Source organism: Nonomuraea sp. B12E4 (assembly GCF_039871825.1).
GTDB lineage: Bacteria > Actinomycetota > Actinomycetes > Streptosporangiales > Streptosporangiaceae > Nonomuraea.
The window spans coordinates 1-57,671 of the sequence record NZ_JBDPME010000001.1 but is presented as its reverse complement, the minus strand read 5'-3'; the positions used below and the strand labels follow the sequence as shown (position 1 = coordinate 57,671).

Below are 57,671 nucleotides of genomic sequence, written 5' to 3'. Positions count from 1 at the left end.
CCAGAACGCCATCAGCGAGGTCACCCGGTCCCTCATCTACGCCCAGCGGGCCGAGGAGATCTACGACCTGGTGGGCGAGAGCACGCTCGGCATGCTGGAGAGCCTGAACCAGCAGTTCCTGCCCGCCGTCCGGCTCACCGACGTGAACATCACCCACGCCGAGCCGTCCAGCCAGGAATACCGCATGGACCTGGCCGCCCCCGAGATGGTCCGCGTCGCCAAGGAGGCCTACACCTACGAGTACGAGCTCCAGCTCCGCAAGGAGCAGAACGAGGGCGACCTGGTCAAGGAGCTGGCCGGGCTGCAGGAGACGCTGAGCGCCATCCAGGCGGAGATCGCCGGTTACCAGGCCCGGATGGACACCGCCCTCGAGCGCGCCAGCCACCAGGCCACGGCGCAGGCCAGGCAGCGCCTGGTCGAGGCCGAGTCCACGGCCAACGCCAACGCCGCGCTGCTGGAGGCGCAGGCGCTGGACATCAGGGCGCTGTCGGCCGCCGAGGCGCCCGAGATCCTCGACTACCGCTTCCAGCAGGATCTGCTCGCCAAGCTGGAGTCGGTCGCCACCAGGTTGCCACAGGTGGTGCAGGTGGGTGAGGAGACCGACATCGACTTCCTGGCCCTGGCCCAGCAGCTCGTGGGCGGGAAGGGCGCGGCACTGTTCTCCGCCGAGGACATGTCCGCCATCCGCGCCCGGCTGGACGAGATCGGCGCGCGGGTGGAGAGCCGTGCGGACGAGATCGCCGCCCTGCTCGCGAAGGCCGCCGCCGACGTGAGCGGCCCCCAGGAGCCGCCGAAGCCCGACGCGGATCTGGAACGCACGGTCGAACGGCTGCTCCCCGGCGGCAAGCACCCCTCGAGTGAGGTCTGATGAGCCGAGAGTTCTCGAAGATCAAGGAATCCGTCGCCTCCTGGGGCGACATCCGCCAGCTCCTGCGCGGCGGCGAGCAGGGCCAGCTCGTCCCGGTCGTCATCCCCAAGGACCGGCGCGGCTTCGCCTGGATGGCGCTGGTGTTCCTGGCGCTCTACTTCGCCGGCATGGCGGTGCTGACCGACCTCACCCTCATCGGCGCGCTGGGGGCGCTCGCCTCCCTCGTGGTGGCCCTGATCACCATGTGGCGCAAGGCCATCATCGAGATCGAGGAGGGCACCACCGGCGTGCGCAGCCGCTGGGGCGCCATCACCGGCACGCTCCCGCCGGGCCGCCACTACCTGTGGCTGCCGTGGGACCGGGTGGACGCGGTCGTGGACACCTCCACCGAGATCCCGTACTCGGCCCCCATCGTGGCCTGCCCCACGGCGGAGAACGTGCCGCTGAAGTCGATCGAGTTCTTCCTGAAGTTCCGCATCGTGGACCCGGTCGCGTTCGTCCGCACGATCGGCGCGGGCAACTTCGACCTGGTGCTCTCCAGCGCGGTCCAGGACGCGATCCGGCAGCGCAGCCGCCGGGTCAACACCGAACGCGCGTACGACCTGCGCGGCTCCGACGTCGGCGACATGCAGGACGCGCTCAACCGCCAGCTCGGCAGGTACGGCGTGCGCGTCACCGGCGCCAACATCCCCGACGTCCAGCTGCCCGACCAGTATCAGCAACACCTGGCCACCCGCGAGAAGGTGGCCAAGGAGCTGTCGGCATATGAGCGCGAGTGGGAGCTGACCCGCAAGCGCCGCATCGACACCCTCCTGATGGAGATCGAGCGCTCCAAGAAGACCCGTGACGCCCGCGTCGTCGAGGTCAAGGCCGCTCACAACAAGGCGCGCAAGGACGTGGCGCGCATGCTGGAGGAGCAGGAGACCGAGGCACAGCGGGTGACGTGGGAGATCGAGGCGCGCGGCCGGGCCGAGCTGACCGCCGCCGAGAACGAGGCCAAGGCGCTGCGCCGGCTGGCCGAGTCGTACCGGGACAACCGGGCCGTGCTGCAGTACGAGCTGGCCCGCAGGCGCCTCGACGTGGGCGCCAAGCTCGCGGAGAACGCGCCCCAGCCGCTGATCGTACGCACCCAGCAGGGGCAGTCGGACTCCTCGCTCTCCACCCTCATCCTGGCCCAGTTGCTCCCCCGCATCTCGGGCGCGGGGAACGGCCCTGTCATTGGCCACACCACACCTTCCGCATAGGAGAACCCCATGGTGTTCCGCAAGTTGATGGCCGCGTTCGGCGCGGGCGTCGAGGTAGACACGGTGCTGACCAGCACGGGCGTGCGGCCCGGCGAGGTCCTGCGCGGTGTCGTGCACTTCCGCGGCGGCAACTCCGACTACAAGGTCGAGGGCATCTACATCGACCTGACCGCGGTGGTCGAAGTCGAGTCGGGCGACAACGAGTACAAGACGGCCTACAGCTTCCTGCGCCAGCAGGTCGCGGGGACGTTCCAGCTCGGCTCGGGCGCGCAGCACCAGCAACCGTTCGAGATCGGGATCCCGTGGGAGACCCCGATCAGCGCCATCGCCGGACACCCGCTGCACGGGATGAAGCTCGGCGTGCAGACGGAGCTGGCGCTGGCGGGCGCGCTCGACAAGGGCGACCTGGACCCGCTGTTCGTCAGCCCGCTCCCGGCCCAGGACCATGTCATCGGCGCGCTGGACCGGCTGGGCTTCGGTTTCAAGAAGGCCGACCTGGAACGCGGCACGCTGTACGGCTCGACGATGCCGTTCTTCCAGGAGATCGAGTACTACGCGGGCGGCGACTGGCGGCGCTACTTCAACGAGCTGGAGCTGACCTTCATCGCCGGGCCGCGGCAGATGGACGTCATCCTGGAGGCCGACAAGCGGGGCGGCTTCCTGAGCTCCAGCCACGACGCCTACAACCGCTTCACCGTGCGCTACGACGACCCGCCCAACTCGGCGGACCAGGCCCTCCAGCGCGGTCTGGAGCAGATGGCCCGCCACCGCGGTTGGTTCTGAGCCCGCGTCGGGGTGAGCCCGGTCGGCGGGCGGCGCGAGGCGCTGCCCGCCTGCTCACGCGGCTGATCCTGACAGGAGGCAATATTTGCCGTCACGTTCCGCCACGTGATCGCTCCCTGGCAGTCGTCTGGCCCGGTCGTTACCATGACCTCGGGAACTGACTGATCGTTCGACGACGGGCGGGCAATGGCACGGTTCATGGCGGCGGTGAAGCGGGTCACGCCATGGGCGGCGCAGAACGCCGACGGCGCCATCGCCCTGGGGCTCGCCATCGTGGTGGGCGTGCTCGGCATCATGCCCGACGACATCTTCGGCGCCAAGGGCGACGAGATCCAGAACCAGCTCGTCAGCGCCGCGACCCTGGTCATCCTGGCGCTGGTCGCCACCGCGCTGCTGCGCGACCGGGCCCGCCAGGCCCCCGTCGAGGAGACGATCACCTCCGGGGCCCTCGCCGAGCTGCCCGTGCGCCTGACGCGCCTGGAGGAGATCGAGACGCTGGTCACCGGCACCCGCAAGGCCCTCGACTCGCTCCAGCTCGTCCGGGTGCTCGGCAGCAAGCAGGAGATCGCCCAGTCCCACGCCGAGGCCCGCAGGGACACCACCAGGTGGAGCTTCAAGGGCGGCACCGGCACCTACCTGCGCGCGGTCACCCTGCCCGAGTGCGTGGCCGCCGCCCGCCGGGACAAACGCCACCTCACGGTCCGGATCGAGATCATCGACCCGTCCAACCTGGAGGTCTGCGAGACCTACGCCCACTACCGGCGCTCGCTGGCCGACTCCCCCGACGCCACCGGGGAGACGTGGACGACCGACCGGGTCAGGAAGGAGTCGTACGCGACGATCCTGACCGCCTTCTGGCACCGCCAGCGCTACGGCCTGCTCGACATCGGGGTGGGCCTGTCGTCGACGATGACCACGTTCCGCTGGGACCTGTCGTCCTCCCGGCTGATCATGACGGTGGAGGACCCGAACATGGCGATGACCGCCCTGGCCGACACCTTCTACTACGAAAACTGCGACACCGAGCTGCGGCTCAGCTTCGAGCAGGCGCGGGGGGTTCCGCTGGAGATGTACAAGAGGGTGCCGCTCGGCGACGAGCCCACCATCGAAGAGGTGCAGGACCTGTTCGAGCGCATCGGGGTGCCCCTGCCCAAGTCCTACAACGGCCGCGACGTCGTCGACGTCGCCCGCAAGGCGCTGCGCGCCGTCGACCCGTACGGTGAGCCGCTCCCGGCCGTGCAGCCACGAGACGGAACGTAAAGCGCGGGGCCATGAGCTACCAGGGTGTACGCGACGTCCTGCGCGGAGGCGCGGCCCGCTCGTGGGCCCGCGAGGCGCTGTCCCGAGACGGCCTGACCGCGGTGCGGCACCCGCTCGGATTCGTCTGCCTGCCGCTGGAGCGCGAGGGCGGCGACGGGGTATGCGTCCATCTGTGGTCCGACTCGCTCGCGCACGCCGAGAGCACCACCTCACAGATCCACTGCCATAGCTGGGACCTGGTGAGTCACGTGCTCTACGGCCAGATGCGCAACGTGCACGCGGTGGTCACCGACGCCGGCGCGGACGCCACGCACCGGGTGTTCGAGGTGGTCAGCGGGGCCGACGGCGACCACATCTCCCCCACCCGCCGCACCGTGCGGCACGCCACCGGGCTGGTGGAGCTGTTCGGCCCCGGTGACACCTACACGCTGGCCGCCGACCGCTTCCACAGCAGCGTCGTCCCCGAGGGCGGCGAGGCGGCCACGATCGCGCTCGGCCGCGGCCGGCGCGGCAGCCATGACCTGTCCCTCGGCCCGCTCGGCGCGGGCCCGCACCACGTGTCCAGGCAGCCGCTGGACGCCCGCGAGACCGAGCTGGCCGTCCGCATGATCGTCGCGCACCTGACCTGAGGGAGACCCGATGGACCTGGACCACGCCCGCACGGTCGCCGTCGAAGCCGCCGAGGCCGCCGGAGAGCTGCTCCTTTCGGGCACGCGGGGCGCACTGGACGTCCGGGCCAAGGGCAACGCGGGTGACGTGGTGACCGATCTCGACCTGGCCTCGGAGAAGCTGCTGCTGGAGCGCATCCTGACGGCCTACCCGTCGCATTCGGTGATCGCGGAGGAGTCGGGGCTGGTCGGGAGCGCGGGCGGCGAGTGGACGTGGCTGGTCGACCCGCTCGACGGCACCAACAACGTGGCGATCGGCCTGCCCGCCTACGTGGTGGGCGTGGCGCTGTGCCGGGACGGCCGCCCGGTGCTGGGCGTGGTGCACGACCCGGTCTCGGCCCGGACGTGGTCGGCGATCCGCGGCCGGGGCGCCCTCTCCTGCCCGGCGGGCGGCTCCTCGGGAGTGCGCCTGGCCCCCTCGTACGCGCCCAGACCGCACGGGCCGCTGCTGGCCTGGACCCAGGGCTACGCCGTGGCCAGGGACGACGCGACCGGGCGGGCGCTGAGGTCGGCGCTGGAGCTGGGTGCCCGGCGGGTGCTGCAGCTGTGGGCGCCGCTGCTGTCGTGGGCGATGCTGGCGCGCGGCGCCATCGACGGCATCGTGGGCTACCGGGCCGAGACGGTGGACCTGCCGGCGGGCGCGCTGCTCGCCCTGGAGGCCGGGATCGAGATCCGGGCGCTGGACGGGGGGCCGTTCGAGGTGGGCATCGACGGCTCGGCGGAGGACCGCAGCTTCGTCGCCGCCCACCCGCACGCCCTGCCCGGGCTGCTCACCCTGCTGCACTGAGGAAAAGCGCACAGAATTCGTGTGCCTCGACGCGGTCGCCGGCGCCTACGCGCTGGCCACCGCCGCCTGACCCTAGCCGAACGCGCCGAGCGCCCAGACCGTCGCCACCAGCCCCACGACGGCCAGGCCCGTGCCGGTGAGCAGGAAGCGGCACATCGGCACCCGTACCTCGTGGCGGCGGCACGACTCGAACCACAGCAGGGTGGCCAGCGACGCCCACGGGGTGATGACCGGGCCCACATTGGTGCCGACCAGCAGGGCCAGCAGGCGGTCCTGGTCGGCGGCCGGGATGACGGTCTCGACGGCCTCGTAGGCGGGCAGGTTGTTGATCACGTTGGACAGCCCGGCCCCGACGGCCGCCGTGCGGTAGGGGTCGCCCTCGGTGCCGATCATCCAGGTCATCAGGTCGGACAGGCCGTGCCTGCTGAGCGTGGGCACCACCAGGAACAGGCCGGTCACGAAGATCACGAGCTGCCACGGGACCAGGCTCCACGTCAGGCGCTCGCGGGCGCGCAGCAGGAAGGCGACCACGACGATGGCGGCCGCCGCCGTGGCGGCGACGGCGACGTGCGCCTCCAGCAGCAGCAGGACGATGAACAGCAGGCATCCGGCCGCGGCGGCGCCGAACAGCACCCGGTCGGCGACCGGCTCCAGCACCGGCGGTGTGTAGCGCAGGTCACGCCGCTCGCCGCGGCGCCAGAAGAACACCCACAGGAACGCCATCGTGACCGCGATGGAGGCGATCTGCGGCGCCCACATGCGGGCGGCGAACTCCTGGGCGTCAAGGTTGATCTTCTGCATGCCCAGGAGGTTGGTCAGGTTGGAGACGGGCAGCAGCAGGCTCGCCGTGTTGGCCAGCCAGATCGTGGTCATGGCCAGGGGCAGGGCGGCGATGCGGGCCCGGGGGGCCAGGGCGAGCATGACCGGGGTGAGGAGCACCGCGGTGGTGTCCAGGTTAAGAAATATCGTGACAAGTGAGGCGAAAGCCGCACAAAGGAAGAAAAGGGCGGCATAGTTGCCGCGGCCGAACACCGCCATCCGCGCCGCGATGGCGTCGAAGACCTGGGCCTCCTTGGTCAGCTCCGCCAGCACGATGATCGCGACCAGGAAGATCAGCAGCGGGCCGATGTCGTCGAGGCTCACGAGGGCGGCGTCCCAGGGCAGCGCCCCGGTCGCCACGAAGATCACCCCGAGCACCAGCAACCCGATCCTGATCAGGTCGAGCACGCCAAGACGCCGCCACACCCGACGATGATCGCACAGCATTTCCCCCGCCTCCACTCCGCACCGGCGCCTCGGCCGCTCCAAGGTCGTGTTGCTCATGGCCCCACTCCGCGAGGCGGCTCGGTCCCCCGAATGCCGCCGCCTTCCCCCGCTCTGGTCGCTCCGCTCCCGCCGCTCCTCCAGGCAGCGGCGGTCCCTCACCGTGCCAATGGCCTCACTCCGTGAGGCAGCTCGGTCCCCCGAATGCCGCCGCCTTCCCCCGCTCTGGTCGCTCCGCTCCCGCCGCTCCTCCAGGCAGCGGCGGTCCCTCGCGGGCTCCAAAAGTCCGGCCTGGCGCGGGATACTGGGCAGATGGCGCGTGACGGCAGGGCGACCCAGATCTTCGTCAGCTATTCCCCGGCCGACACGGCGTGGGCGACCTGGATCGCCTGGGAGCTTGAGGCGGCGGGCTACCGGACCATGATCCAGGCGTGGGATTTCGTGCCGGGCACCAATTTCATCGACTTCATGGACCGCGGGGTCAGCGAGGCCCAGATCGTCGTGGCGGTGCTCTCGCGCAACTACCTGACCTCGCGTTACGGGCGGATGGAGTGGCAGGCGGCGCTGCGGGCCGACCCCGGCAACCCCTCCAACAAGCTCGTCACGATCCGGCTGGAGGACGTCCAGGTCGAGGGTCTGCTGTCCATGATCACCTGGGTCGACCTGCTCGGCGTCACCGACCCGGGCCAGGCCAGGGCGCTGCTGCTGGGGCGGGTCCGGGAGGCGATGGCGGGCCGGGCCAAGCCGGAGGCGGCGCCCGCCTTCCCCGACGGGTCCCGCGAGCCGGTGGCCCCGCCGACGCTGCCGGCGCCGGCCGAGCGGACCGGCGCCCGCCGCGCGCCGGTCGCGGCGCCGAACTTCCCGCCCGCGCAGAGCCCCGACGAGGGCCGCGAGTCGATCAGCGTGCTGCACATCGGCGGCCCCCGGTTCGGCAGGGCGCTGCCCGATCCCGGCGAGCCGTTCACGCCCGAGGACATGCAGGCACGGATCTGGGCGGATCTGACCGCCATGTACGACCGCGGCATGCCCCGCCCCGACCTCATGGTCGTGACCGGTGACCTGACGGAGTCCGGCAGCCTGGGACAGTTCGGGCAGGCGACGCGGTTCCTGACCGACCTGCGGCTGCTGCTCGGGCTGGAGCCGCACCGGCTGGTGCTGCTGCCGGGGCCGCGCGACGTCACCAAGGCGGCCGCGAGCGCCTACTTCATGACCTGCGAGGCCGACGACGTGAGCCCGCAGCCCCCCTACTGGCCCAAGTGGCGGCATTTCGCCGGGCTGTTCGGGGAGTTGTTCCAGGGGCTGGACGACCGGGTGTTCGACGGCGGGCAGCCGTGGACGCTGTTCGAGGTGCCCGATCTGAAGGTGGTCGTGGCGGGGCTCAACTCGACGATGGCGATGAGCCATCTGGAGCGGGACGCGTACGCGCTACTCGGCGAGGCGCAGGCGGCCTGGTTCGCCGAGCGGCTGCGGCCCTACGAGGAGAGCGCGTGGCTGCGGCTGGGCGCGATCGGGCATCCGCCGGCCGAGCTGGGCGACGCGCCGACGTTCGAGCGCCTCCTCGGCCACCGGCTGGACCTGCTCTTCCACGGCGGGCCGGGCGCGGCGGCCGACGGGCGGATCCCCGCGCCGCGGTCCGGGCGGCATCACGTGGTCGAGATCACACCCGACTGGCTGCGCACCTGGGTGCCGGACGCCGGCGAGCCGGAGCGGGTCCCGCACCCGTGGCGGGGGCGGGCCACATTCACCGGTGAGGTCCAGAGTGCCCCGGTGACCGGCCCCAAACCGGACGAGCGCGCGCCGACCCCGGTCGAGCTGCTGCTCGACCGGATCACCGAGGTCTGCGAGGCCAGGCACGAGCGGGCCAAGATCCGCAGGTTCCCCACCCATCTCGTGGTCACCCACCCCGAGGACGGGTTCGTACGCCAGCTCATGATCGGCGCGCACGTGGGCGACGTGACCGGCGAGGCCGCCGACGCCTTCCTGCGCCAGGCGCACGCCGCCGGCCTCACCGCCGAGCTGGTCTACCAGGGGCCCTCCGCGCCCCGGGCGATCCGCGACGAGCTGATGCGCAAGGGCCTGCGGCTGCGCAGCTTCACCGAGTTCCAGGGGCTGCTCGACCTGACCGGCTACGTCACCGAGCAGACCGCCAGGCTGACCACCGACCGGCGCTACCCGCCCGGCCTGTACGTGCCACAGCGCTACCGCGAGCTCGACCGCCCCGGCAGCCAGGTCAGGCAGGGGCTGACCGACGAGCTGATGCGGCTGCTGGCCACCGACCACGGCCGGTTCCTGCTGCTGCTCGGCGACTTCGGCCACGGCAAGACGTTCGCGCTGCGCGAGCTGGCCCGGCGGGTCCCGGCCGAGCTGCCGCACCTGACGCCGATCCTGATCGAGCTGCGCGCCCTGGACAAGGCGCACTCGGTGGACGCCCTGGTCGCGGCCCACCTGGCCGGCCACGGCGAGGAGTTCATCGATCTCAAGGCGTTCCGCTACCTGCTCAGGCAGGGGCGGATCGTGCTGCTGTTCGACGGGTTCGACGAGCTGGTGACCCGGCTGACCTACGACCGGGCCGCCGACCATCTGGCCACGCTGCTGGCCGCGGCCGAGGACAAGGCCAAGATCGTGGTGGCCAGCCGCACCCAGCACTTCAAGTCGCACAGCCAGGTGCTGACCTCGCTCGGCGAGATGGTCGGGGTGCTGCCGCAGCGGCGGGTGCTCAGCGTCGAGGACTTCACGCACGACCAGATCCGCTCCTACCTGGCCAACCGGTTCGACGACGGCGACGAGGCCAGCGCGCGCATGTCGCTGCTCGGCGAGATCAAGGACCTGCTGGCGCTGGCCCAGAACCCGCGCATGCTGAGCTTCATCGCCGATCTCGACTCCGACCGCCTGCGCACGGTCGCCTCGGCCCGTCACACCATCAGCCCCGCGCTGCTCTACCAGGAGATCCTCGGCGCTTGGCTGGCCTTCGAGGAGCGGCGTGCCAGGATGCCCGGCTCGCCCGCCGCGCTGAGCACCGACGAGCTGTGGCAGGCGGTGACCGCCCTCGCGCTGCGGTTGTGGGACACCGGGGAGTCGCTGCTGGGTGTGGACGAGCTGACCGAGATCGGCGAGACCCTGACCGACCTGGCCAGCGGGCAGCTCTCGGCCGCGCACACCGCGCACGCGATGGGCTCGGGCAGCCTGCTGGTGCGCACCGAGGAGGGCATGTTCGGGTTCATCCACGCCTCGGTGATGGAGTGGCTGATCGCCCGGCACATCGCCGCGGGCAACCCCGGCTGGCTGTCCCGCCGGCCGCTGTCGGCGCTGACCGTGGAGTTCCTGTGCGACCTGGCCGACATCCGGGTGCTGCGGGCGTGGGCGGCCGATCCGCCGGCCGACGACGTGTCCAGGGCCAACGCGGTCAAGATCGCCGCCCGGCTGCGCACCCCGGCGCGGGCCGACCTGTGCGGCGCCAACCTCAAGGGCGAGGACCTGTCGGCCAGGGACCTGCGGGAGGTCGATCTGACCGACGCCGACCTGTCCGAGGCCACGCTGGCGGGCACCAACCTGTCCAGGGCGATCCTGCGCCGGGCCAAGCTCGCCGGGGCCCGGCTGGACCGGGCCGACCTGAGCGGGGCCGACCTGAGCGGCGCCGACCTGTCGGGAGCGCGGCTGGCCGAGGTGAACCTGAGTGACGTGGCCGCCGAAGGCGCCCGCTGGCACCGGGCCTCGCTGATCAACGTGACCGGCACGCTGCCGCACCCCCAGGGGGCGGCGGTGGTGCCGGGGCAGCCGGTCGAGGTCGAGTTCGCGCCGGCCGGCATCGGGGTCCCGTACGGCTACCACTTCCAGACCAGCCGCCTGCCCGAGCCGATCGCCTACAGCCCCGACGGCGCCACGATCGCCATCGGCAACGAGGACGGCGGCGTGCTGCTGTGCGTCGGCGGCGCGCCCGTGCGCACCCTCCAGGGGCACCGGGGCCGCGTCTACGCCGTCACGTTCGCGGGCGACCTGCTGGCCACGGGCGCGAGCGACGGCACCGTGCTGCTGTGGGACTCCCTCACCGGCGAGCTGCTGCGCACGCTCAAGGGCCACGCCGACGGCGTCTGGCCGGTACGCCTGAACGCCGCGGGCGACCTGATTGCGGCGGGCGGCGGCGACGGCGTCGTCCGCGTGTGGGAGACGGCCACCGGCGATCCGCTCCACGAGCTGAGCGGGCACCAGGCGCCGATCTACACGGCGTCGTTCGGCTCCGGGGTGCTGGTGACGGGCGACGCGGCGGGCGTCGTACGCGTCTGGGACCTGCGCACCGGCCAGGTGCGGGCGATCCTCGACGGCCACCGCGGCAGCGTCTACCGGGCGCTGCACAGCCCCGGCGGCCGGCTGCTGGCCACGGGCGACGAGGCGGGCACCGTCCGGTTGTGGGACACCGGCACCTGGACCCTGCTGCACACGCTCGCCGGGCACACCGGCAGCGTCTACTGCCTGACGTTCTCGCCCGACGGCTCGGTACTGGCCAGCGGCGACACGGCCGGCACCGTACGCCTGTGGGACCCCTCGGGCTCGGCCCGGGGCGTGCACACCACGCACGCGGCGGCGGTCTACCAGGTGACCTTCAGCCCCGATGGTCACCTGCTGGCCAGCGGCGACTCGGGCGGCGTGGTCAGGATCCAGCCGGCCGAGGGCGGCCCACGGGTCGAGCTGGCCGGCCACCGCAGCTCGGTGTGGCCGTTCGCGTTCCGCCCCGACGGGCAGCAGCTCGCCACCAGCAGCAACGACGGCACCGTACGGCTGTGGGACCCCGGCTCGGGGCATTGCCAGCGGGTGCTGCGCGGCCACGGGCGGCGGATCTCCTCGGTCAGGTTCAGCGCCGACGGGACGATGCTGGCCACCAGCGGCAACGACGGCGTCGTCCGCGTCTGGGAGCCCCGCACCGGGCGGCGGCTGCGCGAGTTCACCGGCACGGCCGACCGGCTGATCTCCGCCGTGTTCTCACCCACCGGTCCCGTGCTGGCCACCTCCAGCAACGACGGCGGCGTGCACTTCTGGAACGCCACCACCGGCGACTACGAGCGCGAGCTCAACGCCGAGACCGACCATGTCTGGGCCGAGGCGTTCAGCCCCGACGGCGACATGCTGGCCACGGCCAACGACGACGACAGCGTCCGGATCTGGTATCGCCCGACCGGACGGCTGGCGGGCAACCTGACCGACCACCGGGGGCGGGTGCGCTCGATCGCCTTCAGCCCCGACGGCACCTACGTGGCCACGGGCTGCGACGACCGGCTCGTACGCCTGTGGCACGTCGACTCGGGCGGCCGGGTCGCCACCCTCGAAGGGCACACCGACCGGGTCTACTCGGTGGCCTTCTCCCCCAACGGCCGATACCTGGCCAGCGCCGGAAGCGACGGCAAGGCCCTGGTGTGGGAGCTGCGCCCGGGACAACCCTGGCAGCCGCGCCTGGTGCACACGCTCGACCCGCGCGGCGGGCGGCTGTGGAGCGTGGCGTTCGACGCCTCCGGCGCCGGCCTGGCCACCGGCGGCGACGACCTGCTGGTGCGCGTGTGGGACACCATGACCGGACGGCTGCGGCACACGCTGGCCGGGCACGCCCGCCGGGTGTGGTCGGTCGCCTTCAGCCCCGCCTCCGACCTGCTGGCCAGCGCGGGCGACGACGGCGTGGTGATCCTCTGGGAGGGCGGCGAGCGGCGGGCCACACTGCTCGGGCTGGCCGAGGGCTGGGCGGCGCTGTCGCCTGACGGCCGCTACAAGGTGCAGGGGGAGGCCGGCGGCCAGTTCTGGCACGTGATCGGGATGTCGCGGTTCGAGCTGGGCGAGCTCGACCCGTACCTGCCCGGGGTGCGGCAGGTGCCGCTCGACTCGCCCTTCTGAGCCAGGCCCGTTTTCCGGGAGATTCAACAGTACGACCCTCGAAGCGCCTCTATCCCATGACAGCACCATGGAAAGGCAGAGCTTCGTTGGATGAGCGCTTCGAGGACTTCGTGGCGGAACGGGCGGACGCCCTGCTGCGCTACGGCTACCTCCTCAGCGGCAACCCGCATGACGCGGCCGACCTCACGCAGGAGGCGCTGGTCCGGCTGCACCGCGCCTGGCCACGGGTCCGCCGGAAACAGGCGCCGGAGGCGTACACCCCCCGTGTGCCCGCAGGGGCGCGCGTGACGGGTCACCCGCGGGACCGCGCGTGATGACGGCATCCGAACGGGACCCCTCCCGCCCGCCCCGGCGAGCTCCCCGATGGCCGCGGGCGGCGGGCCCGTCAGATGCGGGCCGCCCGCCGCTCCAGCTCCTCCCACACCTCGGCCACCCGGTCGTCCAGCTCCGCCAGCGAGCCCTCGTTCGGGATCACGATGTCGGCCACGGCCAGCCGGTCCTCCCGGCCGGCCTGGGCGGCGATGCGGGCCTTGGCGTCGGCCTCCGGCATCCCCCGGTGCTCGGCCAGCCTGCGGATGCGCACCTCGTCGGGCGCGTCCACGACGATGACCACGTCGTACATCGGGGCCAGCTTGTTCTCCGCCAGCAGGGGCACGTCGTAGACCACGATGGCGTCGGCGGCGGCCCGCCCCTGCAGCTCGGCCACCCGCTCCCCCACCAGCGGATGCACGATCGCGTTGAGCGCCGCGAGCCGGTCGGGGTCGGCGAACACGATGGAGCCGAGCTTCTCCCGGTTGAGGGAGCCGTCCGGGTGGAGCACCTCCTCCCCGAACACGGCCACCACCCGGGCCAGACCGGGCGTACCGGGCTCGACCACCTCACGCGCGATCTTGTCGGCGTCGATCACCACGGCGCCCCGGGCGGCCAGCCGCCTGGACGCCTCGCTCTTGCCTGATCCGATCCCGCCGGTGAGCCCAATCTTCAACACGGCAGAAGCCTACGGGGTCATCATCAATTCATGACGACCAGGATCGTACGGGCCGCGCACGAACAGGCCGCGGCGGCCGGGGACGACTGGGTGGGGCCGGCGCACATCGTGCTCGCCCTGCTCGACGGTGACTCGCTCGCCGCCCGGGTGCTGTCCGAGGCGGGGCTCGACCACGCGCACGCGCTCAAATGCCTGCCGCACCACACCAAACCAGGTCACGGGGCCGGTGGGTTCGCCACCCCGGCCTTCTACAAGCTGTACGGGATGGCCACCGCCCTGGCGCTCGCCGGCGGCCACCAGGACGCGGCACCGGAGCACTGGCTCCTCGCCCTGGCCTTCCACACCGACCTGGACCGGGGGCCGACGCCGCTGCACGCCTTCGGCCTGGACCCGGCCGAGACGGTGGCGGCGCTGCGGGCGCGGGGCGTGCCGGTGCCGCCGGTCGCTCCTCCCGAGCACGTGCCGTGGCGGGGCAACCACCAGATCGTCGTACGCGCGGCCGCCCTGCAGGCGATGCTCGACCGGCTGAACGCCGACCATCTGACGGGCTCGGAGTGGCGCTGGGGCTGGAACTGGGTCGACGACGACATGGCCCGCGCCGTGATCATCGCGGAGGAGGGGATCGATCTGGCTGCCTACGCAGGTAGATCAGCGTCAGGTGGTCGTCCATCCGCTCGCGGTGCGTCTCCCGGTAGCCCAGGCGACGATAGAGCCGCAGATTCCCCTCCGACAGGTGCCCCGTGAACAGGTCGAACGCCTCCGCCTCCGGCACCGCCTCGTGCAGGGCCCGCAGCAGGGCCGTGCCGACGCCCTGCCCCTGACGGTCGGGCGCCACGACGAGCCGGCCGACCAGGCACGTCGTGCCGGACAGCCGCCCGCGCACCGACCCGACGATCCGGCCGCCGTCGAGCGCCTTGAGCACGACGGCGGTCTCGACGGTCTTGCGGAGCTGCTCCAGTGACTCGACGAGCGGCGGGATGTAGGGGTCGCCGTAGAGTTGCGCCTCTGCCACGTAGGCCGCCCGTTGCAGGGTGAGGATCTCCCCCGCGTCCTGCGCCACCGCCCGCTCGATCGCCACGGGCAGCACCCTACATCCGCGGGTCCAGGGCCGCCGTCAGCACCCCGGGGCAGGCGGTGCCGCGCTCGGGCAGCGCGCCGTTGACGAGATAGCGGTGCACGTGGGCGCGCAGGCAGGTCGCGCGCAGCCTGCCGACGCCCTGCTGCAGGTAGGCGCCGTGCCCGTCGCCGTGCCACAGCACCGCCGCCCCCGGGATCCCCCGGGCCACGTGAGCCGCGCCGGCGGGCGGGGTCACGGTGTCCAGCCGCCCGATCCCGATCAGCACCGAACGGCGCTGCCCGGCGGCCGGGGGATGCGGACGCCAGCTCGGTGCCGGGGCCGGCAGCCCCAGGCAGCGGGCGATCTCGGCCCGGCCGCTCAGCCACCCCACCCGCGGGGCCACGGACCGCAGCCGCGACTCCAGGACCAGGAAACGCCGGTAATCGGGCACGACGGGCATGAAGTCGTGACACCCCAGGACCCGCGTCACCGTGCCTGGTGGCGCGGATGCCGCGCCTGGCAGCGCGGGCGATATGCCTGGCAGCGCGGGCGATGTGGCTGGTGAGGCGGATGCCCTGCCCGGTGGCGCAGGTGCCATGGCCGGCGGCGTGGGTGCCGTGGCCGCGGCCAGCGTGGCCAGTCCGCTCGCGTCGCCCACCCTGGCCGCCGACAGGGCCCGTGCCAGCTCCGGCCAGCGCTGTGGCACCAGCCCGGCCGTCACGGCGGCCACGAGCTGCCGGTCGTCCACCGTACGCGCCGGTCCGGCCGACAGCGGCGCGCGCTTGAGCAGGCCGTCGAGCGCCGTCACGGCGTCGTCGTCGTGGAGCGGGCACCCCATCCGGTTCCGGCACCAGTCGCGGAATCGGTGGAGCTGCCGCTCCGCCGCCCGCGCGTGGGTGATCAGCCGCCGTCCCAGGCCGGGCTCGGCGTGGTCGGGCACCCCTTCCAGGTACGTCCGCCCGGCCCGGCGGGGGAACAGCTCCAGGTACGCCTGCCCGTACACGGCTCCGTAGGAGTTGCCGAAGTAGCGCAGCCGGGGTTCGCCCAGCGCGGCGCGGAGGGCATCGAGGTCGTGTGCCACCTGCCAGGACGTGAGCCCCTCGTAGACGGGCCCGGCGGCGGTCCGGCAACTCCGGGCATAAGCCGCGTTGTCGCGGGCGTATGCGTGCCACACAGCCGGTCCCGCGGCGAACAGCCGCCGCGGGTCGGGGGCCGCCACCGCGCACCGCACCGTGACCGCGCTCCCCCGGTCGCCGATCCCGCGCGCCTCGACGAGCACCACGTCGAACCACCGCGTCAGCTCGCTCACGGTGCCGGGCCGGGCCCGCACGTCCTGCACGGTCGACTCGCCCCCGGTGTTCACCACCAGGGCTCCGAGGCTGTGCCGGGGGTCCCGGGCGGGCATCCGGGCGACATCGATCTCGGTACGCGGCCCACCCGGCCTGGCCCAGTCGACCGGCACGGACAGCCTGCCGCACTGGAGCCCGTCGCCGCAGTCCCACCAGCCGATCCCCTGCCGCTCCGGAGCCGCCGCGACCACATAGTCCCGACCCACGGAGGCAGCGCTGCCCGTAACCACCGAGGCGGCCCTGTCCGTAACCACGGAGGCGGCGTGGTCCGTTACCACGGAGGCGGCGTGGTCCGTTACCACGGAGGCGGCGTCAGGCATGCCGGCGGAGACGGTCGCCGCCGTGGCGGCCAGTGTCCAGAGCACCCGCCGAACCACGCTCATGCATCGCCCCCCGCCACTCACGCGCCAACAGCGCAGGTCAGTCTGTCAGCGACGGGTCCGGCGGGCGGTGGGATCGTAGCGGTCCCGGGTAAAATCTGCCGCCCGCTCAGCGAACAAGCTGGAAAAATGCGCGTATACCCGCCACCAGAGAGTCCGGCGCCGCCATGGCCACCATGTGGCTCGGGCTGTGCGCCTCTCCCCAGTACACGATGTCGTTGTTCCGCTCGGCGATGCGCCGCATGACGGCCGGCCCGCCGTGCGTCACCCCGGTCGGCACCACGCGCTGGTCGGCGGGCAGCCCGGCCGCCCCCTCGTAGTACGGCCACGACGACGACCCGCCGGTGCCGGTGAGCCAGTAGAGGCCGGCGTTGGCCAGCACCAGGTCCCGATCGATCGGCTCGGCCCCCGATCCCCAGCCGTCGAACTCCTTGAACCGCTCCACCAGGTAGGCGAGCTGCGCCACGGGCGAGTCCGCGAACCCGTACGCGAGCGTCTGCGGCCGGCCGGCCAGGTAGGGCCCGTAGCCACTGCCGCCCGTCATCCGGCCCGACATGTCCGCCAGCAGGGCCAGGTCCTCCTCGCTCGCCCCGTCGAGTTCGCCCGGCTTCCCGGTGGGGATGCCGAGCCCGGCCGTGATGGCCGAGCCGATCACGTGCTCGCTGTCCAGCACCGCCAGCCGCGGGGTGACCAGCGCCCCGGCGTCGTTGCCCTGGGCGCCGTACCGCTCGTAGCCGAGCCGGCGCATCAGCTCGGCCCACGTGCGTGCCACCCGTTCGATGCTCCAGGGCCGCTCGTCCGGAGGTTCGGGGAACGGCGAGAACCCGAAGCCGGGCAGGGAGGGGGCCACGACGTGGAAGGCCACGGAGGGGTCGAGCCCGTGCCCGCGCGGGTCGGCGAGCGGCCCGATGACGTGGCGGAACTCGGCGAAGGAGTTCGGCCAGCTGTGTGTCATGATCAGCGGCAGCGCGCCCGGCTCCGGCGAGCGCACGTGCAGGAAGTGGATGCGCTGCCCGTCGATGTCGGTGGTGTACTGCTCGAAGTCGTTGAGCTCGGCCTCCTGCTTGCGCCAGTCGAACCCCTCGGCCCAGTATCCGGCCAGCTCCCGCAGGTAGGCGGCCGGCACGCCGCGGTCCCACCCGCCCGGCAACTGCCGCGCCCATCGGGTCCGCCGCAGGCGCTCGCGCAGGTCGTCCAGGTCGGCCTGGGGGATCTCGATGCGAAACGGCTTGATCTCGTTCATGCCCCGAACGTAGGGGCCAATGCGGCAAGCTCCCTTCCGCATTAGCCCGCATCGGCCAGGCGAAAGGCCCGATCAGTCTCTCGGGCATGGGAAAAGCCCTATCAACCCCCCGGGCATGCGAAAGGGTCCATCCGTCCCTCAGGCATACGGAAGGCCCCGCACCACAACGGGTGCGGGGCCTTCCGTATGCTCGGCTCTGCCCCAGGGCATCAGCCTACGGTCTCAGCTCTGACCTCCGGCGAGCTTCTCGCGCAGCGCCGCGAGGGCCTCGTCAGAGGCGAGCGCACCGCTGGCGGGAGCGGACGAGGAGCCACCGGCGGCCTGCGTCTGCGTCTCGCCGCTGTAGGACGAGGGAGCGGCCTCGCCGGCCTCCGCCTCGGCCTTGCGGGCCTCTTCGATCTGCTTCCTGTGGGCCTCGAAGCGCTGCTGGGCCTCGGCGTACTGCCGCTCCCACTCCTCGCGCTGCCGGTCGAAGCCCTCGAGCCACTCCCCGGTCTCCGGGTCGAAGCCCTCGGGGTAGATGTAGTTGCCCTGGTCGTCGTAGGTGGCCGCCATGCCGTAGAGGGTCGGGTCGAACTCCACCTCGGTCCCGACACCCTCGTTGGCCTGCTTGAGCGACAGGCTGATCCGGCGCCGGTCGAGGTCGATGTCGATGATCTTCACGAAGATCTCGTCGCCGACCTGGACGACCTGCTCCGGGATCTCCACGTGGCGCTCGGCCAGCTCGGAGATGTGGACCAGACCCTCGATGCCCTCCTCGACCCGGACGAACGCACCGAACGGCACCAGCTTGGTGACCCGGCCCGGCACGACCTGGCCGATCTGGTGGGTGCGGGCGAACTGCTGCCACGGGTCTTCCTGGGTGGCCTTGAGCGACAGGGAGACGCGCTCGCGCTCCATGTCCACGTCGAGAACCTCGACCGTGACCTCCTGGCCCACCTCGACGACCTCGGACGGGTGGTCGATGTGCTTCCAGGACAGCTCGGACACGTGCACCAGACCGTCGACGCCGCCGAGGTCCACGAACGCACCGAAGTTGACGATCGAGGACACGACGCCCTTGCGGACCTGGCCCTTCTGCAGGGTGTTGAGGAACGTCTGGCGCACCTCGGACTGCGTCTGCTCAAGCCAGGCGCGGCGCGACAGAACCACGTTGTTGCGGTTCTTGTCGAGCTCAATGATCTTCGCCTCGAGCTCGCGGCCGACGTACGGCTGCAGGTCGCGGACACGGCGCATCTCGACCAGGGACGCCGGGAGGAAGCCGCGCAGGCCGATGTCGAGGATGAGACCACCCTTGACGACCTCGATGACGGTGCCGGTGACGATGCCGTCCTCGTCCTTGATCTTCTCGATCGTGCCCCAGGCGCGCTCGTACTGAGCGCGCTTCTTGGACAGGATCAGGCGGCCCTCCTTGTCCTCCTTCTGGAGAACGAGAGCCTCGACGTGTTCCCCGACCTCCACGACGTCAGCAGGGTCGACATCGTGCTTGATCGAAAGCTCACGCGAGGGGATGACACCCTCGGTCTTGTAGCCGATATCGAGAAGGACCTCGTCTCGATCGACCTTGACGACGGTGCCCTCGACGATGTCGCCGTCGTTGAAGTATTTGATGGTCTCGTCGATCGCTGCGAGGAAGGCTTCCTCGGACCCGATGTCGTTGACCGCTACCTGCGGGGTGCTCGAGGTGGCCTCAGTGCTGGACGTCATGTGTGGAATTGCTCCGAACGCGGACAGGATGTCGATGTGGCGGATGCGCGGCAGGCCCTCGTCCGCATCAAGCCGAGGAAGTACGACATCGACGTGACCGAGCGCGAGCCCGCTCCGTCTGAGGCGCGCGCGAGCCCACAGCGCAGCGATCAGCATATGAGACCTTCGCCACGGGGTCAATCCGGGGAGGAGTCAATACGCGATGACCTGGAGCCCTCGCTTGGCGACGATATTACCCCGCAGTTTCCCCGGGATGGAGATCCGGTCCGGATCCCCGTCCGAGACATACCGCTCACCAGGGTGCTTGTGCAGCCACTCCAGCCAGTGTTGCGAGCACCACTCGCGGCACTCACCCTTCTTCCCGTTGCTCTGGATCCGCTGGATCGCGCCCCGGTCGAATTTTTTCGCGTAGGGCGAAAGGGAAGGCTCGGCCCCGGCGAGGAACACGCCCGCGAAATCATAACGGGTTCCGTCCCATGATCCGACGCGGGCGTCCTTCTTGTTCCGGGGCAGGGACCCGTACGGCAGGGCCAGGGTCCTGGAGGAGGGCACGCCGAGGTGCTTGAGCAACCGTTCGAGCCGGACGATCTGCTCGCGCACCCGCTTGCGCTTGATCGCCCGCAGATCGGGGTGGCTCCAGGTGTGGTTGGCCACCTCGTAGCCGTGATCCACCAGCCAGCGCACGGCGGTCTTCTGGGACTCCGCGTCGACCAGCCCGAACGGCTCCCTGGTGATCCAGAACGTGGCGACCGGCCGGAAGTCCGGGTGCCGGGCGGCGACCTCCTGGATGACGGCCACGGCCGTGCCGGGCACGGGGTTGCCGCTCGCGTCCAGCGCGAACTGGCTCGGATGCCCGTCGTCGAACGTCAGCACCACCGGGAACCTGCCCGCCGGCACCCGGATGTCGCCGATGGCGAACTCCCTGGCCGTGATCGGCACGTAGCCCTGATCGGCCAGCGTCTCCAGCTCCCGCCGTAACTGCGCCGGGGTCCGGTCGATGGAGGCGACCGGCTTGGCCAGGATCCGGTGGTACATCAGCACCGGCACCAGCCCCGCCTCGTTGGCGTGCACCTGCCGGGCGAACTCGGGCGTGGACACCACCCCGGGCGGCAGGCCGACCGGGGTCACGGCGGGCGGCGCGGGGGTGGTCTCCACCATTGCGATGTCCTTCGCCATGGTGTGCGGCCGGTTGCCCGCCGGCATGAAGGCCAGCCCGACCACGGCGGCCATCACCACCACGACGTTCGCGACGCCCACGATCCGTGTGAGGGACGCTGGTCTCCGCACGATGCCCCCGGCCGCTCGGCAAAAGGATGCTCAGAGGGTAATACGCGACCCACCCCCGCGACCCACCCAAATCCACCAAGCACCCCAACCAATCCCGAGACGGCCGGCCCTGGATTCACCGGACTCCCGACCGGTCGGACCGAGGCGGGCCCGGCGAGCGGGACCCCGGACAAGGCCGGGGTCAGTGGCCGGCGTCCTCCCAGGTGCGGCCGACGCCCACCGAGACCTCCAGGGGCACGCGCAGGTGGTAGGCGGCGTTCATCTGGTCGCGGACGAGCTCCTTGAGCGCCTCCAGCTCGCCCGGTGCCACCTCGAACACCAGCTCGTCGTGGACCTGCAGCAGCATCCGGGAGGCCAGCCCCGCCTCGCGGATCGCCCGGAAGACGTGGAGCATGGCGACCTTGATGATGTCGGCGGCCGAGCCCTGGATCGGGGCGTTGAGCGCCATGCGCTCGGCCATCTCGCGGCGCTGCCGGTTGTCGCTGGTGAGGTCGGGCAGGTAGCGGCGGCGCCCCATGATCGTCTCGGTGTAGCCGTCGCTGCGCGCCTGCTGCACGATGGCCTGCAGGAAGTCGCGCACGCCGCCGAACTCGGTGAAGTATTCCTCCTTCAGCGCCCGCGCCTCGGCCACCGGGATGTTGAGCTGCCCCGACAGCCCGAAGTCGGACAGGCCGTAGGCCAGCCCGTAGTTCATCGCCTTGATCCGGGCCCGCAGCTCGCCGTCGATCTGCTCGGGCGGCAGGTCGAACACCCTGGCCGCGGTGGCCTGGTGGAAGTCGTGGCCGGAGGCGAAGGCGTCGATGAGCGACTCGTCGCCGGACAGGTGGGCCATGATGCGCAGCTCGATCTGGCTGTAGTCGGCCGTCAGCAGCGTCTCGTAGCCCTCGCCGACCACGAAGCCCTGCCGGATCCGGCGGCCCTCGGCGGTGCGGATCGGGATGTTCTGCAGGTTGGGCTTCTCCGAGGAGAGCCGGCCGGTGGCGGCGATGATCTGGTTGAACGTGGTGTGGATGCGCCGGTCGTCGGCGATCTCCTTGATCAGCCCCTCCACCGTGGTGCGCAGCTTCTGCTGGTCACGGTGGCGCAGCATGATCGTCGGCAGCTCGTGCTCGGTCTGGGTGGCCAGCCAGGCGAGCTGGTCTGCGTCGGTGCTGTAGCCGGTCTTGATCTTCTTCGTCTTGGGCAGGTTGAGCCGGGTGAAGAGGATCTCCTGGAGCTGCTTGGGCGAGCCGAGGTTGAACTGCTCCCCGACCGAGCGGTGCGCCTCCTCCACGGCGTGCTTGACCCCGGCGCCGAACTCGGCCTCCAGGCCCGCGAAAAATTCGCCGTCGACGGCGATGCCCGCGCGCTCCATCTCGGCCAGCACGGCCAGCAGCGGCAGCTCCACGTCGGTCAGCAACTGGGTGCCGCCGCGCCCGGCCAGGAAGGTCTCCAGGGAGTCGGCCAGCTCGCGCACCGCGTGGGCGCGCAGCGCGAGATCCTTGGCCGGCGCGTCCTCGTCGTCGCCGAACAGCGCCGCCTGCCCGTTGGACTCCTCCTCGGCCCGCAGGTCGCGGTTGAGGTAGCGCCGGGCGAGGTCCTCCAGCGCGAAGGTGCGCTGCCCCGGCATGGCCAGGTAGGCCGCCAGCGCGGTGTCACAGCTCAGGCCGTGCAGCTCCATGCCCTGCGCCCACAGGGCCAGGATGGACCCCTTGGCGTCGTGGACGGCCTTGGGCTTGGTGTCGTCGCCCAGCCAGGCCCGCAGGGCCGCCTCGTCGCTCTCGGTGAGCTTGACGGGGTCGATGTGGGCGGCCGTGCCGTCGGGGGACGCGACGGCGATGCCCTCGATGCGCCCGGTGCCGCTGCCGTAGGAGCCCTTGAAGGCGAGCCCGGCGCGGCCCTCGGGCAGCGCGGCCAGCCAGCCGCCCACCCGGTCGGGGCCGAGGATCACGGTCTCGACCTCGAAGCCCTGCTCGGGCTCCAGCTCGCCGGTGCCGAGCACCTTGAACACGCGCTCGCGCAGCTCGCCGCGGATCTGCAGGGTGTCGAAAAGCTTGTTGATCTCCTCGCGGTCCCAGGTGCCCTGCTTGAGGTCGGCCGGCTCGACCTCGACGGGGACGTCGCGGAGCAGCTCGGTCAGCCGCCGGTTCATCAGCACCTGGGCGACGTGCTCGCGCAGCTTGTCGCCGACCTTGCCCTTGACCTCGTCGACCCGGTCGACCAGCGCGGTCAGCGAGCCGAACTCGCGCACCCACTTGGCGGCCGTCTTCTCCCCCACGCTGGGGATGCTCAGCAGGTTGTCGCTGGGGTCGCCGCGCAGGGCGGCGAAGTCCGGGTATTGCGCCGGGGTCAGGCCGTATTTCTCCTCGACCACCTCGGGGGTGAACCGGGTCATGTCGCTGATGCCGCGCCGCGTCATCAGGACCGTGACGCGCTCGTTGACGAGCTGCAGCGCGTCGCGGTCGCCGGTGACGATCAGGACGTTCATCTCCTGCTCGGCGGCCCGGGTGGCGAGCGTGGCGATGAGGTCGTCGGCCTCGAAGCCGGCCTTGGACAGGCGCGGGACACGCAAGGTGTCGAGCAGCTCGAAGATGAGCTGCATCTGACCGCGGAAGTCCTCGGGCGTCTCGCTCCTGTTGGCCTTGTAGTCGGAGTAGGCCTCATGGCGGAAGGTCGGCTCCGACCTGTCGAAGGCCACCGCCACGTGGGACGGCTGCTCGTCGCGCAGGACGTTGGTCAGCATCGAGGTGAACCCGTAGACCGCCTCGGTATGCTGACCGTCGGTGGTCATCAGGTTGGCGTCCTTGAGCGCGTAGAACGCGCGATAGGCCAGGGAATGCCCGTCAAGCAGCAGCAAGCACGGGCGGCTGGGGGTCACTTCACTCTTCGGCACACACGCAGCCTAGTCTGCGTCAACGACAGAAAACCTGAGCTCGGAAGAGTGGAGACGCCCCTTTGACAGAGACCAAACCCCCGGAAAGTCCCATGGGCCGCCCGCTGGACCTGTCCGTGTACGCCGGCATGCACGAGGGCACGCTCGCCGACCGCCTGGGCATCGAGTTCGTCGAAGCGGGACCCGAGCGGGTCGTGGGCCGCATGCCGGTCGAGGGCAACACCCAGCCCTACGGCCTGCTGCACGGCGGCGCCTCGGTGGCGCTCGCCGAGACGCTGGGCTCCGTGGGGGCCGCCATCCACGCGGGCTCCGAGCGCATCGCCGTGGGCATCGAGATCAACGCCACCCATCACCGCTCGGCGACCTCCGGTCACGTGACCGGGGTGGCGACCAGGGTGCACGGGGGACGCACGCTGGCGACGTACGAAATCGAGATCACCGACGAGCAGGGGCGGCGCGTTTGCACCTCTCGCCTCACCTGCATGTTGCGCGACCGCTGAACCAAGGCTTCCACAAGGCACTTTACTCGAGCCTTTGCGCGCGCCCCCCAGAGGTCGCTACGGTGGTCTGATACAGAGCCCGCGGGGAGGCCCAGTAGAAAACGTGTACGGCCGGGGAAGCCCTACATGGCCCCAAAGGCCACCCCGCGGGCTCGCCATAACTTTTGTCAATCGTTACAGAGTCGTTTCCCCAAAACGCCAGGCGTCTCGCCCGATTTAGCCCCTGACCAGGGTCGTTGATTCCTCACATGAGTGACACGCACTTGTCACTAATTGGTGACGAACGATACTGAAACGGGCGGCTCCAGAATAAGCTCCCGCCATTGCATCCCAGTTGTGCCTGCGATGCGCGCGTGTCGAGATGGAGGGGTCACCACCCCGCCTTGACCTACTTGAGGGAGCACCATTGCGCAGAGCCGTGATCGCGTTCACGGCCTTCCTGGGTGGACTCATCTTCCTGCTCGCCGGACCCGCCCATGCGGGGCCCGCCGACTGCCAGGGCTTGAGGGGAACACTCAAACTCCAAGGCCAGCCAGTGAACGGCGCCAAGATCTCTGTGACCACCGAGAGCGGACAACCCATCAAGGAGGTCACAAGTAACGCGCAGGGCGCGTGGGACGTTCAGGTTGAAGACCCGGGCAAATACAAGGTGACCCTGGACGCCAGCACTCTCCCCCAGAACTCGGAGATCCGCGGCGGCAACAACGTCCGCACGCCCACAGTCTTCGAGGGCAACTGCTCCACGGTCCTGTTCGCGCTCCAGCCCAAGGCCGCCGCGGGCCAGCCGCCCGCGGACACCGGCCAGAGCACGTTCTGGGAGCAGGCCGCCCAGCTCACCTTCGAGGGCATCAACCTGGGCCTGATCATCGCGCTCGCCGCGCTCGGCCTCTCGCTGATCTACGGCACGACCGGGTTGACCAACTTCGCCCACGGCGAGCTGATCACGCTCGGCGCGGTCATCGCCTACGCCTTCAACGTCGGCTTCGGCATCCAGTTGATCCCCGCCGCGATCCTGGCCGTGATCGTCTCGGGCGCGCTGGGATACGGGCAGGACCGCCTGTTCTGGGGCCAGCTCCGCAAGCGCGGCACCGGCGTGATCGCCATGATGATCATCTCGATCGGCGTGGCCATCCTGCTGCGCAACCTCATCCAGTTCTTCTTCGGCGCCCAGAACGAGAACTTCACCGACTACAACACCCAGGCCGGCATCGTGGTCGGCCCGATCAGCGCCGCGCCGAAGAACTTCTGGGCCATGGGCATCGAGCTCGCGGTGCTCATCGTCGTGGGCCTGGCCCTGATGAAGACCCGCACCGGCAAGGCGGCACGCGCCGTGTCCGACAACCCGGCCCTGGCCGCCTCCTCCGGCATCAATGTCGACCGGGTCATCCGCACCATCTGGACCGTCGGCGCCGCCATCGCCGCACTGGCCGGCATCATGCTCGGGGTGTCGCAGTCGCTGAAGTTCACCATGGGCCAGGACATCCTGCTGCTCATCTTCGCGGGCGTCACGCTCGGCGGGCTCGGCACGGCGTTCGGCGCCCTGGTCGGCTCGCTCGTGGTGGGCGTGTTCATCCAGGTGTCCACCCTGTGGATACCGCCGGAGCTGAAGTCCGTCGGGGCGCTGGCCGTCCTCATCATCGTGCTTCTCTTCCGGCCGCAGGGCATCTTGGGCCGCCGCGAGCGGATCGGCTGACGGGGGGTATCACATGGACTGGCTCACGATTCTCACCACCACCGTCCACGCCGCCATCGGCTGGGAGACCGTGGTGTACGGCCTCGCCGCGATCGGCGTCAACATCCACTTCGGCTACACAGGACTGCTCAACTTCGGCCAGGCGGCGTTCATGGCCGTGGCCGGGTACGGCATGGCCGTCACGGTCGTCGTCCTGAACCTGCCGTTCTGGTTCGGCATCGTGGTGGGCCTGGCGGCCGCGGCGCTCCTGGCGCTCCTGATGGGCATCCCGACGCTGCAACTGCGCGCCGACTACCTGGCGATCGTGACGATCGCCGCGGCCGAGATCATCCGGCTCATCTTCCGCTCGGTCTACTTCAAGGACATCTTCGGCGGCTCCGACGGCCGGCGCGGCTTCAACACCGACTTCTACGCCATGAACCCCTACCCGACCGGCCGTTACGGCATCGGCCCGTTCGGCTGGGACGAGCGCACGATGTGGTTCCTGACGGTCGGCTGGATCGTCCTGCTGCTGAGCTGCCTGCTCGTCTACCTGCTCATGAAGAGCCCGTGGGGCCGCGTGCTCAAGGCGATCCGCGAGGACGAGGACGCCGTGCGCGCCCTCGGCAAGAGCGTCTTCTCCTACAAGCTGCAGTCACTGACGCTGGGCGGCATCATCGGTTGCTTCGGCGGCTTCCTCTACGGCCTCTACAACGGCGCCGTGCAGCCCGACGTGTTCGGCACCGAGATGACGTTCTTCGCCTACACCATCGTCATCCTGGGCGGCGCCGCCCGCGTCTTCGGCCCGGTCGTCGGCGCGATGATCTTCTGGGTGCTGTTCGTCTTCATCGGCAACACGCTGGCCGAGCTGGTGTCCAACGGATACATCCCCTTCATGACCACCATCCAGGTGGGCCCCATCCGTTACGCCCTGGTTGGTCTAGGCTTCATCCTGTTGCTCGTTCTCCGGCCACAGGGCATCTTCGGTGACAAGAGGGAGATCGCCATCGATGCGCGATGACACGATGACCCCCAGCCCCAAGGCCACGGCTCTGGCGGCCTTCAAGGACCTCGCCCGCGACCCCGGCGTACCCAAGCCGGACCCCATCCTGGTGGCGGACAACGTGGTGCGCCGCTTCGGCGGCCTGACCGCCGTCGACGTCAACCACGTGGAGATCCAGCGCGGCTCCATCACCGCCCTGATCGGCCCCAACGGAGCGGGCAAGACCACGTTCTTCAACCAGCTCACCGGCTTCGACACGGCCGACTCGGGCACCTGGAGGTTCAACGGGCGGTCCATGAACGGCGTGCCCGCGCACAAGGTCGCACGCTCCGGCATGGTGCGCACCTTCCAGCTCACCAAGGCGCTGTCGCGGCTCACGGTGCTGGAGAACATGCGCCTGGGCGCCCAGAAACAGCTGGGCGAGAGCTTCTGGGCAGCCCTCGTGCCCGCCTTCTGGCGCCGCCAGGAGGACGAGATCACCGAGCGGGCCGAGGAACTGCTGGTCCGGTTCAAGCTCGACGCCAAGCGCGACGACTTCGCCGGATCGCTGTCGGGCGGCCAGCGCAAGCTGCTGGAGATGGCCCGCGCGCTCATGGTGCAGCCGGAGCTGGTCATGCTCGACGAGCCGATGGCCGGCGTCAACCCGGCGCTGACGCAGTCGCTGCTCGGCCACGTCAAGGACCTGCGCGAGCAGGGCATGACGGTCCTGTTCGTGGAGCACGACATGGACATGGTCCGCGACATCAGCGACTGGGTGATCGTCATGGCGCAGGGCTCGGTCATCGCCGAGGGCCCGCCGGAGACGATCATGTCCGACGAGCGCGTGATCGACGCCTACCTGGGCGCGCATCACGACGCCCCGCTGTCGGAGGGTGAGCTGGAGGCCCAGTTGCACGACGCCGAGGCGGCGCTCGAGGCCGAGATCGAGGAGGAGACGCAGAAGTGAACGCCGTCCCCGAGTCCCAGGCGGCCATCACCGACCGCACCGCCCACCTGGCGGGCGCGGCGGACGCCGTGCTGCGCTGCGACGAGCTGATCGCCGGTTACCTGCCGGGCGTCAACATCCTCAACGGCTCCGACCTCTACGTCAAAGAGGGCGAGCTGATCGGCATCATCGGCCCCAACGGCGCCGGCAAGTCGACGCTGCTCAAGGCCATGTTCGGGCTGGTCAACATCCGCAGTGGCACGGTGCTGCTCAAGGGCGAGAACATCACCAACATGAAGGCGCACACGCTGGTGGCCCGCGGCGTCGGCTACGTGCCGCAGACCAACAACGTCTTCCCCAGCCTCACCATCGAGGAGAACCTCGAAATGGGCGCCTTCCAGGTGCCGGGGAAGTTCAAGGAGCGCTTCGAGTTCGTCGCCGAGCTGTTCCCCGCGCTCAAGGAGCGGCGTAAGCAGCGCGCCGGCTCCCTGTCCGGTGGTGAGCGGCAGATGGTGGCCATGGCCAGGGCGCTCATGACCGAACCCTCCGTGCTGCTGCTCGACGAGCCGTCGGCGGGGCTGTCGCCCAAGCTGCAGGACCTGGTGTTCATCCAGGCCCAGCAGATCAACAAGGCGGGCGTGACAGTGATCATGGTGGAGCAGAACGCGCGCCGCTGCCTGCAGATCTGCCACCGCGGCTACGTCCTGGACCAGGGCCGCAACGCCTACACCGGCACCGGGCGCCAGCTCGCCAACGACCCCAAGGTCATCGAGCTCTACCTGGGCACGCTGGCCAAGGCGTAGATCACGAGACGGAGAAGGGGCTCCCCTCGGGCCCCTTCTCCGTCCTTTAATGAGCGGTGTGAAACGTTCGACGGCAGTTGCGCTCATGTTGCCCGTCCTGCTCCTCGGCTGCCAGGAGAACGCCTCCTCGGCCGCCCGCTACAGCACAGGCGGCGACCCCACCGACAGCCCGTGCGCCCGCGTCGTCTCGGCCATCGGGTACGCCGACCTCATGCTGAAGCCGCGAGGCCAGGAGGACCAGCAGTATTTCGAGGACGCCGTGCTCGGCCGCCTGGCGGAGGCGCGCGGGATCACGCTGCAGTTCGGCGACCGGCTGCCCGCCTCGGCGAAGGGAGCGGTCGCGCAGGTCGAGACGGCCACGGCGGGGCTGGCGAAGAGCGACGTGCCGCGGGATCGGCAGGTGACGCTCCTCAAGCAGTACCGGGCGGCGGCCGACAAGATCCGCGCCGCGTGCGAATAGGAACGCCGGTGCGCAAGGGCAGGGCCCGGTCCGGGTGGACCGGGCCCTTCGGGTGACGGACTAGCCGTCGATGTTGCCGGTGCGGTACTCGAGCGCCTTGGTGGCGTACTTGTTGTCGCTGCCGTACTGGTAGATGCCGATGGTGGCGACGGCCGGGTCACCGGCCTCGTTGAACTCGACCGGGCCGCTGACGCCCTCGTAGTCGATGTCCTTGCCGGCCTTCAGCAGGTCGACGCAGGCCTTGAAGTCGTTGCACTTCTCGCCGCCCTTGCTGACCTCCATCAGCTTTCCGGCGATGTCGGTGCCCGCGTCGCTCTTGGCGGCCTCGGCGGCCAGCGCGATCAGGTTGGCCGCGTCGTACGACTCGGGGGCGTAGCTGAAGTCCTCGAGCGCGGGGTCGACGGCCAGGAGCTTCTTCTGGAACTCCTCGGGGGCGGCGGCACCCGGGATCGTGCCCTTGACGCCGTCGAGCGTGCCCTTGGTCATGTCCACGTAGTTGGTGTTGGAGGTGTTGCCGTCCACCATGTACCACTTGTGCTTGCTGGCCGGCAGGCCCTGCTTGACCAGCTCCTGCACGACCTTCGCCGTCTCCTCGAAGCCGATCAGCACGATGCCCTTGGGGTTCGCCGCCTTGATCTTGGCGATGTCGGCGGAGAAGTCGGCGGCCTTCGGGTCGTAGTCGACGCGGGCGACCACTTCGCCGCCCCCGTCCGTGACCGTCTTCGCAACCTGGTCGGCCAGGCCCGAGCCGTAGGAGTCCGACATCGCCATGATGCCGACCGTGTCGTTGCCGTCGGACACCACGAGGTCACCCAGGACGCGGCCCTGCAGCTTGTCCGGCGGGGACGTACGGAAGTAGAGACCCTTGTCCTCGATCGTGGTGAACTTGTCGGAGGTGTTGGCCGGAGAGAAGTGAATGACGCCCGCTCCCGTGATCTTGTCGATCACCGACTCCGACACCGACGAGGACGCGGCGCCGATGATGGCGTCGGCCTTCTGCGCGAGCAACTTGTCGACCGACTGCGAAGCGATGTTGGTCGTGGTGTCACCCGAGTCCGTGTCGTACTTGACCACGGGCTTGCCCAGCACGCCCCCGGCCTCGTTGATCTCCTTGAGCGCGAGGTTGACGCCCGCGAATTCGGGCGGGCCGAGGAAGGCGAGCGAACCGGTCTGGGGGAGGAGCGTGCCGAGGGTGAGGGTGCCGTCGCCCTTCGCCGCGGGTGCCGACGAGGCGGGCGCCGCGCTTGGGGAGGACTGCGTGGCGGTGTCGCCGCCACCGCCGCAGGCTGTCAGGGCCAGGCTGGTGGCAGCCACGACAGCCAGCGCCCGTCCCACGGGAGCAATGCGGATCATGAAGTGTCTCCTTCATTTCCAGGCCGGGATCCGTCAGCGCCGCCGACTGTTCCCGATCGAATGACGGAAACGTACAAAATCGCTGAGCGGTCCAACCAGGTCCGGTGTGGAACTGTCGGCACTTGGATGCGGAGTCGTAATCAGTCCTCAACTTACGGGAGCTGCGTAAGGACCTTAATCTGCGACAGGTGAAGCGTATTACCCTGCCCTTCGTGATGGCCGTCCTCATCACCGGTTGCGGGACCTCCGAAGCACCTTCACCACCGCCTGCCGTGCCGCCCGCGGGCCTATCCGTCTCACTGGCGCAATGGCGTTCCGATGAGCCCGTGCACGCGTTGCAGGTGGCGGTCCGCAATACCAGTGAGACGCCGGTGTATTTCGCCGACGTCCAGCTCGTCACGCCATCTTTCAAAACACTGCCCGCGCAAAGGGCCGACGCCCTCATCAGGAAGACCGAGCGCACGGACCTGCCCATCACGTACGGAGCCGCCGTCTGCTCCCCCAAGGGCCTGCCCGAGGTGAGCCCCGCCACGGTCGTGGCCCACGTGCGAACCGGGTCCGAGCAGCCGTACGAGGTGGTCTTCAAGGTGCCGCATCCGGACCCGCTGCTGGCCAGGCTGCTGCGTGACGAATGCTCGGAATATCTGATCAAGCAGGCGGTGAGCCTGGAGTTCGGCCCGGCGTGGACGGAGTCGGGCAAGGTCATGCGGGGCGACCTGGTGGTCACCCGGCGTGGGCGCGGCGCGGTGACGCTGACCGACATGGGCGGCACCACCCACTACATCGTCACGCCCGAACGGCGGCCCCTGGGCGTGCTGGCGGCCGACCGGCAGCGGCTGGAGGTGCCGATCGAGCTCACTCCCGGGCGTTGCGACCCGCACGCGTTCGCCGAGGCCAAGAAGGCCTTCCTGTTCCCCGTGCGGGCGAGCGTCGACGGTGGCGAGGAGCGCGTGGTCATCGTGGCGCCGCCCAAGCCGCTGCAAGATCGCCTCATCGACTACGCGCTGCGGGTGTGCGGCCTGGGCGGCTGAGGAGCCCGCCGGACACGCCGCCGCCCCGGTGCCGGGCGGGCACCGGGGCGGATGCTTGAGCGGGTCAGGCCGTCGTGGCGGGTCAGCCCGCGATGTTGCCGGTTCGGTACTCCAGCGCCTTGCCGGGGTACTGGTTGTTGTCGCCGTACTGGTAGACGCCGATGGTGGCGACGGCCGGGTCACCGGCCTCGTTGAACTCGACCGGGCCGCTGAGACCGTCGTAGTCGAAGTCCTTGCCGCCCTTCAGCAGGTCGACGCAGGTCTTGAAGTCCTTGCACTTCTCGCCGCCCTTGCTGACCTCCATCAGCTTGCCCGCCACGTCGCCGGGCGCGTCGCTCTTGGCGGCCTCGGCGGCCAGCGCGATCAGGTTGGCCGCGTCGTACGACTCGGCGGCGTAGGTGTAGTCCTCGAGCTCGGGGTTGATCTCCAGGAGCTTCTTCCTGAAGTCCTCGGGGGCCGCGGCGCCGGGGATCGTGCCCTTGACCCCCTTGAGCGTGCCCTTGGGCATGTCCTGGTAATTGGTGTTCGACATGTTGCCGTCCACCATGTACCACTGGTGCTTGTCGGCGGTCAGGCCCTGCTTGACCAGCTCCTGGATGACCTTGGAGGTCTCCTCGAAGCCGATCAGCACGATGGCCTTCGGGTTCTTCGCCTTGATCTTGGCCACGTCGGCCGAGAACTCGGCGGCCTTGGGGTCGTAGTCCACTCGCTCCACGATCGTGGCGCCGGCCGCCTCGGCCGTCGCGGAGACCTGGCTGGCCAGGCCGGAGCCGTAGGAGTCCTGCATGGCGAGGATCCCGACGGTGTCGTTGCCGTCGCCCGCGATCAGGTCGCCGAGCACGCGGCCCTGCAGCTTGTCCGGCGGCGCGGTACGGAAGTAGAGCCCGTTGTCCTTGATCGTGGTGAAGCTGTCGGAGGTGTTGGCCGGCGAGAACTGCACCACGCCCGCACCGGTGATCTTGTCGACGATCGACTCGGACACCGACGAGGAGGCGGCGCCGACGATGGCGTCGGCACCCTGCGCGAGCAGCTTGTCCACCGACTGGGAGGCGATGTTGGTGGTCGTGTCGCCGGAGTCGGTGTGGATCTTGTTGACCGGCTTGCCGAGCACGCCGCCGGCCTCGTTGATCTCCTTGATGGCCTGGTCGACACCGGCGAATTCGGGCGGGCCGAGGAAGGCCAGCGAACCGGTCTGCGGCAGCACCGTGCCGATGGTCAGGGTGCCGTCGCCCTTCGCCGCCGGCGGGGCAGCCGAGGACGGCGCCGCCGACCCGGTCTGCTGCTGCGCGGCCGTCTCGCCGCCGTCGCCGCCGCCACAAGCCGTCAGGGCCAGGCTCGCGACGGCCGCCACGGCCAGTACGCGCCCCGCTGGAGCAATGCGGATCATAAAACGAACTCCCCCAATCTCAACGAAGGGACGATCTCCTTCGCCGGGTTTTCCGAGCTCAGCATGCCTCCTTGGGGAGGAAGTGGGGAGTTCTTACGCGTCATTTATGCAGATTCGTAATGTCCCAAACACGCATAGTTATGGGTTGTTTCACGAGAGTTACGGTCTCAGCAACTAGCGGCCCTGCCCGAACCGAAATTGGTCCGATTCGGGACCGAAATCCGGGGTATGGGATAAGGGCTGGGACTTAACCGGCGATGTTGCCCTTGCGGTATTCAAGCGCCTTGGCGGCGTTGAACTTGTTGTCGGCGCCGTACTGATAGACGCCGATCGTCGCGATCGACGGATCGCCCGCGTCGTTGAACTCGACCGGGCCGCTGACGCCCTCGTAGTCGATGTCCTTGCCCGCCTTCAGCGGCGCCGCGCACTCCCGGAATGCCGTGCACTTCTCGCCGGTCTTGCTGGTCGCCACCAGCCGCGCCGCGATGCTCGTCCCCGCGTCGTCCCCGGCCGCCTCGGCGGCCAGCGCGATCAGCATGGCGGCGTCGTACGACTCGGCCGCGTACGTGTACTCCGCCAGGCAAATGCGGATCATCGAGAGCGTCTCCGTTCGAGATGAGCGGACCTTCCGTCCGCCCATCAGTTACGCGCCGGGACGCCCTCCACGAAAGCGACCGAAGCCGGTTGGATGCCCACTCGTGACCACACCACAACCCACCGGGCCGGATCACCTGATAGAGGACCTCTCAGCTCCGCTCGGCCGCGTCGTCTATAACGATCTGAGCAACCTCCCGCATGCTCAACCGGCGGTCCATGGAGGCCTTCTGGATCCACCGGAACGCCTGCGGCTCGCTCCAGCCGTGCCGCGTCATCAACTGTCCCTTGGCCCGCTCGACCAGCTTCCTGGTCTCCAGCCGCTCCGACAGGCTGGACACCTCGGCGGCCAGCGCCACCATCTCCTCGTGCCTGCTCACCGCCATCTCGATGGCCGGCACCAGGTCCGCCTTCGTGAACGGCTTGACCAGGTAGGCCATCGCCCCCGCGTCCCTGGCCCGCTCGACCAGGTCCCGCTGGGAGAAGGCGGTGAGGATGAGGCACGGGGCGATCCGCTCGGCCACGATGCGCTCGGCCGCCGAGATGCCGTCGAGCACGGGCATCTTCACGTCCAGGATGACAAGATCGGGGCGCATTTCGGCGGCCAGCCGGATCGCCTGCTCCCCGTCACCAGCTTCGCCCACGACGACGTAGCCGTCCTCCTGGAGCATCTCCTTGAGGTCGAGGCGGATCAGGGCCTCGTCTTCCGCGATCACTACTCGCCGCTGCGTACTCACGAGCAGAAGAGTACAGACGTCCGGTACATTAGAGCCACGCTGGCGCCCGGCAACTGATCAACTTCGGTGGTAGGGTGCGGCGTAGGTCCGGACAAATCCGGATATTTCGGCCGGAATGATGGAATGGCAGACATGGACGCCTCAAAAGCGTCTGCTCGAGAGGGCGTGCGGGTTCGAATCCCGCTTCCGGCACCACCCACCGCCCTGACCTTCCGCGACAGCCGCTGACGGCGGTCACCAGGGCACCGGCCCGGCGTCGTCGAAGAACCCTCCCGTGGGCCCGTCGGGGCCGAGCAGCGCCAGCTCGATGACGATGGCCGCGCCCTGCGCCGCGGTGCGCGTGATCTCGAACGGCAGGTCCTTGGTGAAGTCGGTGGCGCAGGCCCCGGGGGCGGCTGCGTTGACGAGGATGCCGTCCTTGCGCAGTTCCTTGGCGTACTGGACGGTGAGGGCGTTGAGCGCGGTCTTGGCGGGCGGATAGGCCGCCTACTTCGCCGCCGTCGCGGCGGAGCTGCACTTCGGGCGGGCGGCCGAGCGGCTCGGCATCGCGCAGCCGCCGCTGTCGAGGGCGATCCAGAAGCTGGAGCGGCGGCTCGGGGTCACGCTGTTCGACCGGTCGGGGCCGAGGATCTCGCTGACCCCCGCGGGCGAGGTGCTGGCCAGGGAGGCGGCCAAGGTGCTGGACGCCGTGGCCGTCGCGCGGATCCGCACCCAGCGGGCCGGCCGCACCGAGCCGCGCTTGGTGGTGGCGCTGAAGCCGGGCGGCGACGGGGGGCTGCTGCCGGACCTCCTCGCGGCCTACCGCGGCCACCCGGACGCGGTGGAGGTGGATCTGGTGCTGTGCGCGGTGACGGAGCGGGCCCGGCTGGTGCGTGAGGGCACGGCGGACGTGGCGTTCCTGCACTGCCCGTACGAGGACCTCACCGGATTCGACAGCCAGCCGCTGCGGGTCGAGGGCAGCGTGGCGATCATGCAGCAGGCGACCCGCTGGCCGGGCGGGCCTTCGTCCACCGGGCCGATCTGGCGGCCGGCCCGGCGCCCTGCTGGCCGGAGCAGCACGGGGAGATCAGCGATCCGGCGACGTTGATGCAGTTGGCGGCGCTGGGGCGGCTGGTCGCGGTGGTGCCGGAGTCGGTCAGGGAGCACGTCCGGCGCGATCTCGTGTGCGTGCCGGTCCTGGACGCGGCACCGACGACGGTGGTGCTGGCCTGGCCGGCGGGGACGCGGTCGCGGGCGCTGGCGGCGTTCGTGCGCACGGCGACGACGCTCGCTGAGCGGCCGGCGTACGCGCCGGGTCCGTGCCCGGCGGGGTGATGCGGCGACACCCGAGGCGGCCGCGACAGGCTCGACAATTGGTGGCAAAGGGGCAGATGAGCTTTGGGAAGCCCGTCCACCGGGCATATCCGTCATCAGATAGACGAAGACGGGGGTGGGGCGCAATGCCGTTGAGCGTGGCGGACCGGGAGGCATTCCTGGCGGAGCCGCACATCGCGAGCCTGGCCGTGGAGGCCGGCGACGGCCGGGCGCCGTTGAGCGTGCCCGTCTGGTACGACTACACCCCAGGCGGCGAGATCCGGTTCCTGACCGAGGGCGACTCGCGCAAGGCGCGGCTGATCTCGAAGGTGGGCCGGTTCACGATGCTGGTGCAGCGGGCGAGCCCGACCTACCGGTACGTGTCGGTGGAGGGCAGGGTCGCGTGGTCCGGGCCCACGACGCTGGAGGAGCTGACCCGCATCTCGTCCCGCTACCTGCCGCCCGACGCCGTGGCGGGCTACGTGCAGGGCTCGGACCTCAACGTGCTCGTGACGTTCCGCATGCGCCCTGAGCATTGGCTGTCGGCCGACCTGGGCGCCCTGGGCTGAGCTTCGAACCGGTATTTTTGGCCCGTGACTGCAATCGATCCCACCTCGACCGGCGCGTTCGGCGTCGGCCTCGCGACCATCGCCGCCGACGGCACCGTCCTCGACACCTGGTTCCCCGCCCCGGAGTTGGGCGAAGCGCCCGCCACGGGCACCGCGCGCCTCTCCGCTGACGACGCCGGCGAGCTGGCCGAGCTGACGGGGCCCGACGGGGCGCGGGGCGTCGAGGTGGTGGCGGTGCGCACCGGCATCGCCAAGCTCTCGGAGGCCCCGGTGGACGCCCACGACGTCTACCTGCGGCTGCACCTGATCTCCAGCCGCCTGGTCCGGCCGCACGGCGTCAACCTGGACGGCGTCTTCGGCCTGCTGGCCAACGTCGTGTGGACCAACTTCGGCCCGTGCCCGGTCCCCGACTTCGAGCGGGCGCGCCTGCGGTTGCGGGCGCGGGGCGCGGTGACGGTCTACGGGGTGGACAAGTTCCCGCGAATGGTGGACTACGTGCTGCCGTCCGGCGTCCGCATCGCCGACGCCGACCGCGTACGCCTCGGCGCCCACCTGGCCAGCGGCACCACGGTCATGCACGAGGGCTTCGTCAACTTCAACGCCGGCACCCTGGGCGCCTCCATGATCGAGGGCCGGGTCTCGGCCGGGGTCGTGGTCGGCGACGGCTCCGACGTGGGCGGCGGCGCCTCGATCATGGGCACCCTGTCGGGCGGCGGCAAGCAGGTCATCTCGATCGGCGAGCGCTGCCTGCTGGGCGCCAACGCCGGCATCGGCATCTCGCTGGGCGACGACTGCGTGGTGGAGGCGGGCCTCTACGTGACGGCGGGCACCAAGGTCGCCCTCCCCGACGGCACGGTGGTCAAGGCGGCCGAACTGTCCGGCTCGAACGGCATCCTGCTCCGCAGGAACTCCCAGTCGGGCGCGGTGGAGGCAGTCCCCCGCCAGGGCACCACCATAGAGCTCAACGCCGCCCTCCACGCCAACTGACACCCCGCCCGGGCGGGGCCCCTTGAGAGCACCCGCCCTTTGGGGATAAAACGCCCTCAGCGAGCCACCCAGCCGACCTGGGCCCGCCACCGTGACGGGCCCACGTCCAACCACGTAGGGGGCCCACAGGGCGCTCCGTAACGGCGGGCCGCCGGTGAAGGGTCAGCGGCCGTTTCCTGGAGGGCCATCAGCCCGCTACGGCGAGTGGCAGGCCACGGCGCAGCGTAACGGATCAGTGTGTATGTGATACGGCGGAGCCGATCGTGTGGACGCGGAGGGCGTTGGTGGAGCCGGGGGTGCCGGGAGGGGAGCCGGCCACGATGACGACCTTGTCGCCCTTCTCCAGTTGCCCCAGGGCCAGCAGCGACGCCTCGACCTGCCGCACCATGTCATCCGTGTGATGCACGAACGGCACGTGGAACGTCTCCACCCCCCATGTCAGCGACAACTGCCCGCGCACGTGCGGCGCGGACGTGAACGCCATCAGCGGGATCGGCGAGCGGTAGCGGGCCAGACGGCGCGCCGTCTCCCCCGACATCGTGAACGCGATCAGCGCCTTGGCCCCCACGATGGCCCCCACCTCGGCCGCCGCCCGCGCGATCGCGCCGCCGGTGGTCTCGGGCAGGCGCCCCAGCGTGTGCGTGGCCTGCAGGGAGGACTTCTCGGCCGCGCAGGCGATGCGGTCCATCGTGGACACGGCCTCGATCGGGTAGTTGCCGACGGAGGTCTCGCCCGACAGCATGACGGCGTCGGCGCCGTCCATGACCGCGTAGGCCACGTCGGAGGTCTCGGCCCGGGTGGGACGCGGGGAGTTCATCATGGAGTCGAGCATCTGGGTGGCGACGATGACCGGGCGGGCCTTCTCGCGGCACAGCTCGATGATGCGCCGCTGCACGATCGGTACGTCCTCCAGCGGCAGCTCCACGCCCAGGTCGCCGCGGGCGACCATGATGCCGTCGAAGGCCTCGACGATCTCGGGCAGGCGGTCGACGGCCTGCGGCTTCTCGATCTTGGCGAGCAGCGGCAGGCGCACGGCCTCCTGCTCCATGATGTTGCGCACCACGTCGGCGTCGGACGGACGGCGCACGAACGACAGAGCGATCATGTCGAAGCCGGTGCGCAGCGCCCAGCGCAGGTCGGCCTCGTCCTTGTCGGTCAGCGCGGGGGCGCTGACGTTGACGCCCGGCAGGTTGAGGCCCTTGTTGTCGGAGATCATGCCGCCGATGACGACGCGGGTGATGACGCGGTCGGCCTCGACGCGGTTGACCTCCAGGACGAGGCGGCCGTCGTCGACCAGGATCGTGTCGCCGGCCCGGACGTCGTTGGGCAGGCCCTTGTAGGTGGTCGAGACCTGCTCGCGGTCGCCCGGCACGTCCTCGGCGGTGATCGCGAACACGTCGCCGAACCCCAGCCGGACCGGGCCCTCCTCGAACGTGCCGACCCGGATCTTGGGACCTTGCAGGTCAGCGAGCACGCCTACGCCGCGGCCGAGGTCGGCCGCCACCTCCCTGACCCGGTCATAGACCTCTCTGTGCATGTCATGATTGCCATGGCTGAGGTTGAACCGTGCCACGTCCATGCCGGCGGCGATCAGCTCGCGCAGGCGTTCCTTGGAGGATGTGGCGGGGCCTAGAGTGCAGACGATTTTCGCACGACGAGTCACGAGTCCTACCTTAATTGGTACAGACCACTTGGCAGTCATTGACGACGGAGAACGTACCCGACGTAGGAGAACAGTACGAGAACGGCGACCCCCAGACGCGCCAAGTTCGTGTACTCCTCCGGGTAGATCACGCCCTCGATGTAGTGGTCGATGAAGCCGCTGGGCGGCAGTCCCTCCATGCCCGCATATCGGCGGCCCCAGTCCTCGGCGAGGGTCAGCGGGCACTCGACACCGGTGACGATCGAGAAGATGCCCCAGCCGACGACGGGAAGGTGGGCCCAGATCGTCCGCCGCCAGCGCCACGCGACGAACCCGCCCAGGGCCAGGTAGAGGAGAAATGTGAAATGCGCCACCATCGCCGCGTCGGCGAGGAGGCGATACATCATGGTTCGAAGGTAGCCGCCTTCCAGGCGTCCACAATGCCGTGGCCGTAGAAACCGTTGCGGGACGGCTCGCCCTCGCAGACGTGGACCGCGTCCCCGCCGGCCACGTGGTAGGCGAACTGGCGGGGCGACGGGCAGCCCTTGGGGGTGGCCGTCTTGTAGAGCAGGTCCTCGACGGTGGCCGGAGCGAGGTCGAGGCCGCCCTTGCCGGGCTTGCCGAAACGGCTGATGAGGAGGGCGGCGACGCCGGTGGCGTGCGGCGCGGCCATGGAGGTGCCGTCCAGGTACTGGTAGTAGGAGCAGGAGCCGCCGGTGCAGTCCTTGACCACGTCCGGGCCCCTGGGGTTGCCCCTGGCGTCTATGCGGCCCGCGGCACGCAGTACGCGCTCCGGGGCGGCGGCCAGGATCGACCTGGTGGCCTTGGAGCCCTTGCCGTCGAGCACGTCACCGCCGGGAGCGGCGAGGTCGGCCTGCTCGACGCCGTAGTCGCTGTAGACGGCCTTGCGCCCGGAGGGGCCGACGGCCGCGACGGAGATGACGCCCTGCGACTCGGCGGGGACGTTGAGGCAGTGGTTGTCGACCGAGCGCTCCTTCTCGCTGCCCTGCGGGTAGCCGGGGCTCTGCTGGTCGACCTTGGGGTGGCCGAGGTCGGTGGAGCCGTTGCCGAGGGCGGTGATGAGGGTGACGTCGCGCTGGCGGGCGTAGTCGAGGGCCCGCTGCATGCCGGTGATGATGGCCCGCTGTTCGAGCCGCTCCTTCTTGTCGTCGGCCTTGTTGTCGGCGCAGTTGAACAGCCAGGGGTCGACGAAGTAGCTCATGTTCACCACGTCCACGCCGATGTCGGCGGCGTAGGTGAGGGCGTCGAGGCTGGGCTTGAGGAAGAAGAAGCCGGAGTCCTGGCCTGCCCTGATGTTCACGATCTGTACGCCGGGCGCGACGCCCGCGATGCCGACGCCGTTGATCGGGGAGGCGATGGTGCTGGCCACGTGCGTGCCGTGGCCGTCGTCGTCCTCGTCCACGGGGTCCTTGCAGAGCGCCGCCTCGCAGGGGCCGTCGAGTTCGTCGCCGAACTCGTCCCTGGGCTTGTCGGTGACGAAGTTGCGGCTGAGCTCCCGGTTGAAGTTGGGGGCGATGTCGGGGTGCTTGCCGTCGATCCCGGTGTCGATGACGCCGACCAGGACCTGCCGGGAGCCGGGCACCTTCGCGTGCGCGCGGTCGGCGCCGATCATGCGCATGTCCCACTGACGCCCGGCGAGCGGCTCGCCGGAGCTCTTGGTGAACGACCGCGCGTCGGGGAACGCCGCCGTCCGCGGGGCCATGGCGCTGGTACGGCGGTCGGCACCGGCACCGCGGTCAGCTTCGGCACCGGCACCGGCACCGCGGTCGGCGTCGATACCGGCGTCGGCGCGGTGGTCCGCGGAGGTCGCGGAGGTCGCGGAGCCGGAACGGCGGGCGGCGGGGGGCCTGGCCGAGCTGGGGGGCGCGGCCGGGGTGGGCGGCGCGTGGCCGATCTCGCGGTCCTGGGAGACCCCGACGATGGCCTGGCCCGGGTCCAGGCGGTCGATGAAGGAGGCGCCCGCGTTCGCCATCAGGTAGCCGAGCCGGGCGTCCTCGCCCGCCGGGGTGCCGCCGGCCTGTTCGACGGCCCGCAGGGCGTCGCCGTGGTGACCGTTCGCGTAGAAGACCAGGTATTCGCCCTGCTGGGCGGCGGCGGGCTTCCGGACCGAGGCCGTGGCCCTGGGTTCGGACGCGCTCTCCGGTGTGCAGGCACCGAGCGCGCCGAGAACGGCGAGCGCTGTCAAGGCAGAGGCGACCCGCCGCATGTTTCCCCCTCCACCGACCTACCGCAGAACTTGCATCTTCCCGACAGTAAACACGTGATGCAACTTAGTAGTGAAATTTCGGTCGATGACCGGGTGAAGCGGACCTTAGTTCCGGCGTGATCCAACGGCCAGACGGCCCCGCCAGAGGCCGGTCACCGGCGTGCCGAAGCCCGTCGCCGGGGCCGCACACCGCCGCCGGAGGGCTGTCAGTGGCGGGGCTCGATGGTGACGCCGCCCAGGATGACCTGGCGGGGCATCGGGCGGGCCAGGAAGTCGTGCGGGAAGCCCAGCTCGATCCCGCTCGCCTCGGCCAGCACGGCCCGCTGCTCATCGCTGAACCGCAGGTCCAGGGCCCCCAGATTGTCCTCTAGCTGCCTCAGGGTCCGCGCGCCCACGATGGGGGCCGTCACGCCGGGGTTGAGCGTCGTCCAGGCCAGCGCGACCTGCGACGGCGTCGTCCGCGACCGCTGACCCGGCCCCGGAAGGCGCCGGGTCAGCGGCGCCGACCTCACACGAGCGGCCGCGCGGTCGGCAGGATCGGGTACGGCAGCGCCGTCTCCCCGGTCAGGAACCGGTCCACGCCCGAGGCGGCGGCCCGCCCCTCGGCGATGGCCCACACGATGAGCGACTGCCCGCGCCCCATGTCACCGGCCACGAAGACGCCCTCCACCTTGGACATGAACGTCTTGTCACGGGCGACGTTGCCCCGGGCGTCGTAGAAGCCGTCTCCGGCGACCTCGGCCAGGTCCTGCAGCAGGTCGCCCTTCTCCGGGCCGAGGAAGCCCATCGACAGGGTGACCAGCTCGGCCGGGATCTCCCGCTCGGTGCCCGGAACAGGCTTGAAGCCGCTCTGCGGCCCCTCCACCTCGACCAGCCGCAGCGCCCGCACGTTGCCGTCGGCGTCGCCCACGAACTCCGTGGTGGAGACCGCGTAGATCCGGTCTCCCCCGCCGTCGGCGAGCTCCTCGTGCGCGCTCTCCATCTTGAACAGCATGGGGTAGGTCGGCCACGGCTGGCTGCCGGGCCTGGACTCGGGCGGCCGCGGCATGATCTCAAGCTGGGTGACGGACAGCGCGCCCTGCCGGATCGCCGTGCCGATGCAGTCGGCCCCGGTGTCACCGCCGCCGATCACCACCACGTGCCTGCCCTCGGCCGAGACGGGCGAGACGGCGAGGTCGCCCTCCTGGACCTTGTTGGACAATGGCAGGTATTCCATGGCCTGGTAGACGCCCTTGAGCTCGCGCCCGGGCACCGGCAGGTCCCGCCACTGGGTGGCGCCGCCGGCCAGCACCACGGCGTCGAACTGCGTGCGCAGCTCGGCAGCGGTGATGTCGACGCCGACGTTCACGCCGGTGCGGAACTCGGTGCCCTCGGCCCGCATCTGCGCCAGGCGGCGTTCGATGTGGCGCTTCTCCATCTTGAACTCGGGGATGCCGTAGCGCAGCAGGCCGCCGATCCGGTCGGCCCGCTCGTACACCACCACGTCGTGCCCGGCCCTGGTGAGCTGCTGGGCGGCGGCCAGGCCGGCGGGACCCGAGCCGATGATCGCCACCCGCTTGCCGGTCCTGGCGGCCGGGGGCTGCGGGGTGACCCAGCCCTCGGCGAACGCCCGGTCGATGATCTCGACCTCGACCCGCTTGATCGCCACCGGGTCGGAGTTGATGCCGAGCACGCACGCCGCCTCGCACGGAGCCGGGCAGAGCCGGCCGGTGAACTCCGGGAAGTTGTTCGTGGCGTGCAGCCGCTCGATCGCCTCCCGCCAGTCGTGGCGGAAGACGAGGTCGTTCCACTCGGGGATGAGGTTGCCCAGCGGGCAGCCGTTGTGGCAGAACGGGATGCCGCAGTCCATGCAGCGGGCGGCCTGCTTGGTCAGCTTCTCCGGCGCGAAGTCCTGGTAGACCTCGCGCCAGTCGCTGATGCGGACGTCCACGGGGCGGCGCGCGGGCAGCTCCCGGTCATGCGTGAGAAAACCCTTGGGGTCAGCCATCGGTGTACGCCTCCCTTAGCTCCGAACGTGCTCTGACCTGAACAGCCCGCCGTCACGGCGTGGCTCGTCACGGCGGGTCATGACTGCACCGCGGCGGCCATGACCGCCTCGTCGACGTCCCTGCCCTCGATGCGGGCGGCCTCGGCGGCCGCCAGCACCCTCTTGTAGTCCGTCGGCATGATCTTGCCGAACCTGCCGACCGCCGCGTCCCACCCGGCCAGCAGCTGCTTGGCGACCGGCGAGCCGGTCTCCGCGAAGTGCTTCTCGACCGTCTCCTTGAGGAACTCGGTGTCCTCCTCGGTGAGCGGCTCGATGGCGACCATCCCGCGGTTGACCCGCTCGGGCTTGACATCCAGCAGGTACGCGATGCCGCCCGACATGCCGGCCGCGAAGTTGCGCCCGGTGGGCCCGAGGACGACGGCCCGGCCGCCGGTCATGTACTCGCAGCCGTGGTCGCCCACCCCCTCGACGACCGCCGTGGCGCCGGAGTTGCGCACGCAGAACCGCTCGCCGACGACACCGCGGATGAACACCTCGCCGGAGGTGGCGCCGTACAGGGCGACGTTTCCGGAGATGATGTGGCCGTCGAGCGGGGCCTCGTCGTGCGGCCGGACGGTGATCCGCCCGCCGGACAGGCCCTTGCCGAGATAGTCGTTGGCGTCGCCGGTCAGCCTCAGCGTGATCCCGCGCGGCACGAACGCGCCGAACGAGTTGCCCGCCGAGCCGGTGAACCCGATGTCGATGGTGTTGTCGGGCAGGCCCTCGCCACCGTACCGCTTGGTGACCTGGTAGCCGAGCATGGTGCCGACCGTACGGTTGACGTTGCGGATGGGCAGCTCCAGCGTGACCGGGGTGCCCTCCTTGATCGCGCCCTCGGCGAGCTGGATCAGCGTGTTGTCCAGCGCGTGCTGGAGCCCGTGGTCCTGCTCGACGATGCGGTGCATCGCCGTGCCCGCGGGCAGCTCCGGCCGGTGCAGGATCGGCGACAGGTTGAGCCCGCTGGCCTTCCAGTGGTCCTCGGCCGCCGTCGTGTCGAGCATCTCGACGTGCCCGATCGCCTCGTCGAGCGAGCGGAAGCCCAGCTCGGCCAGGTATTCGCGGATCTCCTCGGCGACGAACTCGAAGAAGTTGACCACGAACTCCGGCTTGCCGGTGAACCGCTTGCGCAGCTCGGGGTTCTGCGTGGCCACGCCCACGGGGCAGGTGTCGAGGTGGCAGACCCGCATCATGACGCAGCCGCTGACCACGAGGGGCGCGGTGGCGAAGCCGAACTCCTCGGCGCCGAGCAGCGCGGCGATGACCACGTCACGGCCGGTCTTGAGCTGGCCGTCGACCTGGACGACGATGCGGTCGCGCAGTCCGTTCAGCAGCAGGGTCTGCTGGGTCTCGGCCAGGCCGAGCTCCCACGGCGCGCCCGCGTGCTTGAGACTCGTCAGAGGTGACGCGCCGGTGCCGCCGTCGTGCCCGGAGATGAGCACCACGTCGGCGTGCGCCTTCGACACGCCCGCGGCGACCGTGCCGACGCCGACCTCGGCGACCAGCTTCACGTGGACCCTGGACTCCGGGTTGGAGTTCTTCAGGTCGTGGATGAGCTGGGCCAGGTCCTCGATCGAGTAGATGTCGTGGTGCGGCGGCGGCGAGATGAGACCGACGCCGGGCGTGGAGTGCCGGGTCTTGGCGATCCACGGGTAGACCTTGTGGCCGGGGAGCTGGCCGCCCTCGCCGGGCTTGGCGCCCTGGGCCATCTTGATCTGCAGGTCGGCGGCGTTCACCAGGTATTCGGAGGTGACGCCGAACCGGCCGGAGGCGACCTGCTTGATGGCGCTGCGCCGCACCGGGTCGTACAGGCGCTCGGGGTCCTCGCCGCCCTCGCCGGTGTTGGACTTGCCGCCGAGCCGGTTCATCGCGATGGCGAGCGTCTCGTGCGCCTCCATCGAGATCGAGCCGTACGACATCGCGCCGGTGGAGAAGCGCTTGACGATGTTCTCGACGGGCTCGACTTCCTCGATCGGGACGGGGTCGCCCTTGCGCAGCTTGAACAGGCCGCGCAGGGTCATCAGCCGCTCCGCCTGGGAGTCGACGAGCCGCGTGTACTCCTTGTAGATCTCGTAGCGGCGGGTCCTGGTGGCGTGCTGCAGCTTGAAGACCGTGTCGGGGTTGAACAGGTGCGGCTCGCCCTCGCGCCGCCACTGGTACTCGCCGCCGACCTGGAGCCTGCGGTGGGCGTTCTCCACCCGCGGGTAGGCGTGCCGGTGGCGCTGCTCGACCTCCTTGGCCAGCACGTCGAACCCGACGCCGCCGAGGCGCGAGGTGGTGCCGGTGAAGCAGGCGTCGATGACCTCCGCGCCCAGGCCGAGCGCCTCGAAGATCTGCGCGCCGGTGTAGGAGGCCACGGTGGACACGCCCATCTTGGACATGACCTTGATGACGCCCTTGCCGTACGCCTTGATCAGGTTGCGCACGGCCTTGCGCTTGTCGAGCTGCAGGGCACCGGTGTCGACCAGGTCCTCGACGGTCTCGATGGCGAGGTAGGGGTTGATCGCGGCGGCGCCGTAGCCGATCAGCAGCGCCATGTGGTGGCACTCGCGGGCCTCGGCGGTCTCGATGACCAGGCCGATCTTGGTCCGGGTCTTCTCCTGGATCAGGTGGTGGTGCACGGCGCCGGTGAGCAGCAGCGACGGGATCGGGGCCAGCGCGTCGGAGGAGCCGCGGTCGGTCAGCACGATGATCCGGGCGCCGTCGGCGATCGCCCTGGACGCCTCCGCCCTGATCTCCTCCAGCCGGTGCAGCAGGGCCTCGCCGCCGCCCGCGACCTCGTACAGGCCGCTGATGACGTACGGGTGGAACCCGGGCAGGTCGTGCTCGTCGTTGATGTGGATGATCTTGGCGAGCTCGTCATTGTCGATCACCGGGTACGGCAGCACGAGCTGGCGGCACGACGACGGCCCCGGGTCGAGCAGGTTGCCCTCCGGCCCGATGGTGCTGGCCAGCGAGGTGACCAGCTCCTCCCGGATGGCGTCCAGCGGCGGGTTCGTGACCTGCGCGAAGAGCTGCGTGAAGTAGTCGAACAGCAGTCGCGGCCGCTCGCTCAGCACGGCGACGGGGGTGTCGGTGCCCATGGAGCCGATCGGCTCGGCACCGGTCCTGGCCATCGGCGACAGGATGACGCGCAGCTCCTCCTCGGTGTAGCCGAAGGTCTGCTGCCGCTTGACGAGCGCCTCGTGGGTGGGGATCTCGCGCTGCCGGGCGGGCAGCTCCTCGAACCTGACGAGTCCGGCGTGCAGCCAGTCGGCGTACGGGAGCTCGGCGGCGAGCTCGGCCTTGATCTCGTCGTCCTCGATGATCTTGCCGCGGGCGGTGTCGATGAGGAACATCCGGCCCGGCTGCAGGCGGCCCTTCCTGACCACGTCCTCGGGCTTGAAGTCGAGGACACCCGCCTCGGAGGCCAGCACGACCAGGCCGTCGGCGGTCACCCAGAACCGTCCCGGGCGCAGCCCGTTGCGGTCGAGCACGGCGCCGGCGAGCGTGCCGTCGGTGAACGTGATCGACGCCGGGCCGTCCCAGGCCTCCATCAGCGTGGAGTGGAACTCGTAGAAGGCCCGGCGGGCCGGGTCCATCTCGGTGTGGTTCTCCCACGCCTCCGGGATCATCATCAGGACGGCGTGGGGGAGGCTCCGGCCGCCGATGTGGAGCAGCTCGAGGGCCTCGTCGAAGCTGGCGGTGTCGCTGCCCTCCGGGTCACAGATGGGGAAAAGTCGTGAAATATCGCCCGGAATGTGGGCGGACTTCAGCATCGCCTCGCGAGCCCGCATCCAGTTGCGGTTGCCCTTGACCGTGTTGATCTCGCCGTTGTGGGCGATGAAGCGGTAGGGGTGGGCCAGCGGCCAGCTCGGGAAGGTGTTGGTGGAGAAGCGCGAGTGCACCAGCGCGATCGCGGTCTCGTAGCGCTCGTCGCTCAGGTCGGGGAAGAACGGCTCGACCTGGTCGGGGGTGAGCATGCCCTTGTAGACGATCGTGCGCGCGGACAGCGAGGGGAAATACACGTCCGCCTCGTGCTCGGCCCGCTTGCGCAGGCAGAACGCCAGCCGGTCGAGCTCCATCCCCTCCGCGCCGTCCTGACCGGCCACGAAGAGCTGGGCGAAGTGCGGCATGACGGCGCGGGCGCTCGGTCCGGGAAGCGTTCGGTCGACGGGCAGCTCCCGCCAGCCGAGCACGGTCAGGCCCTCCTCGGCCGCGATCTCCTCGATCAGGCCGGTGGCGATGCCCCTGGCCTGCTCGTCGAAGGGCAGGAAGGCGATGCCGGTGGCGTACCGGCCGTTGCCGGGGAGCGCGAACGGCACGTTCGCGCGATAGAACTCATCGGGGATCTGCGTCAGGATCCCGGCGCCGTCACCGGTGTCCGGCTCGCTACCCTTGGCCCCCCGATGATCAAGGTTGTTCAGCGCCGTCAGCGCCTTGACCACGATCCCATGCCCGCGACGCCCCGCGACGTCGGCAACCATGGCGACACCGCAGGCATCGTGCTCGTTGGCGGGGTGGTACAGGCCCTGAGGCTCGGGGAACCCGAGGTGGGCAGCAGGCATTGAATCCCTCCCGTCGTCTTTCGTCTGTCTGAACTGCACTACAGGCGGGGACGACGTTGGCCCTGCTGCATACCGTGGGTAGAGGTTACCGCACCCTGCCGGAATGGTGCCCGCCACGTCCGCATTGCGAACATTCGACCCGACACCGACATCCGAACTCGCTATCCCAAACCCCCAGGTAGCCCTTCAAAATTCCCAGATTTCACCAACGATATGCGCCACCGTAAGCGATTCCCCTGCCCGATCCCTCACCCCACCGCCTCCCCCACCCCCGGAATCGCTCCCTACCCCACCCACCGACCAATCCCGCCGACCCCTCCTCTGCCCCTCTCCCACTGCCCCGGCTTCCCCACGGACCATCCCCATCCCCTCACACCCCCCGAGCCCACCACCCCCCAGTCCTCCGGATCCCCAACCGCACCGCCCCGGTCGTCATTGATCCCATCCCCACCACCCCCGTGCGTCACGGGTCCCTAGCCGCACGGCAGGCGCCGTCGGTGATCTGGACGCACTGGCTGCCGGGGGGCGGTCGAAGCGCCAGGCCGGAAGGGGTCTGGGCGATCGATAAGGTTGCCCCCATGGACCGTGACGGGGTAGAACGGCTGCTGGGCGAGGCCGGGACGGACAGCAGGCGGCTCAGGCACGCCCTGACTCTCCTCTGCGACGGCCAATGGTGGACCCTGGCGAGCGTCATCAGGGAGACCGCCACCTCCAGGCGCACCATCGAGGCCCTGCTCCGCGAGCTCCCCCTGGAGCGCGCCGGAGACACGTTCCGAGTGCCTCTGACCGACACCGCCGCCTACCAGGACCTCCTGGCCCTGGCCCCGCCCCCGGAAGACCCGGTCGCCCACCTGCTCCCCCACTACCGGCAAGCACTCGACCGCCTGACCACCCTCATCGCCGAGGCCCCCCGGCCCCGCCACGTCCTCGACCACGTCTCGGCCACACCCGAGACGGTCCTCAGGCGGGCGTTGCTGCTCGGCACCCGCTTCTGGCTCCCCGGCGCCCGGCTCCTGTGCGTCGGCGACCACGACCTGACCTCGCTGGCGGTCAAGCTGATCCATCCCGAGACCGACGTCACGGTGGTCGACATCGACGAGCGCATCCTCGCCTACATCGACGCCCAGCGGCTCGGCGTCCGCACCCGCTGGGCCGACCTGCGGCTCGGCCTCCCCCCGTCGGCGAAGGGCCACGACCTGGCGCTCACCGACCCGCCGTACACACCGGAGGGCACGGGCCTGTTCGTCGCACGCGCCGTGGAGGGCCTGCGGGAGGACGGCCGGGTGTTGCTCGCGTACGGAGCCAGCGAACGCACGCCCATGCTGGCCTTCAAGGTCCAGCAGGCACTGTCGGATCTCAACCTCACCTACGAGGCCATATATCCCGACTTCAACCGATACTTTGGCGCAGAGGCCATCGGCTCCGCCGCCGACCTGTACATCCTCCGCCCCACCACCAAGTCCCGCCCGGCCGTCGCGTCCCGGCTGAGCCGCCAGACCACCGCGATCTACACCCAGGGCCCCCAGTCAGTCGAAACCACCGAACCCACACCCCCGCAACCCACCGGCCCGCCGGCCGACTTCGCCCCGGACCTCCTGGTCGGCGACTGGCCGAAGGATCTCACTCAGCCCCGGGTCAAACTCTCCACCTGGCTCGCCAAACCGTACGCCGCCTCCCCGGAAAACGTCGCCGTGGCCCTCCCCCCGGCCCTGGCGGCCGCCCTCCCCCGGCTCCTTCTGGCCACCCGCGCCACCCGCGTACGCATCCTCGGCCCCGACCTCCCGCCCCCACCCGACGTGCTGTCCACCGTCTACGACCTGACCACCACCGACGGGACGCTCGACGCCGTGCGCCTCCCGCAGCCCGAAGGCGAGGCCGCCTCGGTGCTGCGCAGGATCCTGGACAACGGGCACGCCAAGCTGGCCAACACCTGGCGCGAGGCCCTCATCGCGATCGCCCGCGCCCAGGGCTCAACCCTGACCAAGAACGAGGCCCGCATCCTCATCCGGGAGGCCGCCCCCTGGTCGGATGACCTGACCCCTCTGGAGGCCCCTCTCCACCTCCTGTCCGCCCTCCCCCAAGCGGTCTCCACCACGGTCTCAGCCCTGACCACAACCACCTGACCCACCCTCCTCATCACAGCCCAGGCGCGACAGATGATGAGGACGAAGCCCGGCGAGGCGCCAGTAAGGGCGGATCCGAAGAGGGCTGAGGCCCATTCGCGGCGAAGCGACCAGATCAGACAAGGCCGAGGGCTAGGTCAGATGGCGGCGATGATGCGGCTCTGGACCACGCGCCCGAGACCATCCAGCTTGACCAGGGCGTTGATCAGATCCTGCGCGGAAGCGGACCCACCGGCCCAGCTCACCGTCACGTAATGCCCCATCGCCCGCGCCTGAGCACGACTCCCGGCGGCCTCGAACGCCACGTCCTGCCGTACGAACCCGTCCTCGCCCAGCGCCTTCACCAGTGCGTCGGCGGCACGCCCGTCGCTCAGGTTGAAGATGACGAACTGCCCCGCCATCCCACCCCCCTTGTACGTGGCCTGCAACGCCTGCGTGCACCCTTCAGCCGAGGCGCCCCAGAGCACTTCGTCGCAGTCGGTGAACTGCTGCTTGCCCTCCAACCGCATGGCGCCCACCGTCTGGACGGCCGAGGTGAAGACCTCTTGGAGGGTCAGCGGGGCCGAGTCCTTCTGCCGGGAGTCGATGGGCGCGTAGAAGGCGGAGGTGGGCTCGGCGCGGAAGACACCAGGGCGAGGCTTCTCCCGACTCAGCCACAACCACCCGGCGGCGATGATCACGACAACGACGATCACAACGGGGATGACCACACGACGGGACATCACGAGACCGGCTCCCCCACCGCAGCCCCTCGACCGCCCCAGACCCAAGCACCCCACCCAGCCACCAACACGACAAGCCCCCCGAACCCCAACCCACCACCGCGACCGAACACCGACCCAGCGACCCGCCCGGGCGCCAGCCCACCAACCCGACCGAGCACCACCCCAACGGCCCGATCAACACCAGCCGACCCACCCGCCCGAACACCGGCACGGCAGCCCGGTCCGGCGGCAACACCATCGTCATCACCCAACCCCACACCGGCACCGGCGCAGTACCTCGCGAACCCTCCAGAAGGGCGGTTGTTCCGGTTGCGGGCATCGAAAAGACCGGTGTTCGGGTTGGCCGCATCAGGAGGTCGGTCCCGTGATCGAGACGACGCGGCGGTAGACGGCCTTCTCGGCCCCGCGCAGCGCCAGGGTGAGCGAGACGAAGTCGTCCTTGGCGGTGGGCTCCGAGCCGTCCACCTTGCCGAGCCAGACCAGGCCGACGTAGTGGCCGAGGGCGTAGCCGCCGGCCTCGGAGTGACCGCCCGCGGGGAATACGGCCTTGGGCGAGGACAGGGGGTTGGCCCATCCTCCTCGGTAAATAGCCTTCAATGACTCGACCAGTTCAGTGGCTGACTGGCCGTCCTTGAGATTGAGTAGCGTGTACTGGCCGACGTAACGGCCGTCGGAGCTGGCATAGAGGCCGCGGGCGGCCTGGGAGCAACCGGCGTCGGCCACCTGTTCGAGAAGGGCCGCACCCCGCAGCGCCGTCGAGCAGTCGGAGTCGAGTTGCTTGGCGACCAGTTTGAGCTTGAGTTTCTTGGCAACCGGCAGCTCGCTCTCACCGAACACCTCCTTCTCGGTCAGCGCCCGCTTGTCCTTGGCCCGATCCGCGATGGGGTCGAACAGCTTGGGCGAAGCCCACCCGTGGAAGACCTCGGGCACTGTGGTGTCGGGGCCCAGTATGGCGGCGCTGGCCTGCTGTTCGGGTGAGTAGCCGGCGATGGAGTTGATCGCCACGAACAGGCCGACCATCCCGGCCAGCGCGCCCACGACCGTGGCGGCGATGACCAGCAGCTTCTGCTGCTCCGGCCGCATCCCCATGCCCGTGAGCAGGGGGAACTGCCAATCCGATGGTGGAGTACGGCGCCGCTTCCGGGTCACCCCCGCCGACCGGCCACCACCATCCGCGCCACCGGCGGAATGACCCTCGCCCGCCCGCTCGGCCGCCCCGTCATCGACGCTCCCAGCGGCCCAATCGCCACCGGCCTTCCCATCTGCCCAATCCCCACCGGCGCCTCCACCGGGCCAACCGCCTCCGGCGTTCCCACCGGCCAGACCTCCACCGACGGTCCCATGAGCCCGACGACCACCGGCTTTCCTGGCGACCCGGCCTCCACCCGAATCGCCCGCCGCCGAACCGCCCCCCGCGTGGCTGCCCCTCGGACGGCCATCCGCGTGGCCGCCCCTCGGACCGCCACTCGCATGGCTGCCTCTCGAACCGCCACCCGCCGCCCAGCCGCCACTCGAAGGACTCTCCGCCGGACCACCACCCGCCGGCCAACCACCGCTCGAAGGACTCTCCGCCGGACCACCACCCGCCGGCCAACCACCGCTCGAAGGACTCTCCGCCGGACCACCACCCGCCGGCCAACCACCGCTCGACGTATTCGCCGATCGGCCACGCCTGCCGCGGCCCGCTGACCGGGCTCCGCTCTCGTTGGGCACCGGGCGACCACCACCCTGCCCGCCCGCGGCGGCACCGTCAGTCCCGCCCGCCGCAGGCCAACCAGCACTGTCAGTGCCGGACGCGGACCGCCGCCCGTCAGCACCAGCAGCAGGCCAACCAGCAGCATCAGTACCAGAAGCAGACCGCCGGTCACCACCGGTGCCAAACGCGGGCCGGCCGCCGCCATCCGTGCCCGGGGTCGGGTGACTGTCGCGGGGGGAGCCCTGGCCGTCCGGGTTGCCGCCGCCGGACCGGCCGCCCCGGGATCCGGGCGCCGCTCTTCTGCGGGCCATCACAGCCCAGCCACCCCGATCATGTTGCCGACGCCGAAGGTGACCCCGGCGGCCACCGCCCCGACCAGGAACTGGCGCAGCCCCGAATACCACCAGCTACGCGCCGTGATAGCGGACACCGCCGCACCCGCCGCGAACAGCGCCACGCACGACACCACCGCAGACACCATCAGATCCTCGGCCCCCAGCAGGTACGGCAGCAACGGCAACAACGCCCCCACGCTGAACGACAGGAACGACGACACCGCGGCCACCATCGGCGAGGGCAGCTCACCGGGAGTGATCCCGAGCTCGGCCCGGGTGTGCACGTCCAGCGCCCGCTCGGGGTGCTGGGAGATCTGCCGGGCCACCTCGTCGGCCAGCTCCGGCGTCACGCCCTGGTCGACGAAGCTCTGCGCCAGCTCCGCCCGCTCGTCGTCGGGATGCCGGGCCAGCTCGCGCCGTTCGACGTCGATCTCGGCCTGGGCCAGCTCGCGCTGGCTGGCCACCGAGACGTATTCGCCGCCCGCCATGGACAGCGCCCCGGCGGCGAGCCCGGCGACACCACCGAGGGCGATGACCCTGGTGTTGGCGGTGCCGCCAGCGACACCCGCGATGAGCGCGAAGTTCGACACCAGGCCGTCCATCGCGCCGAACACCGAGGGCCGCAGCCAGCCTCCGGTGACATCGCGATGCTGGTGGTGGCTCTCCGCGCGGCTGCTCATCGGGAGTTCTTCTCCTTCGTGACGGCGTCGACGTCGGGAGCCGCGGCCTCCGCGCGACCCTCCTCCCCCTCAGGGCCCTCCTCTGCCGTCCCAGGGGAACGACCGGCACCCTTGGAAAGGTCCTCGGACGTGCCGCTCAGGCCGTCCGCGGCCTTGGGACCGTCCTCGGCCGTGACTGCGGAACCGCCCTCAGCCCTGGGACCGTCCTCGGCCTTGGGAGCGTCCTCAGCGGGCCCTGCGATCTCCGGGTCCCCGTCCTGGGCGGGCTCGTCCGCGGTGCCCGGGCCCGGGCCACCCTGCTCCGGGCCACCCTTCTCCGGGCTACCCTGCTGCGGGCCGCTCTCGTCCGTGCCGTCGCCGTCCGGCGTGTCCCCGGCCTCCGGTTCGTCGCCCCGTTTGCCGGGAGTGCCCCCTTCGGGGGTCTCGCCCGTGTCCTCGTCCCGCCGCTCGGCATCCCCGCCGTCCGCCTGCCCGGCCGCATGCGCCGGATCCGCGTCCGCGGCCGTCGCCGGCAGCACGACCTCCTCCGAGTCCTTGTTCCTGGTCGCCCACAGATAGACCAGCGCCCCCGCGAACAGCACGAGCGACGTCCACTGGTTGATCCGCAGCCCCAGGAAGATCACCGCATGGTCCACGCCGCCCACCGGGTCGATGCGCAGCCCCTCGATCCAGAAGCGGCCGAGGGTGTAACCGGCGACGTAGAGGGCGAACAATCGCCCGTGCCGCAGCGCGAAGCGCCTGCCCGCGAAGATGAGCACGAAGCCGAGCGCCACGTCCCACAGCGACTCGTACAGGAACGTCGGGTGGTAGAGCACGCCGGGCTCTCCCCCGTGGTCCACGTCGATCTCCAGGCCCCACGGCAGCGTGGTCGGCCCGCCGTAGAGCTCCTGGTTGAACCAGTTGCCCCAGCGGCCGATGGCCTGTGCGAAGGCGATGCCGGGCGCGACCGTATCGGCGATGGCGGTCATGGACAGGCCACGCCCGCGCGCGGCCCACCAGACACCGACGCCGCCGAGCGCGACGGCACCCCAGATGCCGAGGCCGCCCTCCCAGATGAACAACGCCTGGTAGGGCTCCTTGACGGCGCGGCTGCCGAAGTAGGTCTGCCAGTCGGTGATGACGTGGTAGAGACGACCGCCGATGAGGCCGAAGATCACCGCGGGGACCGCGATGTCAATGATCGTCCCCTTCTGGCCACCGCGGGCGCGCCAGCGGCGCTCGCTCAGCCAGACGGCGACGATGACGCCGAGCACGATGCATAGCGCATAAGCCCGGATCGGGATGATTCCGAGATACCAGACCCCCTGGGAAGGGCTGGGAATCGAGGCAAGGGGCATGTCAGGTGAGGGTAGCGGAACCGAGCCTACTTAGCCGCCTCCGTAATCGCATCGCGAAGTTGCTGCGGGCTGAAGAGAGCCTGATTGTCTATCTCTGTGCCGTTCAGCTTCACCGTCGGCGTAGCCTGGATCTTCTGCGCGGCCAGAACCTTCTGACTGTACGAGAGCTGCGCCTGGGCGTTCTTCCCCGAGGTGACGCACTGCTCGAAGCCCGGCGCGGTCACGCCGGCCTGCTTGCCCCACTCCACGAGCTGGTTGGGCTGGAAGCCCGGCGACGTCTCGGACGGCTGGTTCTTGAACAGGAGATCGTGGAAGGCCAGCCACTGCTTGCCGTCCGCGATGCACCGGGCGGCGCCCCCCGCCCGCACGGAGTTCGACTTCGTCGGCTCCTGCGAGAAGATCGTGATGGGGTGGTAGACCACCTTGGCCTTGCCCTCGGCGGCGATGTTCTTGAAGGTCTGGCCGCTGACCCGCTCCAACTCCTTGCAGGCCGGGCACTGGAAGTCCTCGTAGATGTCGACGACGGGCTGCGTGACCCCCTGCTTGGCCATCACCACGCTGCCGTCGGACTGCACGGAGACGGGCGCGATCGCGCCGGCGGCCTCCTCCGAACGCGAGGTGCTGACCGCGTACCACCAGCCGCCCCCGACCGCGGCGACGGCGACGGCGCCCGCCGTCGCGTAGGTCGCCACGCGCTTGCGCCGGTCCCGCATCCGGGCGGCGGCCTGCTGTTCCTTGATCTTCTCGCGCGCGGACTTGGTCTGCGTGCGCTGGCCCTTGCTCATGAGTCGTCCTCCCCCTTAACTCCGCTGTCGCCCCCCAGGCCGAGGGCACCGTCGAGCGCGAAGCGGCCCGGCGGGACACGCACAATCCAGGCGCCCAGCAGCACGAGGCCGAAGTCGCGCAGGATGTCGAGCGCGTACGCCGGCTCCTGCCCCACCCCCAACTGGCCACCGCCGCCGAAGCACCCGCAGTCGATCCGCAGCCCGTGCGCCCATGCCCAGCCGATGCCGAACACGAACCCGAACATGAGCAGCCCCGCGATCACTGCGGCCACCCTGGTCATCAGGCCGACGACCAGCAGCACGCCGACGACGATCTCCAGGATCGGCAGGGCGTAGCCCACCGTGACGGCGATCGACTCGGGCAGCAACTGGTAAGCCTTGACCGCCACGACGGAGTCGGCCGGGTTGCCGATCTTGAGCGCGCCGGCCGCGATCAGCACTCCGCCCAGCACCAGCCGGGCGACGGTCGACACCCAGGGTATCGCCCATCGTACGTTACGTGACGGCAGTGCCGCGTCCATGGTCATCTCCCCTGTCTCCGCGCTCCGATGCGCACAGTACCGGGATCCCATCCGACCATGCCGGAGATAAGCATCAGCTAAGCCCAATTTCTACCCGCTGACCTGCGCTGTTGCCTAATTTACTTGGATGAGTTAAAAATTACTCATGCCAGTAAGACGGGAAGACTCCCTCACGACCTCCGTCAGAAGGGCACAGATCGTGACCGCCACCATCGCGACCATCGCCGAGCTCGGTTTCCACCAGGCCTCCTTCGCCCGGATCGCCGAGCGCGCCGGGCTCAGCAGCACGCGCCTGATCTCGTACCACTTCGACGGCAAGGACGATCTGATCGGCCAGGTGATGAGCACCATCTACGGGGACCTGGCGGCCTTCATGGGCGAGCGGGTGGGCGCGCAGAGCACCCCACGCGCCGCGCTGGACGCCTACATCCGCTCCCTGGTGGAGTACATGGGCGCGCACCGTGGCGAGATGCGCGCCGCCACCGAGATCTTCCTGAACTTCCAGCCCGAGGGCGGCACCACGGCGCGGGAGGCGGCCGTCGATGTCTCGTCGTTCTCCCACCTGGAGCGCCTGCTGTCCTGGGGGCAGGAGGCCGGCGAGTTCGGCGAGTTCGACGTCCGGGTGGTGGCGATGGCGATCCAGCGCTCGCTGGACGGCCTGCCGTTCCTGCTGGAGGGCGACCCGGAGGCCGACCTGGCCACCTACGCGGACGAGCTGGCGGCGCTGTTCAGCCGGGCGATCCGGGCATGAGCGCGCGTCTGCGGGGGCTGCTCACCCTCCTGGTGGACATCGGCATCCCGATCGCCATCTACTACCTCTTACGCGCCGTCGGCGTCGAGTTCCACACGGCGCTGCTGGTCTGCTCGGTCGTCCCGGGCATCAGCGTCGTCTCCGACCTCGTACGCCGCCGCAGGCCCGACCGCCTGGGCATGTACATGACCACGATGATGCTGGCCAGCGCCGTGGTGTCGCTGCTCATCCACGACACCAGGTTCCTGCTGGCCAAGGACGGCTGGTTCATGGGCGTGGCGGGCCTGTGGTTCCTGGCCGGCGCGCGCGGGGACAGGCCGCTGGCGTTCGTGTTCACCCGGTTCCTGCTGGAAGGGCGGGTCGGGCCGAACCGGGAGTCGTGGGACGTGCTGTGGGAGCGGTTGCCCGCCTTCCGACGGATCTGGCGGGTGGTGACCGTCATGTACGGCATCGGTGAGCTGGTGGACGCCGCCGTGCGGGTCGTGATCGCCTACACCCTGCCGGTGGACGCCGTGCCGGGGATCAACGCCGCCCAGTATGTGGTCTGGCTGGTGCTGATGCAGGTCGCCATCAACATCTACCTGGTGCCCACCGGCCTCTTCAACCGCTACTCCAAGCTGTACGCCCCTCTCCGGCAACCCCAGCCCGGCCAGCCGGAACCCAGCGGCACGTGACCCGCCGCGGCTCAGCCGCACCTGAACCGGGCCTCGCCCCAGTCCGCGTGGTCGTTGCCGTTGCCGTCACCCCCGTCGTCCACCACGAGGTCCACGTAGCGGGCCGCCGACAGCTCGGCCCCCAGCTCGTACGCCGGATCGCCGGGCTCCAGCACCGGGCTGCGGGTCCGCTCGACGCCGTCGGCCACCACGCCGAACCGCACCGATCCCCGCGACGCCTGCACGTCGTCAACCCCGACGAAGGCCGTGAACGCCGTACACCGCCCGCCAAGGTAATAACGCACTTTGGCGGGCGCGTGCGTGCCAAGCCCCTTGGCGAACGTCCGCCCGCCGATGACGATCGGCCCGCCGTCGGCGGGGCCGATGTCGCCGTTGGATCGGTCGCGCTCGACCGGCCCCCACCCGTTGCCGGCGCTCACCCACTCCAGGTCGCCGGCGAAGGCGTCGGCCGCGGGCGGTGGCGGGAGCGTCCGCACGCTCGCGCTCGCGGTCAGCGACCTGGCGACGTCGCCGACCGTCTCGGACGCATTGGGGTCCTAATGAGTGTTGGGAGTAAGCCATCCGGCAGACTCCGTAGTGGGTAGTGGCTGCCGGCAGGTGAGCACTTTCGGCTCCTGGACATCGAGTCCTGACGAAAGACCGTGCCCCTGCCGGGTGGTCG

The 57,671-nt window shown here is 70.4% G+C and carries 45 protein-coding genes, 1 tRNA gene and 3 pseudogenes (1 of these 49 running past the window's edge); 23 read left to right on the top strand and 26 right to left on the bottom strand.

Going from position 1 to position 57,671, the window contains the following annotated elements:
* The 6 genes from ABGB18_RS00245 to ABGB18_RS00220 all read left to right on the top strand — a co-directional run.
* Positions 1-868, top strand: partial view of an SPFH domain-containing protein gene (locus ABGB18_RS00245; protein WP_347693190.1) — the 3' portion only. 749 nt of this gene lie to the left of the window's left edge; 868 of the gene's 1,617 nt are visible here — the last part of the coding sequence; the start codon falls outside the window, past its left edge; its stop codon occupies positions 866-868.
* A complete protein-coding gene (locus ABGB18_RS00240; RefSeq protein ID WP_347693189.1) occupies positions 868-2,112 on the top strand; it encodes an SPFH domain-containing protein in 1,245 nt (414 codons plus the stop codon). Before ABGB18_RS00245 ends, ABGB18_RS00240 begins: the two co-directional genes overlap by 1 nt.
* A gap of 9 nt (positions 2,113-2,121) precedes the next feature.
* Complete coding sequence (locus ABGB18_RS00235; RefSeq protein WP_347693188.1) at positions 2,122-2,895, top strand: sporulation protein; 774 nt, start codon at positions 2,122-2,124, stop codon at positions 2,893-2,895.
* A gap of 198 nt (positions 2,896-3,093) precedes the next feature.
* Complete coding sequence (locus tag ABGB18_RS00230; RefSeq protein WP_347693187.1) at positions 3,094-4,155, top strand: hypothetical protein; 1,062 nt, start codon at positions 3,094-3,096, stop codon at positions 4,153-4,155.
* Between the two features lie 11 nt (positions 4,156-4,166).
* Entirely contained in the window at positions 4,167-4,784 is a 618-nt protein-coding gene (locus tag ABGB18_RS00225; RefSeq protein ID WP_347693186.1) for a hypothetical protein, read from the top strand.
* 10 nt (positions 4,785-4,794) lie between these two features.
* A complete protein-coding gene (locus tag ABGB18_RS00220; RefSeq protein WP_347693185.1) occupies positions 4,795-5,610 on the top strand; it encodes an inositol monophosphatase family protein in 816 nt (271 codons plus the stop codon).
* Between the two features lie 72 nt (positions 5,611-5,682).
* Here the strand turns inward: ABGB18_RS00220 and ABGB18_RS00215 are convergent, their stop codons facing one another.
* Entirely contained in the window at positions 5,683-6,855 is a 1,173-nt protein-coding gene (locus tag ABGB18_RS00215; RefSeq protein ID WP_347693184.1) for an SLC13 family permease, read from the bottom strand.
* A 330-nt stretch (positions 6,856-7,185) separates the two neighbouring features.
* On the opposite strand from ABGB18_RS00215, the gene ABGB18_RS00210 reads away from it, so the two are divergent.
* The gene (locus tag ABGB18_RS00210; protein WP_347693183.1) at positions 7,186-12,747 is read left to right on the top strand and encodes a TIR domain-containing protein; all 5,562 of its coding nucleotides are present in this window, start codon (positions 7,186-7,188) and stop codon (positions 12,745-12,747) included.
* Between the two features lie 86 nt (positions 12,748-12,833).
* Positions 12,834-13,061 carry a sigma factor gene (locus ABGB18_RS00205; RefSeq protein WP_347693182.1) on the top strand — a complete coding sequence of 76 codons (228 nt, stop codon included), beginning with the start codon at positions 12,834-12,836 and terminating at the stop codon, positions 13,059-13,061.
* Between the two features lie 71 nt (positions 13,062-13,132).
* Here the strand turns inward: ABGB18_RS00205 and coaE are convergent, their stop codons facing one another.
* Positions 13,133-13,735, bottom strand: a complete 603-nt coding sequence (gene coaE, locus ABGB18_RS00200; RefSeq protein WP_347693181.1) for a dephospho-CoA kinase — start codon at positions 13,733-13,735, stop codon at positions 13,133-13,135.
* A gap of 30 nt (positions 13,736-13,765) precedes the next feature.
* Between coaE and ABGB18_RS00195 the strand changes: the two are divergent.
* Positions 13,766-13,897 (top strand): annotated as a pseudogene (locus ABGB18_RS00195) (Clp protease N-terminal domain-containing protein); the annotation flags it as partial.
* A gap of 442 nt (positions 13,898-14,339) precedes the next feature.
* Here ABGB18_RS00195 and ABGB18_RS00190 read toward each other — a convergent pair.
* The 6 genes from ABGB18_RS00190 to polA all read right to left on the bottom strand — a co-directional run bounded on the left by ABGB18_RS00190 (position 14,340) and on the right by polA (position 23,630).
* A complete protein-coding gene (locus tag ABGB18_RS00190) occupies positions 14,340-14,813 on the bottom strand; it encodes a GNAT family N-acetyltransferase (RefSeq protein WP_347693180.1) in 474 nt (157 codons plus the stop codon).
* A 10-nt stretch (positions 14,814-14,823) separates the two neighbouring features.
* Positions 14,824-16,524 carry an alpha/beta hydrolase gene (locus ABGB18_RS00185; protein WP_347693179.1) on the bottom strand — a complete coding sequence of 567 codons (1,701 nt, stop codon included), beginning with the start codon at positions 16,522-16,524 and terminating at the stop codon, positions 14,824-14,826.
* 106 nt (positions 16,525-16,630) lie between these two features.
* On the bottom strand, positions 16,631-17,764 hold the full coding sequence (locus ABGB18_RS00180) for an epoxide hydrolase family protein (protein WP_347693178.1): 1,134 nt from the start codon (positions 17,762-17,764) through the stop codon (positions 16,631-16,633).
* A 222-nt stretch (positions 17,765-17,986) separates the two neighbouring features.
* Entirely contained in the window at positions 17,987-19,471 is a 1,485-nt protein-coding gene (gene rpsA / locus ABGB18_RS00175) for a 30S ribosomal protein S1 (RefSeq protein ID WP_347693177.1), read from the bottom strand.
* 192 nt (positions 19,472-19,663) lie between these two features.
* Positions 19,664-20,728, bottom strand: coding sequence for a polysaccharide deacetylase family protein (locus ABGB18_RS00170; RefSeq protein ID WP_347693176.1), 1,065 nt, complete (start codon positions 20,726-20,728; stop codon positions 19,664-19,666).
* Between the two features lie 211 nt (positions 20,729-20,939).
* Entirely contained in the window at positions 20,940-23,630 is a 2,691-nt protein-coding gene (polA, locus tag ABGB18_RS00165) for a DNA polymerase I (RefSeq protein ID WP_347693175.1), read from the bottom strand.
* 128 nt (positions 23,631-23,758) lie between these two features.
* Here polA and ABGB18_RS00160 point away from each other — a divergent pair, with 128 nt between their 5' ends.
* The 6 genes from ABGB18_RS00160 to ABGB18_RS00135 all read left to right on the top strand — a co-directional run bounded on the left by ABGB18_RS00160 (position 23,759) and on the right by ABGB18_RS00135 (position 28,993).
* On the top strand, positions 23,759-24,130 hold the full coding sequence (locus ABGB18_RS00160; protein WP_347694276.1) for a hotdog fold thioesterase: 372 nt from the start codon (positions 23,759-23,761) through the stop codon (positions 24,128-24,130).
* Positions 24,131-24,536: 406 nt separating this feature from the next.
* Entirely contained in the window at positions 24,537-25,823 is a 1,287-nt protein-coding gene (locus ABGB18_RS00155) for a branched-chain amino acid ABC transporter permease (protein WP_347693174.1), read from the top strand.
* A 13-nt stretch (positions 25,824-25,836) separates the two neighbouring features.
* The gene (locus ABGB18_RS00150) at positions 25,837-26,823 is read left to right on the top strand and encodes a branched-chain amino acid ABC transporter permease (protein WP_347693173.1); all 987 of its coding nucleotides are present in this window, start codon (positions 25,837-25,839) and stop codon (positions 26,821-26,823) included.
* Positions 26,824-26,827: 4 nt separating this feature from the next.
* The gene (locus ABGB18_RS00145) at positions 26,828-27,751 is read left to right on the top strand and encodes an ABC transporter ATP-binding protein (protein ID WP_347694275.1); all 924 of its coding nucleotides are present in this window, start codon (positions 26,828-26,830) and stop codon (positions 27,749-27,751) included.
* Positions 27,752-27,777: 26 nt separating this feature from the next.
* Positions 27,778-28,533: an ABC transporter ATP-binding protein gene (locus ABGB18_RS00140; protein ID WP_347694274.1), complete on the top strand. Its 756-nt coding sequence runs from the start codon at positions 27,778-27,780 to the stop codon at positions 28,531-28,533.
* Positions 28,534-28,591: 58 nt separating this feature from the next.
* Positions 28,592-28,993 carry a hypothetical protein gene (locus ABGB18_RS00135; protein ID WP_347693172.1) on the top strand — a complete coding sequence of 134 codons (402 nt, stop codon included), beginning with the start codon at positions 28,592-28,594 and terminating at the stop codon, positions 28,991-28,993.
* 60 nt (positions 28,994-29,053) lie between these two features.
* Here the strand turns inward: ABGB18_RS00135 and ABGB18_RS00130 are convergent, their stop codons facing one another.
* Complete coding sequence (locus tag ABGB18_RS00130; protein ID WP_347693171.1) at positions 29,054-30,346, bottom strand: ABC transporter substrate-binding protein; 1,293 nt, start codon at positions 30,344-30,346, stop codon at positions 29,054-29,056.
* Positions 30,347-30,534: 188 nt separating this feature from the next.
* On the opposite strand from ABGB18_RS00130, the gene ABGB18_RS00125 reads away from it, so the two are divergent.
* The gene (locus ABGB18_RS00125; protein ID WP_347693170.1) at positions 30,535-31,377 is read left to right on the top strand and encodes a hypothetical protein; all 843 of its coding nucleotides are present in this window, start codon (positions 30,535-30,537) and stop codon (positions 31,375-31,377) included.
* An 82-nt stretch (positions 31,378-31,459) separates the two neighbouring features.
* Here the strand turns inward: ABGB18_RS00125 and ABGB18_RS00120 are convergent, their stop codons facing one another.
* From ABGB18_RS00120 to ABGB18_RS00110, 3 genes are all read right to left on the bottom strand, one after another.
* A complete protein-coding gene (locus ABGB18_RS00120; protein ID WP_347693169.1) occupies positions 31,460-32,764 on the bottom strand; it encodes an ABC transporter substrate-binding protein in 1,305 nt (434 codons plus the stop codon).
* A gap of 247 nt (positions 32,765-33,011) precedes the next feature.
* Positions 33,012-33,359 carry a hypothetical protein gene (locus tag ABGB18_RS00115; RefSeq protein ID WP_347693168.1) on the bottom strand — a complete coding sequence of 116 codons (348 nt, stop codon included), beginning with the start codon at positions 33,357-33,359 and terminating at the stop codon, positions 33,012-33,014.
* A 151-nt stretch (positions 33,360-33,510) separates the two neighbouring features.
* Entirely contained in the window at positions 33,511-34,095 is a 585-nt protein-coding gene (locus ABGB18_RS00110; protein WP_347693167.1) for a response regulator, read from the bottom strand.
* A gap of 109 nt (positions 34,096-34,204) precedes the next feature.
* Between ABGB18_RS00110 and ABGB18_RS00105 the strand changes: the two genes are divergently transcribed.
* Positions 34,205-34,290 (top strand) — tRNA-Leu (locus tag ABGB18_RS00105).
* A gap of 39 nt (positions 34,291-34,329) precedes the next feature.
* On the opposite strand, the pseudogene ABGB18_RS00100 reads toward ABGB18_RS00105, so the two are convergent.
* Positions 34,330-34,569, bottom strand: a pseudogene (locus ABGB18_RS00100) (SDR family NAD(P)-dependent oxidoreductase); the annotation flags it as partial.
* Positions 34,570-34,606: 37 nt separating this feature from the next.
* Between ABGB18_RS00100 and ABGB18_RS00095 the strand changes: the two are divergent.
* The 3 genes and pseudogenes from ABGB18_RS00095 to dapD all read left to right on the top strand — a co-directional run bounded on the left by ABGB18_RS00095 (position 34,607) and on the right by dapD (position 36,944).
* Positions 34,607-35,409: pseudogene (locus ABGB18_RS00095) on the top strand (LysR family transcriptional regulator).
* A 125-nt stretch (positions 35,410-35,534) separates the two neighbouring features.
* On the top strand, positions 35,535-35,957 hold the full coding sequence (locus tag ABGB18_RS00090; protein WP_347693166.1) for a pyridoxamine 5'-phosphate oxidase family protein: 423 nt from the start codon (positions 35,535-35,537) through the stop codon (positions 35,955-35,957).
* Positions 35,958-35,981: 24 nt separating this feature from the next.
* A complete protein-coding gene (gene dapD / locus ABGB18_RS00085; RefSeq protein ID WP_347693165.1) occupies positions 35,982-36,944 on the top strand; it encodes a 2,3,4,5-tetrahydropyridine-2,6-dicarboxylate N-succinyltransferase in 963 nt (320 codons plus the stop codon).
* 232 nt (positions 36,945-37,176) lie between these two features.
* On the opposite strand, the gene pyk is transcribed toward dapD, so the two are convergent.
* The 6 genes from pyk to gltB form a co-directional block, all read right to left on the bottom strand.
* On the bottom strand, positions 37,177-38,607 hold the full coding sequence (gene pyk / locus ABGB18_RS00080) for a pyruvate kinase (RefSeq protein WP_347693164.1): 1,431 nt from the start codon (positions 38,605-38,607) through the stop codon (positions 37,177-37,179).
* Positions 38,608-38,642: 35 nt separating this feature from the next.
* Positions 38,643-38,993 carry a DUF2784 domain-containing protein gene (locus ABGB18_RS00075; RefSeq protein ID WP_347693163.1) on the bottom strand — a complete coding sequence of 117 codons (351 nt, stop codon included), beginning with the start codon at positions 38,991-38,993 and terminating at the stop codon, positions 38,643-38,645.
* On the bottom strand, positions 38,990-40,813 hold the full coding sequence (locus tag ABGB18_RS00070; RefSeq protein WP_347693162.1) for a S8 family serine peptidase: 1,824 nt from the start codon (positions 40,811-40,813) through the stop codon (positions 38,990-38,992). The genes ABGB18_RS00075 and ABGB18_RS00070 overlap by 4 nt, the downstream gene beginning before the upstream one ends.
* A gap of 206 nt (positions 40,814-41,019) precedes the next feature.
* Positions 41,020-41,325 carry an aldo/keto reductase gene (locus ABGB18_RS00065; protein WP_347693161.1) on the bottom strand — a complete coding sequence of 102 codons (306 nt, stop codon included), beginning with the start codon at positions 41,323-41,325 and terminating at the stop codon, positions 41,020-41,022.
* Positions 41,322-42,800, bottom strand: a complete 1,479-nt coding sequence (locus tag ABGB18_RS00060; protein ID WP_347693160.1) for a glutamate synthase subunit beta — start codon at positions 42,798-42,800, stop codon at positions 41,322-41,324. Before ABGB18_RS00060 ends, ABGB18_RS00065 begins: the two co-directional genes overlap by 4 nt.
* 77 nt (positions 42,801-42,877) lie before the next feature.
* Positions 42,878-47,383, bottom strand: a complete 4,506-nt coding sequence (gene gltB, locus ABGB18_RS00055; RefSeq protein ID WP_347693159.1) for a glutamate synthase large subunit — start codon at positions 47,381-47,383, stop codon at positions 42,878-42,880.
* Positions 47,384-47,961: 578 nt separating this feature from the next.
* On the opposite strand from gltB, the gene ABGB18_RS00050 reads away from it, so the two are divergent.
* Positions 47,962-49,506 carry a bis-aminopropyl spermidine synthase family protein gene (locus ABGB18_RS00050; RefSeq protein WP_347693158.1) on the top strand — a complete coding sequence of 515 codons (1,545 nt, stop codon included), beginning with the start codon at positions 47,962-47,964 and terminating at the stop codon, positions 49,504-49,506.
* A gap of 137 nt (positions 49,507-49,643) precedes the next feature.
* Here the strand turns inward: ABGB18_RS00050 and ABGB18_RS00045 are convergent, their stop codons facing one another.
* From ABGB18_RS00045 to ABGB18_RS00020, 6 genes are all read right to left on the bottom strand, one after another.
* On the bottom strand, positions 49,644-50,228 hold the full coding sequence (locus tag ABGB18_RS00045; protein ID WP_347693157.1) for a hypothetical protein: 585 nt from the start codon (positions 50,226-50,228) through the stop codon (positions 49,644-49,646).
* Between the two features lie 351 nt (positions 50,229-50,579).
* Positions 50,580-51,320: a hypothetical protein gene (locus tag ABGB18_RS00040; RefSeq protein ID WP_347693156.1), complete on the bottom strand. Its 741-nt coding sequence runs from the start codon at positions 51,318-51,320 to the stop codon at positions 50,580-50,582.
* Between the two features lie 917 nt (positions 51,321-52,237).
* On the bottom strand, positions 52,238-52,942 hold the full coding sequence (locus ABGB18_RS00035; RefSeq protein ID WP_347693155.1) for a VIT1/CCC1 transporter family protein: 705 nt from the start codon (positions 52,940-52,942) through the stop codon (positions 52,238-52,240).
* Positions 52,939-54,279: a prolipoprotein diacylglyceryl transferase gene (gene lgt, locus ABGB18_RS00030; RefSeq protein WP_347693154.1), complete on the bottom strand. Its 1,341-nt coding sequence runs from the start codon at positions 54,277-54,279 to the stop codon at positions 52,939-52,941. Before lgt ends, ABGB18_RS00035 begins: the two co-directional genes overlap by 4 nt.
* Positions 54,280-54,305: 26 nt before the next feature.
* The gene (locus tag ABGB18_RS00025; protein ID WP_347693153.1) at positions 54,306-55,064 is read right to left on the bottom strand and encodes a thioredoxin domain-containing protein; all 759 of its coding nucleotides are present in this window, start codon (positions 55,062-55,064) and stop codon (positions 54,306-54,308) included.
* Positions 55,061-55,585: a MauE/DoxX family redox-associated membrane protein gene (locus ABGB18_RS00020; protein WP_347693152.1), complete on the bottom strand. Its 525-nt coding sequence runs from the start codon at positions 55,583-55,585 to the stop codon at positions 55,061-55,063. Before ABGB18_RS00020 ends, ABGB18_RS00025 begins: the two co-directional genes overlap by 4 nt.
* A 199-nt stretch (positions 55,586-55,784) precedes the next feature.
* Here ABGB18_RS00020 and ABGB18_RS00015 point away from each other — a divergent pair, with 199 nt between their 5' ends.
* A complete protein-coding gene (locus ABGB18_RS00015; RefSeq protein WP_347693151.1) occupies positions 55,785-56,336 on the top strand; it encodes a TetR/AcrR family transcriptional regulator in 552 nt (183 codons plus the stop codon).
* Entirely contained in the window at positions 56,333-57,010 is a 678-nt protein-coding gene (locus tag ABGB18_RS00010) for a VC0807 family protein (RefSeq protein WP_347693150.1), read from the top strand. The genes ABGB18_RS00015 and ABGB18_RS00010 overlap by 4 nt, the downstream gene beginning before the upstream one ends.
* Before the next feature lie 11 nt (positions 57,011-57,021).
* Here the strand turns inward: ABGB18_RS00010 and ABGB18_RS00005 are convergent, their stop codons facing one another.
* Positions 57,022-57,486, bottom strand: a complete 465-nt coding sequence (locus ABGB18_RS00005; protein WP_347693149.1) for an NPCBM/NEW2 domain-containing protein — start codon at positions 57,484-57,486, stop codon at positions 57,022-57,024.
* Positions 57,487-57,671 lie beyond the last annotated feature (185 nt).

What these genes read in the sequence shown, in the direction of transcription:
- ABGB18_RS00180 (WP_347693178.1), bottom strand. Translation starts at nt 17,764, where the DNA reads ATGAACGAGATCAAGCCGTTTCGCATCGAGATCCCCCAGGCCGACCTG.
- ABGB18_RS00040 (WP_347693156.1), bottom strand. Translation starts at nt 51,320, where the DNA reads ATGGGGATGCGGCCGGAGCAGCAGAAGCTGCTGGTCATCGCCGCCACG.
- ABGB18_RS00210 (WP_347693183.1), top strand. Translation starts at nt 7,186, where the DNA reads ATGGCGCGTGACGGCAGGGCGACCCAGATCTTCGTCAGCTATTCCCCG.
- lgt (WP_347693154.1), bottom strand. Translation starts at nt 54,279, where the DNA reads ATGCCCCTTGCCTCGATTCCCAGCCCTTCCCAGGGGGTCTGGTATCTC.
- ABGB18_RS00075 (WP_347693163.1), bottom strand. Translation starts at nt 38,993, where the DNA reads ATGATGTATCGCCTCCTCGCCGACGCGGCGATGGTGGCGCATTTCACA.
- ABGB18_RS00185 (WP_347693179.1), bottom strand. Translation starts at nt 16,524, where the DNA reads ATGAGCGTGGTTCGGCGGGTGCTCTGGACACTGGCCGCCACGGCGGCG.
- ABGB18_RS00240 (WP_347693189.1), top strand. Translation starts at nt 868, where the DNA reads ATGAGCCGAGAGTTCTCGAAGATCAAGGAATCCGTCGCCTCCTGGGGC.
- ABGB18_RS00025 (WP_347693153.1), bottom strand. Translation starts at nt 55,064, where the DNA reads ATGAGCAAGGGCCAGCGCACGCAGACCAAGTCCGCGCGCGAGAAGATC.
- ABGB18_RS00120 (WP_347693169.1), bottom strand. Translation starts at nt 32,764, where the DNA reads ATGATCCGCATTGCTCCAGCGGGGCGCGTACTGGCCGTGGCGGCCGTC.
- ABGB18_RS00220 (WP_347693185.1), top strand. Translation starts at nt 4,795, where the DNA reads ATGGACCTGGACCACGCCCGCACGGTCGCCGTCGAAGCCGCCGAGGCC.
- ABGB18_RS00225 (WP_347693186.1), top strand. Translation starts at nt 4,167, where the DNA reads ATGAGCTACCAGGGTGTACGCGACGTCCTGCGCGGAGGCGCGGCCCGC.
- ABGB18_RS00060 (WP_347693160.1), bottom strand. Translation starts at nt 42,800, where the DNA reads ATGGCTGACCCCAAGGGTTTTCTCACGCATGACCGGGAGCTGCCCGCG.
- ABGB18_RS00090 (WP_347693166.1), top strand. Translation starts at nt 35,535, where the DNA reads ATGCCGTTGAGCGTGGCGGACCGGGAGGCATTCCTGGCGGAGCCGCAC.
- ABGB18_RS00145 (WP_347694275.1), top strand. Translation starts at nt 26,828, where the DNA reads ATGACCCCCAGCCCCAAGGCCACGGCTCTGGCGGCCTTCAAGGACCTC.
- ABGB18_RS00045 (WP_347693157.1), bottom strand. Translation starts at nt 50,228, where the DNA reads ATGTCCCGTCGTGTGGTCATCCCCGTTGTGATCGTCGTTGTCGTGATC.
- ABGB18_RS00130 (WP_347693171.1), bottom strand. Translation starts at nt 30,346, where the DNA reads ATGATCCGCATTGCTCCCGTGGGACGGGCGCTGGCTGTCGTGGCTGCC.
- ABGB18_RS00010 (WP_347693150.1), top strand. Translation starts at nt 56,333, where the DNA reads ATGAGCGCGCGTCTGCGGGGGCTGCTCACCCTCCTGGTGGACATCGGC.
- ABGB18_RS00115 (WP_347693168.1), bottom strand. Translation starts at nt 33,359, where the DNA reads ATGATCCGCATTTGCCTGGCGGAGTACACGTACGCGGCCGAGTCGTAC.
- ABGB18_RS00020 (WP_347693152.1), bottom strand. Translation starts at nt 55,585, where the DNA reads ATGGACGCGGCACTGCCGTCACGTAACGTACGATGGGCGATACCCTGG.
- ABGB18_RS00035 (WP_347693155.1), bottom strand. Translation starts at nt 52,942, where the DNA reads ATGAGCAGCCGCGCGGAGAGCCACCACCAGCATCGCGATGTCACCGGA.
- gltB (WP_347693159.1), bottom strand. Translation starts at nt 47,383, where the DNA reads ATGCCTGCTGCCCACCTCGGGTTCCCCGAGCCTCAGGGCCTGTACCAC.
- ABGB18_RS00050 (WP_347693158.1), top strand. Translation starts at nt 47,962, where the DNA reads ATGGACCGTGACGGGGTAGAACGGCTGCTGGGCGAGGCCGGGACGGAC.
- ABGB18_RS00235 (WP_347693188.1), top strand. Translation starts at nt 2,122, where the DNA reads ATGGTGTTCCGCAAGTTGATGGCCGCGTTCGGCGCGGGCGTCGAGGTA.
- ABGB18_RS00070 (WP_347693162.1), bottom strand. Translation starts at nt 40,813, where the DNA reads ATGCGGCGGGTCGCCTCTGCCTTGACAGCGCTCGCCGTTCTCGGCGCG.
- ABGB18_RS00230 (WP_347693187.1), top strand. Translation starts at nt 3,094, where the DNA reads ATGGCGGCGGTGAAGCGGGTCACGCCATGGGCGGCGCAGAACGCCGAC.
- ABGB18_RS00160 (WP_347694276.1), top strand. Translation starts at nt 23,759, where the DNA reads ATGCACGAGGGCACGCTCGCCGACCGCCTGGGCATCGAGTTCGTCGAA.
- rpsA (WP_347693177.1), bottom strand. Translation starts at nt 19,471, where the DNA reads ATGACGTCCAGCACTGAGGCCACCTCGAGCACCCCGCAGGTAGCGGTC.
- ABGB18_RS00150 (WP_347693173.1), top strand. Translation starts at nt 25,837, where the DNA reads ATGGACTGGCTCACGATTCTCACCACCACCGTCCACGCCGCCATCGGC.